Genomic DNA, 47,389 nt, shown 5'->3' on the forward strand with positions numbered 1-47,389 from the left:
TACTGAGGTCAAAGCAAGTCAATCCGCTCTCGGTTCCTATCCATAGCTTGTTACTGGTACATGCCATGGATTCGATGCGGTTGTGTGACTGGTAGATTTTGTGTCCGGCGGGGTAGAAGTCGAAGGTTTGCAGTCCATAGCCGTCAAAACTTTGCAGTCCGGCATAAGTACCTATCCAGATGAGGCCTGTACTGTCTTGTGCAATGCAGTTGGCATCGGTGTGGGCCAGTCCGTCGCCGATGGTCAGCTGTTTGAATTTCTCATTGGTGGACATAAGCCGTAACGGGAAAAGCGCCAGGCATAGCAGGAGGGATATGCGGATTTTCATGCTGTATTTGTTTTTTAAGATTGCTTGGTTTTTATGTAGTGTTTCTGGTTGCCCTTGCCACGGCTTTCGATCACTCCTTTTTCCACGAAATATTTCAAGTCCTGCGCCGCTTTCCATTTCAGCCTTCCTGTCAGAGCCGTATATTTTACAATGTTGATAAAGCCGTTTTCATCAAGATAGGCTATCAGTCTTTTTTCCAGTTCTTCCATACTTAGATTGCTGGATTGCCTGAAGCCTATCGTTGGGCTGCGTGAGAGCTTGCCATCCAAAGCTTTTTTGAAGGTGGCCGAAGGACGGAAGTTTACATTGTTGAATTTGACGGACTGGGCGTGTATGTCTGTATTTTTTTCAACCAGGCGGGAACTTGTCACTTTCCCTGTGAAATAACCGAATTCACCCAATTCTACCCTGAATCCTCGGTTTATCAAGTGTGTCACGGTGTCAAACAGACTGATTAGCACTCCTTCTATGTCTCCCTTGCGGAATCCGGAAAATTTAGCTGTCAAATCCAGTAATTCTTTTGCGTCGATAGTGCCTGCAGTGATGATTTGCGGGTAAAGCACTTCTTTTTCTCCCTCTTTGGTGGTAAGTGCCGGTTTCTTTTTAAGATCATAATAAGCCATGATGTAGATATTAAGTATTAGATATCGTTGGAATAATAGTTATTTATGCTATGATTGGGTTAGCCGCTTGCAAACGGCTAATCAGCTGCCTGCAAGCAGCTGATTGGCTGTATATAGACGGCATATCAGCCGTTTATAGGCGGCTGATAACTTTCTTGTGGTAAAGATACTTATTTATCCGTGCCCGGTTGCTAGTTTTAGCGCTTTTTTAGGGTTGGAAATGTTAAATGTACGCGTGGAATAGTATTTGGGACGGAAAACAAAAGATTGCGTATGGATAACAAAGCGGGATAGGGGAGAATGGCATAGATTTGCGCATACTGTAAACTAAGAAATCAAGATATTATGAAGGCATCTTATTTATTGGGCGTAGGGCTGTTGTCACAGTTTGGAAACGTGGCGGCTGTAAAAAAAGAACTTCCGAACATTGTCTTTGTGCTGGTGGATGACATGGGCATCGGAGATGTTGGTTGTTATTACAGTCAGCCGAAAATCAAAACACCGCATCTGGATGAACTGGCATCTGAAAGCCTGCAATTTATGCAGCATTACAGTGGCTCTACCGTAAGTGCCCCGTCGCGTTGCTCTTTGTTGACGGGAAAGCACACCGGTTGTGGCTATGTGCGCGGCAATAAGGCTGTGAGAAATGAAGAAGGTGTTTTTGACCTGCATTTGCCGGCGGACGAAGTGACCGTAGCAGAATTGCTGAAGCAGAAAGGTTATGCTACCATGTGTGTCGGAAAATGGGGGCTGGGAGGCCCTCAGACGACAGGGAGTCCTGTAAAAAAAGGGTTTGATTACTTCTTCGGCTATCTTTCACAAGGCGAGGCTCACCGTTATTACCCTCAGTATTTGTACGAGAATGAAACCCGGATCCAATTGGGGGGACGGGTATATAGCCATTGGATGATTCTGGAAAAAGGGTTGGACTTTATCCGTATGCAAAAGAAGGGGCAACCTTACTTTGCGTATTTTGCCATAACGCCTCCTCATGCCGATTTGGATTATCCGGATCTAAGCGGATATCAGGGTAAGTTTCCGGAAACACCTTATATAAATAGAAACGGGAAAGGCGGCTTCAAAACACAGATGGCTCCCAAGGCGGCTTATGCTTCGATGGTGACCGAGATAGACCGGAGTGTGGGAGAAATTATTTCATTGCTGAAGGAACGGGGGGAATGGAAAAACACTATCTTTGTCTTTTCCTCGGACAATGGCGTACACGCTGTAGGAGGGCACGATCCTGAGTTCTTTGACAGCAACGGGCCGTTCCGCGGATATAAACGTGATTTATATGAAGGAGGCGTACGCACGCCGTTCATCGTTTCATGGCCTGACCGGATAAAGGCTCATCGTAAAACTTCGCACATTTCGGCTTTTTGGGATTTTTTGCCTACAATATGTGATGTGATAGATGTGGAAGTTCCTGAAGGTGTGAACGGCATTTCCTATTTGCCCGTTTTGTCGGATAGGGAGGGGGAACAGGCACGGCACGAATATATTTATTATGAATTTTATGAGATGGGCGGCAAGCAGTCTATTCTGAAAGATGGCTGGAAATTGGTACGCCTGAATGTCTCCGACCCGGAGAAGCTGGTGGAGGAATTGTATTATTTGCCACGGGACATCGGCGAGGAGCATAATCGGATAGACAGCAACCGGGCGAAAGCGGATGAACTCAGGGAGTTGATGGATAGGGCGCATACACCGAGCGAGTATTTTAATTGGTAAACAACAGAATATAGAAAAATGATGAGAACGAAATTTTTATTGGGCTATGGCCTGGGAGGTTCATTGCTGATGGCGGGATGTACCGGTGCGGGCAAGGCTGCAGATGCGGTAAAGCCGCGGCAACCGAATGTTATTTTTATTGTGGCCGACGATTTGGGGTATGGTGACATGAGTTGCTATGGTGCGAAATCAATAGCTACCCCACATGTGGATAGTCTGGCGGCAAGTGGCTTGCGTTTTACGGATGCCCACTCGGTGGCTGCTACCAGCACTCCGTCGCGCTATTCTCTTTTTACGGGACAGTATAGTTGGCGGCGCAGTGATACGGGGATTGCTACGGGAGATGCCGGTATGGTCATTCGCCCCGAGCAGCAGACTGTTGCCGATGTGTTTAAGTCGGCGGGATATACCACCGGAGCCATTGGAAAGTGGCATCTCGGAATGGGTGACAAAGCCGGTACGCAGGACTGGAATGGGGTCGTCACTCCTGGCCCCCGGGATCTTGGATTCGATTATTCTTACCTGATGGCTGCTACCGGTGATCGTGTTCCTTGTGTGTGGATTGAGAATCAGCGGGTAGCCAATTATGATGCGGACGCTCCTATTTATGTCAGCTATAAGGAGCCTTTCGCCGGCGAGCCTCTCGGAAAAGATCATCCGGAACTGCTCACCAAACTGAAACCGTATCCCAATCACGGGCATAATCAGGCCATTGTGAATGGGATATCCCGCATCGGCTATATGAAAGGAGGAGGCAAGGCATTGTGGCAGGATGAAAATATTGCCGATACTATTGCCGCCAAAGCCGTACGGTTTATAGAAAACCATAAAGATACCACTTTCTTTCTTTATGTAGGCACGAATGATATTCATGTACCTCGTTACCCGCACGCTCGTTTTGCAGGGAAAAGTGGCATGGGATATCGTGGGGACGCGATCTTGCAGTTCGACTGGACTGTGGGGGAAATCATGAAGGCTTTGAAGAAGCAAGGAATTGTAGAGAATACGATGATTGTGCTGACCAGTGATAACGGGCCGGTGGTGAATGACGGTTATCAAGACCAGGCGATAGAACTGTTGGGTGACCATCGGCCTTGGGGGGAGTTGCGTGGCGGCAAATACAGCATTTTCGAGGCCGGAACACGCGTACCTTTCATTGTTAGTTGGCCGGCAAAAGTCATTCCGGGAGTTTCGGACGCTTTGGTTTCGCATATTGACCTGTTCGCTTCCATGGCAGAACTGGCCGGGGGGCAGGCGGTGGATACTGCGGCTGTGGATAGCCGCAACCAATTGCCGGCATTGCTGGGAGAAGATAAAGAAGGAAGGGATTATGTCGTGGAAGTGGCACAGACATTATCTGTATCGGATGGTGAATGGAAATATATTTCTCCTAGCAACCGTGCGTCCTATAGTGCACTTACCCGCACGGAAACAGGATGCTCGGAAGAGGAGCAGCTGTATAACCTGCGTGAAGACATCGGCGAAAAAAGAAATCTGGCGGCGGAGCATCCCGAAATCGTGGAAGCGATGAGGGAACTGTTGGAGCAGGAAAAAGCGAAAGGCTTCCCGGGAAAATAGACTCCCTTGCGTCCGATGCCCCTGTATGCTTGAGTGTGTTGCCCGGCAAATGTTAAATGTACGGAAGAAACATTTGCCGGAACGGATAGCAAACCATTGTGAACTGATAACACAGCTCGGTTTTTTATTCCTTCGTAGTTTTGTGTCCAGGAATAAAGAACCAAATAATGAGTAATATGAATGTAAACCTTTTATCTTTTCTTTCTTGCTCTTTATGGAGTGGAGCGGTGGCGCAGGCTGCACCTGCAGAAAAAGAACAGCACAAACCTGTCAACATCCTGTTTTGTATAGCAGATGATGCAGGGCATATGGGGGCTTATGGCACTTCGTGGGTAAATACTCCGGCTTTTGACCGGGTGGCTCGTGAGGGAGTGCTTTTTGAAAATGCTTATACATGTAATGCGAAGTCTGCCCCGTCACGGGCAGCCTTCATTACCGGACGCAACTCCTGGCAGTTGAAAGAAGCCTGTAACCACTGGCCTACTTTCCCTTCGGAATTCAAGTCCTACCCTGAGGCTTTGGCTGAAAATGGATATTATGTGGGTTGTACCGGTAAGGGCTGGGGGCCTGGGGTTGCCAATGATGCACAAGGGAAGAAGCGGGATATAACCGGAAAGCCGTGGAACGAAAAAAAACTGGTTCCTCCTACCGGCAATATATCGAATGTGGATTATGCGGCGAATTTTCAGGAGTTCATGAAGGCACGGCCCAAAGACCGCCCGTTCTGTTTCTGGTATGGCTCGTTGGAACCGCATCGGGGATATGAGTATGGCTCTTCTATTCGTGCAGGGAAGAAGGTCGGACAGATTGATTCCGTTCCGAGCTATTGGCCGGATAATGAGATAGTCCGTACGGACATGCTGGATTATGCGCTGGAAATCGAGCATTTTGATACGCATCTGGGGCGTATTTTGAAAACATTGGAGGAATCGGGGGAATTGGATAACACGATAGTGGTCGTCACTTCGGACCACGGTATGCCTTTCCCACGGTGCAAGGGGCAAGAGTACAACAATTCCAATCACATACCGATGGCGGTAATGTGGAGAAATGGTATCGTGAAACCCGGGCGGAAGGCAGGTGAATATATCAGTTCGATTGATGTTGCGCCCACTTTGCTTGAGATAGCCGGATTGAGCCGGCAGAAATCCGGAATGCAGGCCATTACGGGAAGAAGTTTTATGGACATCCTGAAAAATAAAAAGACGGATATGGACCGTGACTTCGTGATGCTTGGAAAAGAGCGCCACGATGTAGGGCGTCCGGACGACCGGGGTTATCCCATACGCGGACTGATTCGGGGGGATTTTCTCTACTTGAAAAACTTTGAAACCGAACGTTGGCCGGCCGGGAATCCCGAGACCGGGTATATGAATGTGGATGGAGGGCCTACGAAAACAGAAATCCTGAAGGCGCGACGTAATTCGAAAACGGCTCATTATTGGCAACTCTCATTCGGAAAACGTGCCGCGGAAGAGCTTTATAATATAAAGAAAGACCCGAACTGTATGGTTGACTTGTCCGGGAATCCGGAGTATGAAGCTTTGATGCGGAAGATGGAAAAAGAAATGACTGCAAGACTGGTAGAGCAGGAGGATCCGCGCATGTTCGGCCGGGGAGAGGTATTTGACCGTTATCCGGACATGAGTGTTGCATATCAGTTCTGGAATCGTACGAAAGCGGGAGAAAAAGTCCCTTCCGGCTGGATTGGGGATACTGATTTTGAGCCCGGTGCAAGTGGACTGAATGTAAATTGGGAAGGTACTTATGAGGCGGAGTTTCGTGTACAGGAGTTTGAACAGTACCAACATCCGGATGTCATGGCGAAAGTAAACAAAACGAATGGGTATAGCTTGTTGGATAACGCGACTGGGATAGTTGCCCGTAAAGGTAAGGAACTGATGGTCAGAGTCGGTAAGATTGGAACCGATACGCTTCGCATTAAAATCCAGAATTTGGATTGTCCGGACGGGGACGGTTACAAAACAGGTTCGTCTCATTACACGCTAAGGGAAGGGCTGAACCGGATAATTCCGGAAAATGACGGATTGGTGTATGTGTTGTATCACACATTTGGAAAGGTGACCGGAAAAAAGGTGAAGATACATTTCCTTACCGGTGAAGTCAATGGGTATTTTGATATAAGGAAGCATAAAGCTTCGCAGTGGCAGACCATGTTGAAGAACGCCACTTATAAATTCTTTGATGTTTTGGGCGAGAACATTCACCTTACTTTTCCGGTAGAGAGTTTCAGGCAATATACACCGGATGGCAAAGCGCTGATTGATGTTTTTGACCGCATTGTGGAATTGGAGCATGAGTTCATGGGGCTGGATAAATATAAGGACAGGCAATTCAAGAACCGCCAGTATTGTCATGTGGTGTATAAAGGATACATGTATGCCCCTAATTACCGTACTGCATACGGGATTACGACGATGGAGAAGGTTTGCGACATCAACAAACTGACCGGGGTGGCACTTTGGGGACCGGCACACGAAATCGGCCATATCAATCAGATACGGCCGGGTGCCAAATGGCATGGCATGACAGAAGTCACGAATAATATTTATTGCCTGTATGTGCAAGATGCTTTTGGTATTGTAACGCGTGTACAAAAGGAGGTGGAACGTCCGACGGGTACATTTGATGACTGTTGGTATGAGCGGTCCATGACGGAATATTTTACGTTGGGATTGGCTCATAATGAAAACCGGATAAATCATTGCAGGCTTGTGCCTTTCTGGCAGTTGTATCTTTATTGTTCAAAGGTTTTGGGCAACGGGGATTTCTATAAAGACTTATATGAAGCGATCAGAACCTCGCCCGATCCGGCCACCTTCGGAGATTGCCAATTGGAGTTTGTGAAGAAAGCTTGTGCGGCTGCCAATCTGGATTTGACTCCGTTTTTTGAGAAATATGGTTTTCTGAAGCCTATAAAAATGGAAATAAACGATTATGGGAAGAAGATGTTCGAAGTTACCGGGGAAGGTATAAAGCAGGTTCGCAAAGATATAAAAGCAAGGAAATATCCGAAGCTGAAGGTTCCTTTTTGGTATATTACGGACAATACGGTAGAATTGTTCAGAAACCCTCAACCGATAGAAAAAGGTATGGCAATATGTAAAGGAAATACTTTCACCATGAAAAACTGGAAAAATGTGGTGGCTTATGAGGTCTTCCGGAACGGTAAATTGGTCTTTGTAGCACCGTTGCAGCATTTCACGGTGGAGAATGTTGTGGTAGATGCAAAGACTAAAGTGTATGCGATTGCTTCTGATGGGAGTCGTGAGAAAGTTGAATTCCAATGGACTGAAGACTTGCAGCAACTGGAAAACATGAAGAGGAGGGACTCTAAATTCAAGAATATGTATCATCGTTGATGATTTAGGACTCTAAGTAGAGGGAAAACGAAAGCAGGAGGAAAATCATCCGGATTTTCTCCTGCTTTCATTTTTATATTTCTGTTATTTGACGGCCAGTTTCTCTTTCAAGAATTGTCCCGTATAGCTTGCTGCACACTCGGCTACCTCTTCGGGCGTACCGGTTGCGACAATATTCCCTCCTTTATCCCCGCCCTCGGGACCGAGGTCTATTACATAGTCTGCACATTTCACGACATCAAGGTTGTGTTCGATGATGACGATAGAATGTCCGCGGCGTATCAATGCATCGAATGCTTCGAGCAGCTTCTTGATATCGTGGAAATGCAATCCGGTAGTCGGCTCGTCAAAAATGAACAGGGTAGGGTCTGCTTTCTCCTGGCTGAGGTAATAGGCCAACTTCACGCGCTGGTTCTCACCGCCGGAAAGCGTAGAAGAGGATTGTCCCAGCTTGATGTATCCCAAACCTACATCCTGCAAAGGTTGCAGCTTTTTGACGATTTTCTTTTGTCCGTGTCCGGTGAAGAATTCAATGGCCTGGTTGATGGTCATGTTCAATACGTCATAGATACTGATGTCATGGAACTTCACTTCCAGTGTATCGGCTTTGAAACGTTTGCCATGGCAGGATTCACATTCCAATACAAGGTCCGCCATAAATTGCATCTCTACGGTGATGGTGCCTTCACCCTTGCATTCCTCGCAGCGGCCCCCTTCATTGTTAAAGCTGAAATATCCGGCACTGTAGCCCATCTGCTTGGCAAGTGGCTGGTCTGCCCATAGCTTGCGGATCTCATCGTAAGCCTTTATGTAAGTCACAGGATTGCTGCGTGAGGACTTGCCGATGGGGTTTTGGTCAACGAATTCTACATTCCGCAGATTTTGCAGGTCGCCGCCGATGGAGACGAACTCACCCGGGCGGTCACTGCATTCGTCCAGCTCACGTTTCAGGGCACGGTAGAAAATATCACGTACCAAGGTACTTTTGCCGGATCCGCTGACACCGGTCACCACGGTCATTACATTGAGAGGAAAGCGGACGTCTATTCCTTTCAGATTGTTTTCGCGGGCGCCTTTTACTTCTATGTAGTTGTTCCAGGGGCGGCGATGCTCCGGTACCGGAATGGTCTCTTCGCCCAACAGGTATCGTACGGTATAGCTGTGGCTGTTTTTTTGCAGGTCGTCCATGGCACCTTGGTAAACGACTTCTCCTCCCAGGCGTCCGGCCTTGGGACCTATATCGATGATGTAGTCTGCCGCACGGATAATTTCTTCGTCGTGCTCCACCACAACCACCGTATTACCCAGTTGTTGCAGTTGGCGGAGCACATGGATTAGTTTGTCCGTATCGCGGCTATGCAGTCCGATACTGGGCTCGTCCAGAATATAGAGGCTTCCTACCAGACTGCTGCCCAATGAGGTGGCGAGGTTGATGCGCTGGCTTTCACCACCGGAAAGCGAGTTGCTCAGCCGGTTCAGGGTGAGATAACCCAGACCGACGTCTAACAAGAACTGGATACGGCTGTTTATTTCCGTCAGGATGCGGCGGGCGATGTCGGCGTCATGTGGTTCCAACTGGAGATTGTCGAAGAAGAGTTTCAGTTCCGTGATGGGCAAATCTACCAGTTGGGAGATATTCCGTCCGCCTACCCGTACATAGCCGGCTTCAGGTTTCAGGCGTGTGCCGTGGCATTTGGGACAAAGCGTTTTTCCGCGGTAGCGTGCCAGCATGACCCGGTATTGTATCTTGTACTGGTTCTCCTGCACCATTTTGAAGAAAGCATTGATGCCTTCAAAGTAAGGGGTGCCTTCCCATAACATGCGGCGTTGCTCATCAGTCAGTTCATAGTAAGGGGCGAATATGGGGAAACCGGCTTTCTCTGCCCCGTGTATGACCATGTCCCGCCATTCGCCCATCTTCTCGCCTCTCCAGCATACCACTGCACCGTCATAGACAGACAGAGACCGGTTGGGAATAACCAGATGTTCGTCGATGCCGATTACTCGTCCGAACCCTTCGCATTCGGGGCAGGCTCCGATGGGGGAGTTGAAAGAAAACATCTGGTCGTTAGGCTCTTCAAATGTAATGCCGTCTGCCTCAAATTTTGTGCTGAAGCGGTACAGGCAGGTACTGCCGTCGGCTTGGTAAAAGCGTAGCAGGCAGGCGCCGTCTCCCTCATACATTGCCGTTTCGGCTGAATCGGTCAGGCGGCTGACGGAATCTTTCTCTGAAGAAGCGGTCATGCGGTCTATCAGCAGGAAAACCGTATCTCCGGCTTCCGGCTTGTACTCATCGATACGTATCATTTTACCATTTACCTCCAGGCGGTTGAAACCTTGCTTCAGGTCAATTTCCAACTGCTGTTGCAGGGTGCGGTCTTCGCGTAGCAGGATGGGGGCCAATACGGTATATCTTGTCCCTTCCGGGTGTTCCAGCATGCATTTTACAATGTCTTCTGTGGAATGTTTTTTCACTTCTTGTCCGCTGACGGGGCTGAAAGTCTTTCCTACACGGGCATAGAGCAGCCGGAGATATTCATATATTTCAGTGGAGGTACCGACGGTGGAACGGGGATTGCGGCTGCTGACCTTTTGCTCGATGGCAATGGCAGGTGGAATACCTTTGATGAAGTCACATTCCGGCTTGCTCATTCGCCCAAGGAACTGCCGGGCGTAACTGCTGAGGCTTTCTACGTAACGGCGCTGGCCTTCTGCGTAGAGAGTATCGAATGCAAGTGAGGATTTTCCGGAACCGGACAGTCCGGTGATGACAACTAGTTTATTACGGGGAATTTCTACGTCAATATTCTTCAGGTTGTTGACGCGGGCTCCTTTTATGATAATTGATTTGTTTTCTGCCATATCAGGGTCACTTAAGCGATTTTGAGAATGCAAAGATAATGCAAACTGGGGAGCAGATAAAATGAAGTTCTCCATTTTTTTATGCCGGCGTGCAGCTTGTCTTTGCTTTTGAGGCAAAGATAGTTACAACTGTGAATTATTTCATCGGAAAGGTAAGGTTAAGATTTGTTATACTTTCAGATGACAGCCAAGTTACTTTAGGTAAAAACATTAAATTCGCCTCAACTCTTAATTGATAATCCAGGCATGATGAAGTATGATGTGAAATGGTTTCTTGTGGTGTTGATGTTAGGAACATGTCCCTTGGCATTGCAGGCCATTGACATCCGTGTCGAAATGGAGGCTTTGGCAGATAGCGCACGGAAAATCTTGGGGCGGAAACAGTTGCCTGTAGTAAATGCCCGATGGATGAAGCTGGCGCAGGAGCTGAATGATACGGCACAGATAAACGATGCTTACAACAACTTGACTTTGCATTATTATCAGCTGGGAAATATCGATACTTTAAAATCAGTGACTTACAAATACATGGACTGGTGTGTGGCATATAACCGGCCCAAGGACAGATATACGGCATGGCGCCAGTATATCCAGCGTATGACCGAGAAGGGGATGCAGGAGGAGGCTATGGCCGAAACTGACAAATTATATGAAGATGCCAAAAAGGGGAAAGACAGATACGGGCTGGCTTGTGCCGAGATGTGTATCGGTTACAATCATCGGGTGTTCGGAAACAATGTGGAGCTCTGTATAGAGTGCTATAACAACGCATTGGAACTTTTTGTGGAAGGTGAATATTACAGGGATGCGTACGTGGTGTTGCTCAATATCAGCCAGACCTATCTTTCACGCAGTGACTATGCAGAGGCCGAAGTTTATCTGGCAAAGCTGGCGCAGCTGGAAGAAAACATGAGGGAGGAGAATATAGAAACAGACGCTTCCTTGCATCTAAGGTTCTGTGAGTTCCGGGTAATCAGTTTGTTGGCAAGTAAAGGGAGAAAGGTTGCCGAACCTTATATGATGGAGACAGACCGGTTCTATAAGGAAAATCCGGAGAGTTCTACTCCTGAAGCCTGGTTTGGCTACAAGATTATGTGTTGCCGTGCTCTCGGCGATTTGAAGGGGAATATCGCTTATGTGGATTCCCTCATGAACTATCAGCGTTCGCTGGGCATTTGTTATCCGTATAACTTTTACATGAAAGCCCAATTGCAGGAGCAATTGGGAGACTATCGCTCGGCCAGTGACAGTTATAGGACTTATGCCAGTGTAAGCGATTCTATGCGTACGGCAGAATTGGATGATAAGTTGAGCGAATATACCGCACAGTATGAAGTGGACCGGTTGAAAATGGAGAAGCTGGAGCTGAGTGGCAAATTGACTCGCGGGCGTTTGGTCATGGCTTTGATTGCGGGTGGAGTGGTTCTGCTCCTTTTGCTGATGATTACTTACCTGTATATCCGTACCCTTTCCATGAACCGTAAGCTGGAAGCTGCCCGTATGGCGGTACATAAGATGGGGGAGGTGAAGAGCTCTTTTATACGGCATATTACGCATGAGATTCGTACTCCATTGAATTCAATTGTCGGTTTTTCTACTTTGCTGGCCCGGGAAGAACCGGATGAGGAGGAGAAAAAAGAATATGCGGCCCAGGTGGAAAGTAATAACACTTACTTGTTGGGGCTGATGGAGAATATCCTGACCATTGCGGACATGGATTCACAAATGATTGACATGTCATGGGAACCGGTAAATGTAGATAACTGTTGTAAGGAATGTGTTGATGAACTTCATTCTGCCCTAAAGCCGGGAGTGAGGCTGGAGTGTATCCCTTCGGGGATTTCTACTGTGTATGCAGCCCGTCCCTGGATGAAAATAGTGTTGACGGCTTTGCTTGACAATGCCGTTAAGTTTACGGAGAGAGGATATATACGTGTTTCCTGCAAAGAAGACAAGTCCCGCCGGGTGGTATGTTTTGTGGTAGAAGATACAGGGATTGGGCTGAAACAGGAGGAAGCGGAACATATCTTTGAACGCTTTTACAAAGTGGATACTTTCACTAAAGGTTCGGGACTGGGACTTGCCATTGCCCATGAAATAATGGCAATGATAGGTGGGCGGGTTTATTGGGACTCCACTTATCAGGGTGGGTGCCGGTTTGTAATGGAATGGCCTGTACAGGATAAACCTTGAGTATGAATAATTTTTTAGTATAAAAGCTATAGATAGAAAATGAGAGTAAGATTCCTATTATGTGTATTCCTTTGGTCTCTGATGGCGGGAGGAATGTTTGCGCAAGTGCAGAAAGCGTCTGCATATCCTAAACGTGAGTTTCGTGCCGCATGGATACAATCGGTTAACGGGCAGTTCCGTGGAATGCCGACCGAGAAATTGAAGCAGACCTTGATAGCCCAGTTGAATTCTTTGCAGGAGGCAGGCATCAATGCCATTATTTTTCAGGTACGTCCGGAGGCTGACGCGTTGTATGCCTCTCAGCTGGAGCCGTGGAGCCGATACCTTACCGGTGTGCAGGGTAAGGCACCCGACCCTTATTGGGATCCGATGCAGTTTATGATTGATGAGTGCCATAAACGTGGCATGGAGTTTCATGCATGGATTAATCCGTATCGTGTGAAAACGTCGTTGAAGAATGAACTGGCACCCGGGCATGTTTATAATATTCATCCGGAATGGTTTGTGACGTATGGTGACCAGTTGTTCTTTGACCCGGCTTTGCCGGAGAGCCGCCGCCACATCACTCTGGTGGTAGGTGATATTGTGTCGCGATACGATGTGGACGCTATTCATATGGATGATTATTTTTATCCTTATCCCATGAAAGGAAAAGATTTTCCGGATGATGCCAGTTTTGCCCGCTACGGTGGAGGTTTCACTGATAAGGGAGACTGGCGCCGCAGTAATGTGAATCTTTTGATAAAGAAAATACATGAAACGGTGCGTGAGATAAAGCCGTGGGTGAAGTTTGGTGTTTCTCCGTTCGGCATCTACCGTAACGAAAGCAGTGATCCGTTGGGCAGCAAGACAAGAGGTTTGCAGAACTATGACGATCTGTATGCTGACGTCCTGTTGTGGGCACGTGAGGGATGGATTGATTATAATATTCCCCAGATATATTGGCAGATAGGCCATCCGGTTGCCGATTATGAAACGTTGATAAAGTGGTGGGCCAAGAATACGGAGAATCGTCCTTTGTTTATCGGTCAGTCCGTGATGAACACGATACAGAATGCCGATCCCTCCAATCCTTCTGTCAATCAGCTTCCCCGGAAAATGGCGTTGCAGCGTGCTTACCAGACGATTGGCGGCAGTTGCCAGTGGCCGGCAAGTGCGGTAGTCGAGAATGCGGGCAAGTATCGGGATGCTTTGATGGCGGAATATCATAAATACCCGGCATTGCCTCCTGTATTCGATTTTATGGACAATGAGGCGCCCAATAAGGTTCGTAAGGTAAAACCGGTCTGGACTGCGGACGGGTATATCCTTTTCTGGACTGCTCCGAAATATAGGGAAGAAATGAACCGGGCCGTACAATATGTCGTTTACCGTTTTGATGCCAAAGAAAAAGTGGATATAGACGATCCCTCACACATTGTAGCCATAACTCGCGATAATTTCTATAAATTACCGTATGAGGATGGAAAAACAAAATATCGCTATGTAGTGACGGCGCTTGACCGGTTACATAATGAGTCGAAGTCTGTTGGGAAGAAAGTCAAACTTTAATACAGTATCAGTCCTGCTATCCCGCAGGCTATAATCATGCCTATCGGGTTGAGCTTGTATTTTTTGGTTCCCACAAACGCAACGAGGAAGATGATACAACTGACGATAAAGGAGTATATGTCTTCCGTGGGGGAACCGAAATTCTCTGCATTCATTAAAACCAGTGCAGCCGACGCCAGTAAACCGACTACTGCCGGACGGAGTCCGCTGAATACCGCTTCTACTGCCGGGTGCTTCTGATATTTCAGAAAAAATTTGCTGATAGTCAGCATCAGTATGAAAGAAGGAAGCACAACGGCAAAGGTAGCGACAACGGATCCCCAAACACTTCCTGTTGCCGTAAATCCCACGTATGTTGCCGAGTTGATGCCTATCGGACCGGGAGTCATTTGACTGATTGCCACAATGTCTGTAAACTCTTGCGGACTGAGCCAGTTGTAGCGGGTCACTACCTCTCCCTGTATCATGGAGAGCATGGCATATCCGCCGCCAAAACCGAATAGGCCTATTTGGAAGAAAGTGTAGAATAATTGTAAGTAAATCATGATTATCAGTGATTAGTATTGAATGGCACTCGCTTTTATACCTTTGACTTTAATTCTTTAATTCCTCGTTTTCCGGGCGTTTAAAACGTCCGAAAAGATATCCTCCGATACCGGCCGCGATAATAATCCAGATCGGGGAGAATCCCAGTAGCCAGATGAGCAGTGCCGAAACGACAGGTATCCAAATGTTGTGGCGATTGACTTTGGCTGATTTTGCCATACTGAAAGTCGGTGCGGCAATCAGTGCGACAACAGCCGGGCGAATCCCCTTGAATATGCGTTCTACCATGGTATTGTCCTTGAAATTATGAAAGAACAAGGCTATGGCAAGGATAATGAGAAATGAAGGCAGTATGGTACCTAACGCTGTAATTATACTTCCTCGGATTCCCCGTAAACGGTATCCTATAAAGATGGAGATATTGACAGCAAGGATACCCGGTGCCGACTGGGATATGGCGAGCAAGTCAATGAAATCTTCTTTGGCTATCCAGTTCCTTTTGGTCACAATCTCGTCTTCTATAAGTGGTACCATGGCATAGCCGCCTCCAATGGTAAATGCTCCGATTTTGAAGAAGATGGAGAACGCTTCGATATATATATTCATATTTAATGTAAAATAAGGTCATGTTGTAGGGTCGCTTTTCCCCTCTTTGCCTTGTTTGGCATATTGGCTGGGGCTTACCTTGAAATGTTTCTTGAATACCTCGCGAAAATACTTGGCATCACTGAAACCGGTCATTTCGGCAATTTCCGTGATGGAATGCCTGTGTTCCATCAGCAACTGGGAAGCACGTTTCAGTTTGATCAGTCGGATATAATCGCCCGGTGCCTCGTCTGTCAAGGCGGTTATCTTGTTGTAGAAGCTGGTACGGCTCATGTTCAGTAGGGTGCAGAGCATATCTACATTGAAACCGGGATTGTCCATATTCTCTTCCACATGTTTTTTGACGGTTGCTATGAATTTCCAGTCAAGGTCACTGGAGCAGTTGATGCATCCCGTGTCATGCTTGTCGTCATTCAATTCCAGATTGGCATATTTATGGCGCAGCAGGGCACGGTTATTGAGAAGATTGGCTATGGTTGCCCGCAATATGCCTATATTGAACGGTTTTACAATATACTCGTCAGCTCCGGTTTCCAAACCTTCAATAATGTTCTTGTCTGTGTTCAATGCAGTAAGCAGGATGATGGGGATGTGGGATGTTTCAATGTCATTCTTCAAGGCCTTGCATAATTCGTCACCCCGCATTTCGGGCATCATGATATCTGAAATAATGAGATTGGGAAGGTATTCCTTTGCAATGGTAAGCGCCATCTTGCCATTGGAGCATACTTGGATGTGGTATGTTTCCGACAAGGTGTTGCGTAAGTATTCTCTCAGTTCATCATTGTCTTCCACAATCAGAATCTTGGAACGATTTTCGTCATTTTGTGGCTGCTGTTTGCTTTTTTCATAAATGGCAGCCGGCAAGGAAGAAGTTACCGCATTGACAGGAACTCCAGAAGCCGTATAGACAACCCTTTCCGTATGGGGTTGAGGCCGGTGGATGGCTTTGCGGTAATGTTTCTCGCCTTTTGGGAAAATGACTTTGATATCAGAGCCTTTTCCTTCCGTACTGCTGAAGTTTAATTTTCCCTTGTGTATGGAAACGAGCTTCGATACCAGCAACAATCCGATACCGCTGCCGGTAACTTTGGAGTTGATGGCATTGCTGCCCCGGAAGTGCATTTTGAACAGTTTCTTTTGTTCTGACGAGGGGATGCCGATACCTGTATCTTTTACTTCAATGCTCCATGTATCTTCCGTCTCGGCTGCGTAGATGTGTACATTTCCTCCTTCGGGAGTGTATTTCAACGCGTTGGATATGATATTCTTCAGGATAGAGTCCATTTTGTCTTTATCCATCCATACGTTCATGTAGCGGAAATTACTCTCATAAGTAAGGGTGATATGTTTGATTTCGGCATACGAGCGGAAAGCATTGATTGTTTCTTCCATATAAGTGCTTAATTCGTATTCCGAGACATATAGATTGCCGGAATAGGTGTCTGCACGTTCAAAATTAATCAGGTTGGTGGTGAGACGCAGCAATGCATTGACATTGCGCAAGGCGGTATTCATGTTGTTGTGTCCGTTCTCGCTCAATGTTTCACGTTCAAGAAGTTCTTCCAATGGTGCTTTTATCAAGGGCAAAGGCGTACGGATATCATGCGCGGTGTTTACGAAGAAACGAATCTTTTCATCAGAGATCTTTCTCTGTTTGCGCATGACTATAATACGCAAAGTGACGCTTACCAGAGACAGGATGATGATGGCATACAGAATGAGTGCCCAGACACTCAGCCAGATGGGTTGCTCAATGACAATCTCCATGCTGCGTTCCTCAAGGACCACGCGGCGGTCCTCATTGGATATGGCACGTACGCGTAGAGTATATTGACCGGGGCTTAAGTTGGTGAAACGGATAATATTTTCTTGTCCGGGACGGCTCCAGCCATCGTAAAAGCCTTCCAGTTTCCAGGAATATAATATCAGTGAAGGGTAGTCATAGTTGATGGAAGATACTTGCAACGAGAAGATATTCTGGTTGTACTTCAAGCGTAATGTTTCAGTATCGTCAATATCTATGGTCAATGGGGAGCCTTGGTCCTTGGGATATACAGTCTGATAGAATACTCTTAAATCACTGAATACCATTTTGAAATTGTAGTCACGGGGTAATAGCATGTTTTTGTGGAATTCAATGGCGCCGTCCGTGCTTCCGAATATGAAATTCCCATTCTTTCTCAAGGTTCCGGAGGAGGAATTAAAGTGGTCTGACTTCAGGCCTTGTTCTTTTGTCCAGTTATGGAACGTCTTTTCTATGGGATTGAAACTGGTCAGACCACTTTCGGTGCTTAGGAAGATATCCCTGTTCCCATCGTATAGAATGGTGTATATATTGTTGGATATCAAGGCGCAGTTGTCTTTGTGATGATGTTCAAACGTGTTCTTGTCGGCATTGTAAATCAATAGGCCCGCATTGTTGGTACCGATATATAATAAGCCGTCAGGAGTCTGGTACAATGAATAAATATAGTAAGATTCTACAGGCATTTGTATATAGTGATATTTGCCGGTTGCCTTTTCCAGCAAATAGAGCCCGGTAGCCGTACCTATCCACATGTGTCCGGGATCCTTTTCCACAATGGCCGTAATGCCGTTCAATCCGGGGAAAAGCCGTATGTTTTTATGTACATAGTCTATTTCTTTCAAATTATAATAACCGCCCGACCATACATTGCCGTCTGATGCTTTTACCATGGCACGGATGTATTTGTCCGGCCGAATATTCAATTTGCCGAATAGGGATGGAGTGAAATAGCTGACGGCCAGCTTTTTCTTGTCTATCTGATAAATACCGGAACTATAGCCTCCTGCCCAGATAATGCCGGGGGATACTTCGCACAAGGATATGAAAGTATTGTTCTTGATGGGGGCCGTGTCAAATCCGCTGAGGAAAGAGTGCCATTGCTGTGTTTTGCTTTCATACAGGCTTATGCCGTTATTGGTGGCAAACCACAGGTCGCCGTCTGCATCTTCGATGATTGTGTTCACTTGGTCGTTGATAAGTGATTGTTTGTTGCCTATGGAATGTTTTATCCATTGATAGTCTGAATACTTGTTGTTGCGTACGGTTATCCCGATGGGATAGTTGGCCATCCAGATACGTTGGCTTTCATCTATGTACAGGTCATTTATGTTATTCCCGTTCATTGCATTGTAACGGTTATAGTCAGCAATGATGTATGGAACGCATTCATGGGATTCTGTATTCATTTTATAGACTCCGGCGCCGTCAGTGGCGATAAGAATCTCCTTGTCGTTCAAAGCTTTGATACAGTTGATGCTGACGTCCATCAGTCCGGCATCCAGATGCATGACTTTATGCAGTTGCATGTCATAAACATATATTCCCCGTTGGAATGTTCCGATAAAAACTTTATTGGAAAGCTTGTGATAGTATAATTCGTTGATTTGTATATTCAGAGTGTCTAATTGCTCACAAGGGCTGAGGCTCAACCTGTTATTTTGCAGCTCGGCATAGTGGATGCCTACGTCTGTTCCGATGAAATAGTGTATAGAGTCTATTTGTGCGATATCCGTGATGCTTTCTTTGATTTCATTCTTGATGAATACCACCTTTTGTGAATTGTTGTCGTACAGATACAAGGCTTCCTCGTTACAAAGCCATACCACATTGTTGGTATCGATAAAACCGTAGCTGATGGGGGTAGGACGCCCTTTGATTTCACTTTCCGGCAATTTATACACCAGTTGGAAACGGTCGTGCTTGGTGTCATGACGGAATACGCGCCCTTTTTTGCCTATTACCCATAACTCTCCTGTAGAATCGAGGTAAAGCCAATTCAGATTCATCATGGAGTTGACCTCCTCGTCGCCGTCCATCAACTTATATTGCTTGAATTCTTTTCCGTTATAGCGGTCTATGCCATCATGAGTGAGAAACCACATATAGCCTTTAGGGTCTTTCTGGATTGCATATACCCTTCTGTTGCTGAGTCCGTTTTCCACCCCGATATATTTATATGTCTGGGCTATACTTGTAAGGGGGAGCAGTAATAGTATGCAGTAAAATAGGTATTTTCTCATAATGGTTGATGACGTTTGAGTGTTATATACCAGTCGGGGGAGATTCTAAAAACTAACACAAAAGTAATATTTTTGTTTGAGATAAGCAAAAAAGAATATGAAGAAGAGGGAGATGATGATGTAGTGAGGAGCAGGAGTAGATAGAGTCGGATAAATGAAATGTGCCAAGTTCCCGACAAGACGGGGACTTGGCACATTATCATATAATGGCGTTTACTGCCTTATTTACTTTTTCATTTTTTCTTCTACCCACTTGCGGGCATTGACGAAAGCTTCCATCCAAGGAGTCACTTGGTCGCTGTTCATGCGGTCTGCAGGATAACAACCGTTCTGCCAGGGGAAGATGGAACGTTCCAGATGGGGCATGATGGCCAGATGACGTCCGTCGGCACTTGCCAAGGCCGCTACGGAATAATCCGAACCGTTCGGGTTGGCGGGATATTCATCATACGTATATTTTGCCACTACATTGTACTTGTCCTCATCGTAAGGCAGAGAGAATTTTCCTTCACCGTGGGCTACCCAGATACCTAGTTTGCTGCCGCTTAATGAACCGAACATGACACTGCGGTTGGTAGGAATGGTAAGGCCGAGGAAGCGGGATTCGAATTTGTGGGAATCGTTATGCAACATCTTGCCTTTCTTCTCGAGTTCCGGATTGATAAGGTTGAGTTCCATCATCAGCTGGCAACCGTTGCAGACACCCAGTGAAAGCGTATCTTCACGTGCATAATACTTGTCGAGCGCTTCTTTGGCTTTCGGGTTGAACAGGAAAGCACCTGCCCAGCCTTTGGCAGAGCCGAGAACATCAGAGTTGGAGAAACCGCCGCAATAAACAATCATGTTTACGTCTTCCAGAGTTTCACGTCCGCTGATAAGGTCGGTCATGGTGACGTCTTTTACATCGAAGCCGGCAAGGTAGAGTGAATAAGCCATTTCGCGCTCTCCGTTCGTACCCTTTTCGCGGATGATAGCCGCACGGATACCTGTCGGTGTACGGCGGTCCGGATCAATGCCATATTGAGAGAACTTACCCTTGAACGGCGGCATGAAGGCAAATTCCACAGGTTGCATCTTGTAATTTTCAAAACGCTTCTTGGCGCAGCCGTTCATGGATTGCTTACGGTCGAGCAGGTAAGAAGAAGAGTACCATACGTCACGCATGTAGTCGATGCCGAACTGATAGGTAGCATCGCCTTTTGATACGAGGATGTGACGTTCGTCTGTCGGCTTACCGAGTTTCACGTAACCTACACCTGCATCTTCAAGTATCTGCTTCACTTCTTCTTTATGCTTGTCGCTTATTTGGATAACGATACCCGGATTCTCGGCGAACAGAATTTTGATAAGGTCTTGTTCCTTGATTTTGTCAAGGTTGATTTCCATACCACCTTCTACATTGGAGAAACACATTTCAAGCAAGGTTGTAATAAGACCGCCGGCTGAAATATCGTGTCCGGCAAGGATGAGTCCTTTGTCTATCAATGTCTGTACGGCAAGGAATGCATCGCGGAAGTATTCGGGATCCTGTACGCAGGGCACTTCGTCTCCTACTTTGCCCAATGCCTGTGCAAAAGCGGAACCGCCGAGTTTCAGCTGGTCAAAACTGAAGTCGATATGATAGATGGTCGTTTTTTCATTGTTGACAAGAACCGGAGAAACCACTTTTTTGACGTCAGAGACTTCACCGCCCGCAGAAACGATGACCGTACCCGGGGCAATAACCTTGCTTCCGTCAGGATATTTCTGGGTCATGGAGAGGGAGTCCTTACCTGTCGGTACATTGATTTGCAGTGCGCAGCAGAAATCACTTAATGCTTTGACGGCGGTGTACAGACGTGCGTCTTCGCCTTCCTGTGAGCGGCAGGGCCACATCCAGTTGGCCGAGAGGGAAACGCTGTCCAGACCTTCGGCAAGGGGCGCCCAGATCAAATTGGTCAACGCTTCGCTGACAGAAAGGATGGAGCCGGCAGCCGGGTCGGCAAGTGCGGCTTGTGGAGCATGGCCGAGAGAAGTCGCGATACCCTTTTCGCCACGGTAGTCCAGAGCTACGACACCGCAGTCGCTTAATGGCAACTGAAGCTCGCCCTGGCACTGCTGGCGGGCTATTTTACCTGTTACGGAACGGTCCACTTTGTTGGTCAGCCAGTCTTTGCAGGCAACGGCTTCCAGCTGGAGCACGTTGGTGAGGTATTCGTGCAATTGGGAGAGTTCGTATTTCGGCATTTCATAATGACGTTCCACAGTCTTGTCCACCATGTATGTTTTGGGGGAAGAGCCGAACATCTGCTCTACTGCGAGGTCGAACGGACGTACGCCGTCAGCCTGCTGGAAAGCGAAACGATGGTCTCCGGTAGTTTCACCTACTACATACATCGGAGCACGCTCGCGTTCGGCCACTTTACGTACGTGTTCAATGGCTTCCTCCTCAATCAGCAAGCCCATACGTTCCTGGCTTTCATTGGCAATGATTTCTTTGGCGGACAAAGTCTTGTCACCGATGGGCAATTTGCTCATATCGATTAAACCGCCGCATTCTTCTACCAATTCGGACAAACAGTTGACGTGTCCGGCTGAACCGTGGTCATGGATGGAAACCACGGGATTAGTCTCTTCTTCGCAAAGTGCGCGTACCACATTATAAGCACGTTTCTGCATTTCGGCATTGGCACGCTGTACGGCATTCAACTCAATGCCACTGCTGTAACGTCCGGTATCTACAGAAGATACGGAGCCGCCGCCCAGACCGATGCGGTAGTTGTCGCCGCCGATCACCACTACTTTGTTTCCGGCTTCCGGGGAGCCTTTCAGACAGTCGCGTTGCGTACCGTAACCTACACCGCCGGCAAGCATGATTACTTTGTCGTAACCGTAAACTTCTTCTTTCTCTTTATGTTCGAAAGTAAGCACGGAACCGCAAATCAGCGGTTGGCCGAATTTGTTGCCGAAGTCACTGGCACCGTTGGAGGCCTTGATCAGGATCTGTTCCGGAGTCTGGTATAACCATTCGCGTACCGGCAGGATTTCTTCCCAGGGACGTCCTTCATCGGTACGGGGATAAGAAGTCATATAGACAGCTGTTCCGGCAATCGGCCAGGAACCTTTACCGCCGCCCATACGGTCACGGATTTCACCTCCTGTACCTGTAGATGCACCGTTGAACGGTTCTACGGTGGTGGGGAAATTGTGTGTCTCGGCTTTCAGGGAAATCACACTCTTGATGTCTTTCACCTGGAAATAGTCGGGTTTGGAGTGGTCTGCCGGGGCAAACTGCTCAATCACCGGACCTTCGGCAAAAGCTACATTGTCTTTGTAGGCGGAAATGATTTTATTGGGATTTTCCTGTGTAGTCTTTTTAATCATCTGGAAGAGGGAAGACTCTTGTTCCACTCCGTCAATGATGAATGTTCCACCAAAGATTTTGTGACGGCAATGCTCGGAATTGATTTGAGCAAAACCGAATACTTCGGAGTCTGTCAGAGGACGTCCCAAGTCCTTTTCTACTTTCTTGAGATATTCCATCTCCTCTTTGGACAAGGCCAAGCCCTCTTTTTCGTTATAGGCTTCAAGGTCCTCGATGTGAATGATGGGTTCCGGCTGACGATTGGTTGTAAATACATGCTGGTCCAGTCCCTTGTACATACGTTGCAGCATCGGGTCGTGGTCTGCATTCTCGTCTTTTACGGGGAAATATTCCTCGATACGGACGATGCCGTTCAGACCCATGTTCTGGGTGATTTCCACGGCGTTAGTACTCCAAGGAGTAATCATTTCACGGCGCGGGCCGACGAAATGTCCTTTCAGGTTGTCTTCACTTTCGGGGGCGGCTTCTCCAAAAAGCCAACAGAGTTTGTCGCTGTCTGCCTGGGTAAGTTCGTGGTCACACTCTACGGCAATCACGCTCTTGGATGGGGTTCTGAAAAAAAGAATCATACTTATATTTACGATTTGACGATTTACGATTTGGCGATTGAAGTTACTAATAGTTAGTTTCTTCATCTTTTCTTCTTTCTGGGTGCAAAGATATACAAAATCAGTGGGGAGGAGAAGGAAATGGAAAATAAAAAACGTATGCGGTTTTACTTCTTAAAAATCTTTTCGGTCGAAAAAACGTTAACACTATTCGTTCGTCTCATAAAAAAGTACGATATTTGCAGCCATGATTCAGATAGAGACCATATTTGACATATTGTGGAAAGGGTTCATAATCGGTGTTATTGTGTCCGCACCGTTGGGACCTGTGGGCGTACTGTGTATCCAGCGCACTTTGAATAAAGGACGATGGTATGGTTTTGTTACAGGCATAGGAGCTTCGCTGAGTGATATTGCTTACGCCTTGTTGACGGGTTATGGCATGAGTTTTGTCTTTGATTATGTCAACAAGAACATTTTCTATCTGCAGCTTTTCGGAAGTATTCTGTTATTGGTTTTTGGAGTCTATACTTTCCGCAGCAATCCGGTACAGTCCATCCGGCCGGTTTCCACCAATAAGGGGTCTTATTTCCACAACTTCATAACGGCTTTTGCCGTCACCCTCTCCAATCCGCTGATTATTTTCCTGTTTATCGGCCTTTTTGCCCGTTTTGCTTTTGTCAGTGAAGGGATATTGGTCTTTGAGGCGGTTACCGGATATCTGGCCATTGCATTGGGTGCTTTGGCCTGGTGGTTTGGCATTACTTTTTTTGTAAATAAAGTCCGTAAGCAATTCAACCTGCGTGGCATTTGGATGTTGAACCGTATTATCGGAAGCATTGTCATGGTGGTGTCTGTGCTTGGGCTGGTGTTCACGCTGATGGGCGAGTCGCTGTACTGAGTGGAAAGGTGAAAATTCATAATTCATATATCTTATCGTGAAGATTGCACAACAACTGAAAGAAAAGAACATAGCCGAATACCTTATATATATGTGGCAGGTAGAGGACTTGATTCGTGCCAACAAGTGCGATATCGATGAAATATGCCGCAACATTATTTCCCGTTATCCGGTAGAAGAACATGCCGGGCTGGAAGAATGGTACGGTAATCTGACCGAGATGATGCGTGCCGAAGGAGTGAAGGAGAAGGGGCATCTGCAAATAAACCGTAATGTCATCCAGAATCTCACGGAGCTGCATGCCGGATTACTGGCATCGACTAAATATCCGTTTTATAACGCAGCCTATTTCAAGGCATTGCCGTTCATTGTGGAGCTGCGCCAGAAGGGGGGGGAGCAGGAGGAATCCGAGCTTGATACCTGTTTCGAGGCACTCTACGGGGTGCTGCTGCTGCGGTTGCAAAAGAAGGAGATCAGCCGGGGCACAGCCAAGGCGATAGAGGCTATCAGCGGCTTCATTTCGCTGCTTGCCAATTATTACGACAAGGAGAAGCGGGGAGAGCTGGAATTGGAATAAGAAAAAATTGTTCATCGTAACATAAATATTTATAAGCGTAACTTTTTAAATGAATATTTTAGTAACCGGTGCCAACGGTCAGCTTGGCAATGAGATGCAAGTATTGTCACGGGAAAATCTGCAGCATACCTATTTTTTCACTGACGTACAGGAATTGGATATTTGTGACGAGCAGGCGGTCCGTGCTTTCGTGGCAGACAACCGGGTGGATGTAATTGTGAACTGTGCTGCCTATACAGCGGTCGATAAGGCTGAAGACAATGCGGAACTTTGTGATAAGTTGAACCATCTTGCGCCGGGTTATCTGGCGTCCGCAGCCGAGGCTTGCGGTGCTGCATTGATACAAGTCTCTACAGATTATGTATTTGACGGGACGGGACATATACCTTATACGGAAGAGATGACTCCTTGTCCCAACTCCGTTTACGGTTCCACTAAGCTGGACGGTGAGCGGGCAGTGATGGAGAAGTGCAGCCGTGCGATGATTATCCGTACGGCATGGTTGTATTCTGTTTACGGAAATAACTTTGTAAAGACCATGCTTCGTTTGGGGCGTGAGCGTGAAACACTGGGGGTTGTTTTTGACCAAATAGGTACACCGACTTATGCTAAAGATTTGGCATGTGTTATCTTTGAGGCTATCAATCATGGTATTGTTCCGGGTATTTATCACTTCAGCGATGAAGGCGTTTGTTCATGGTATGACTTTACTTTGGCGATACATCGCATAGCCGGCATATCAACTTGTAAAGTAAGTCCTTTGCATACAGACGAATTTCCTGCTAAAGCACCACGTCCTAATTATTCAGTCTTGGATAAAACAAAAATAAAGAAAACATTCGGCATTGAAATCCCCCATTGGGAGGAGAGTCTAGTGGCATGTATGAAGAAACTTTAAGATAATGGCACAGAAGAAGAAAACTTATTTAACGTTCGGTGCTTGCCTCGCTATAGGGATGACTTTTGGCATTATCATGCATAAACTAGTCATGGGTATTGCTATTGGCTGCGCATTAGGTGTCTATTATGAGAGGAAAAACAAGCAAGATAAAAAAGATGATATATGATTAACGAGATAGAAAGACGAAGAACGTTTGCGATTATCGCACACCCGGATGCCGGTAAGACGTCGTTGACCGAGAAGCTGTTGCTTTTCGGCGGACAAATCCAGGTGGCCGGTGCTGTAAAGAGCAATAAGATAAAGAAGTCGGCAACGTCGGACTGGATGGATATTGAAAAACAGCGTGGTATTTCCGTTACTACTTCCGTGATGGAGTTCGACTACCACGACTACAAGGTGAATATCCTCGATACTCCGGGTCACCAGGACTTTGCCGAAGATACTTATCGCACGCTGACGGCTGTAGATAGCGTTATCATCGTGGTGGACGGTGCGAAAGGTGTGGAAACGCAGACACGCAAGCTGATGGAAGTCTGCCGTATGCGTAATACGCCGGTGATTATCTTCATCAACAAGATGGACCGTGAAGCCAAAGACCCGTTCGACCTGCTGGACGAGCTGGAGGAGGAGCTGCACATCCACGTGCGTCCCTTGACCTGGCCTATCGAGAGCGGCGTCCGTTTCAAAGGTGTCTATAATATCTACGAGCATAACCTCAATCTTTACCAGCCCAGCAAGCAGGTAGTGACGGAGAAGGTGGAAGTGGATATCCATACCGAGGAACTGGACAATCAGATTGGCGCTCAGTTGGCTGACAAGCTACGCGGGGAACTGGAACTGATAGACGGTGTTTATCCCGAATTCGATAAGGAAGAGTATCTGAAGGGTGAGCTGGCTCCCGTATTCTTCGGCTCGGCACTGAATAATTTCGGTGTGCAGGAACTGCTGGATTGCTTTGTGGAGATTGCTCCCAGTCCCCGTCCCGTGAAGGCTGAAGAGCGTGAGGTGGAGCCGGAAGAGCCAAAATTCACCGGATTCATCTTTAAGATAACCGCCAATATCGACCCGAATCACCGTTCATGTATCGCTTTCTGCAAAATCTGCTCCGGCAAGTTTATACGCAATGCCCCGTACTTGCATGTACGTCACGGCAAGACAATGCGTTTCTCGTCGCCCACGCAGTTCATGGCGCAGCGCAAGACGACTGTCGATGAGGCTTGGGCGGGAGATATTATCGGTCTGCCGGATAACGGTACGTTCAAGATCGGCGATACGCTGACCGAAGGCGAGGCGCTCCACTTCAAGGGACTTCCGAGTTTCTCGCCGGAGATGTTCAAATACATTGAGAATGCCGACCCGATGAAGCAGAAACAGCTTGCCAAGGGTATCGACCAGCTGATGGACGAAGGTGTGGCGCAGTTGTTCGTCAACCAGTTCAACGGGCGTAAGATTATCGGTACGGTGGGGCAGTTGCAGTTTGAGGTCATCCAGTATCGTCTGGAGAACGAATACAGCGCGAAGTGCCGTTGGGAACCGCTCAGCCTCTACAAGGCGTGCTGGATTGAGAGCGATGATGCGGCAGAGCTGGAAGCCTTCAAGAAACGCAAATACCAGTACATGGCGAAAGACCGCGAGGGTAGGGATGTGTTCCTGGCCGACAGCGGATATGTGTTGCAGATGGCGCAGATGGACTTCAAGCATATCAAGTTCCACTTTACGAGCGAGTTCTAAGCTATATGCCTCCTGCCGATTTCCGGGTATGGATAATGCAGGCTAAAGAGAAATATGGGTGAAGAGGTACAAAGTGATGAAAAACTTTGTACCTCTTTATTTATTGTGGGAAGAAAGTGTTACCTTTGTTTCTGCAACGATTAACCTGCATTGATTATGAAGACTGTTGAAGTAAACTCGTTCCTTACCGATTTTACACCTTACTTATTATAAACACAAAATTTCAAACAGTAACAAGGGTACGAAACTATTAGGTGGCATTAAGATAAATTAAGCCCGTAATTTTTTTACGGAAATCCTTTTCCGTATCTTTGTCTTCTGAAAGTTAAGCCAATAGAAATATGTTAGTAAGATTTGCTGTTACCAACTATCGTGGATTTGCAGACCGCATTGAGTGGGATTTGTCAAGTCCGGCTAATTATGAGTTCAATAAAAACGCTATCAAAGACGGTATCATAAAAAATGGTATTGTATATGGACCGAACGGATCGGGTAAAACAAACTTCAGTTTGGCCTTATTCGATATTGAGAACCATTTGTCGCCCAAATGGAAGAAGATAGATTATTATGTGAATTTTATTTATGCCGGAAAGAAAGAGGGAGTAGTGGAGTTCGAATATACATTTAGGTTTGAGAACGAGATAGTTGTCTATGCCTATTCTAAAAATGCCGGTGGTATATTAGTGTCTGAATCGCTTCGGGTGGACGATAATTGGGTTTTTGAACGGAAGAATGGTTCTTTTTGCATAGACAAGCAACAGTTTCCTATGGAAGAAACCATAGAGAATAACCTCGGAAGCAATGCAAATAACGTGTCGATAGTCAATTTCTTATTGACTTCCTACCCTTTGGGCAAAGAGCACTACTTGATAAAACTCAGTAAGTTTGTCAACTCGATGCTTTGGTTTCGGAATCTTGATACAAGGGAATTTATCGGACTGGAAACAACTGCAATGAACCTTGATGAGTTTATCATTGCAAACGGATTGCTTGAAGACTTCTCAAATTTCCTGCGGAGAGTCAGTGGTCAAACGTTCCGGCTTGTTGCACATACGCCTGTCGATAAACAAATACTTTGTGATATAGGCGGTTCGGAAATTCCTTTCTACTTGGTTGCATCTACGGGAACCAGATCACTGCAATTACTTTATTTTTGGATGAAGCGAATGAGTGAAGCGTCATTTGTCTTTATTGACGAATTTGATGCGTTCTATCATTTCCGTTTAGCCTTTGAAGTGTGCAAAATGTTGTTCAATATGAATTGCCAGATATTTACGTCTTCACATAACACGTATTTGATGACCAATGACCTGCTGCGTCCGGACTGTAATTTCATCTTGAATGAAAATAAGATAAAACCTTTGTGTGACTGTACGGATAAAGAGTTGAGGTTTGGGCACAATATCGAAAAACTTTTCCGGGGTAATACTTTCAAGGTATGATACTATTTATTTTTGAAGGTAAGAAATGTGAGCCTCGTCTTTTTGAGACTTTGAAACATTTGTTTTTCGCCAAAGAAACAGAGCCGTTTGTATGTACTTATAACAGTAATATTTATTCTTTATATTCAAAGTTAAAGGGGTATGATGTCTTTGAAAATGTTACAGCAAGCGGAAATACGGTAACTATACTTAATGATATATTGCAAAAGAACGGGGATGATACTCTTGCTGATATTCTGGAAGTGGATGTTTCTGAAATATTCTTGTTTTTTGATTATGATTTTCAAGAATCCCGATTGACATTGGAAGAGAACAACCGACATATCGGTGAAATGCTGGAGTATTTTGACGATGAAACCGAAAATGGGAAATTGTATATCAATTATCCGATGGTGGAATCTGTGTTCTATACCAAGCAACTGCCGGATGAGGATTATCTGAGTTATGACGTTACTCGTGAGAAATGTCATAATTTTAAATCCTTGGTTTGTGATTTTTCTTTTTATAATTCTTTTGAGCTTTTGCTTATATCAGGTAATAAAAATGAGAAAGAGGAAAAGAAGTTGCTGAAACAACAGACTGCTAAAGAAAATTGGCTGCATTTGACCGATATGAATGTTCGGAAGGCAAACTTCATTTGTGTAGGTGTTGATGCTATACCTGCTTTAAAAGAAAATCTCGCTCAGAGCAACATATATGAAAATCAACTGGCTAAGTATGTAAATACAGAAAATTGCAGAGTAGCTGTCTTGAACTCATTTCCGATATTTTTATATGATTATTTTAGGGATATACCCAATTTGTGTTGATTTATTGGGACAAAAAGTCTGTGATTTCTCCTGTTCTCAATTCTGTTTTGCTACTAATATAACCTCGGTCTTATAGTGAGCCCTATTCAGTCGTATACTGAATTCTCCCCACCACTTCAGCAGGTGTTCTGGGAGGGGATGGACTGTGACGGTTTGATGGCTTGAAACGGATGTTTTTGGGCTTTGAAATGTTGTTACAAAATGAAATAAGAAACTGATTGGTGACACGGCTTCATTTAAAAAATCAACTAAAATAGAAAATAAGCCTTAAAGAGGTGAGGGTATTACAGAAAAGTTTTCGGTTCATTTTGCCTACACTCCGTCACTTTTGCCCTGCATCTCCCTGTTCATCGGCATTTATGCGGTGTAGGCAACCGTGTAGGCAAGTGACGGCAAATGGTTTGCCAGCACGCTTATTTATTCTTGTTTTGTTACAAATACTTGCATCAACTTTATAATAATCAGATTTTTGTCTATTCGTTTATTTTGCGTTTTTCATTGTATGGAAATAACTTTTATTAACGTCGATTTTAAGCCAATTCGGCACTTTACCATTCAAGAATCTCTTGTCTGATGACTGATTCTTGCATCCGGTGCCATGCGTGCTCCTTGATTGGCGTGTAGTGCATCCGGATTCATCCTTTAGGAAACAGGTGTCTTTTCTTTGCAGGGCTTATACTTAATGCGGAAAGGTATCATGTAGAATGCTTGCAGGCCTTATGTAACACTTCGTCCCACGTACGTGTGCCCGCCGGTTCAGGCATGTAAACCGGCGAGCCCGCGTGCCTGAACCGACGGGCCCACGTACCTGGGACGAAGCGTTGAATAAGCTGTCAGCATAAAAGGTATAAGGCAGACGAGGATTTATGGTTAATCTTTTTATGGAAATGAAGCAAACAAGTCAAGGATTTGTTCAGAACTGAAAAAGCCAACTTATCCATAATCGGGTAGGTTGGCTTTTTGCTTGTAACAGAATAGATAATGTTACATCTTAATATAAGTATATTTATCGTAATATTCTCCGTTTGGTTCTACTACTTCATAAATCAAAGTTTTAGATGTTAAAGTTAGTATTGTACAGTTTTCACCATCATATTTAAAACTCTTCCCATTTAGTGTGATTGTTTCCGATTCGCTATATTGCCAAGCACCATTATCATAGTAATAGGTAGAAATAGAATATTGGTTTTCTCCCACTTTCTTTATTTCCATTTTTGTACTTGCATCGCGGTCATTGGGATTATAAGGGTCTGGGTCTGTACTCCAAGGTTCTTTATTACCGTTGTATAATTCCCATCCTTCACCATAGTCATAATACCAAGTTCCTTCCAATGAAGCGGATATTTCTTTTTCATCATCATCACTACTGCAAGAAGCAAAATTCACACACATTACTACGGCTAATAAAGCCATTCCAATTAATCTGAATGTTTTCATTTTTAATCTAAGTTTATTTGTGCCTCTATGTTCCCAATAGATAGCATTAATAAATAAGTTCAGAATAAGCATGAGGAACACAACAAGAAGCTGCATACTTATTAATTGATAGATAGACTGTCTGTTTTTTACCATAGTATTATAGCCAATGTTCCCTATTGACTGTTACAAAATAAAAGAAGCGTGGGAACTATTGCTATTACTACTGTGAGGCACTTTTGTTTCCAAAAGCTTCTGGACGCCTAAGGTGAGTAATAAACAATAGCCCACGCCAAACGATATATAGGCTATCCTTGTAAGATAGGTATATAACATTGACGTGAGCGTTCTTGCTTATTATCCTCACCTAGTTGAAATTGTCCAGATTCCACAGTAGGATAATATGTAAAACGCTCTTTATTAACTAATATGTCCTTCTAACTTTCTATCTCAATAGGTCATTAGAATTGGCACAAAGTTACTAAATTACGTTTGATTAGCAAGAACTATTGTTTATTAAATCACCTGGTAAGCTGTTCTTCCTTATAACTTCAAGTAGGTAGAAAATTCAGAAGTAGGCATATAAAAGCAAATTTCTGAATAATTCCACCTAGCTAAAGATTAGAAACTCAAACAGTCATAAGTTTGTAGAATTTCTTCCTGTCTTAATCCTAAATATCTTTTGGTAATAGCAACTGAACTATGATTAAACAGTTCCATCAACTTAACTAAAGCAAGTTCCGCATTATCACTATTAATATTCTACACCTGTCTGCCAAAGGTCTTTCTAAACGAATGGCAACTAAAGTTATCAATATGCAGCCTATATTTTTTCTTTAGTTCTTTAAGAATGACATTTATTCTTTGAATAGTAAAAATAGTTCCTTTTTGACTAACTAATATAGGTGCATTAATTCCAATAGGATTTATAGCCTTATAACAGTCTGTAATATGTCTTTTAAGCTGTGAATTGATACGGATAGTTTTAGGACAAATGATTCCTATGCGGCATTTTTGTGGCATAGGAACCATTGTTGTTTTAGCATCTTTTATATCTTTAGGGAAACAATTTTTCGGTAATAATCACTAATTTCGAACGATTTTTTGTAAAACCTGTCAAACAACTAATAAATTATAATATGGAAAACTTGAATACAGCGCTTCTGCTGATGGTAGTAGGCATGTCAACGGTCTTCGCTATCCTGCTGATTGTTATCTACTTAGGAAAGGCCCTTATAGCACTTGTGAATAAATATGCACCAGAAGAAACAGTACCCGCAAAAGCCGGTGCCAATACTCCTGCGCCTGTCCCCGGAAATATATTGGCGGCAATCAGTGCTGCTGTAACAGTGGTGACACAAGGTAAGGGGAAAGTTGCGAAGGTTGAGAAGATTTAAAAATATGGAATACTGGGAATGCGGATAATGAGGCATGAAGTACGAAATATGAACTGTGAAGTAAAACTTAAATATATAAAACACACACCGAATTATTTAGTATGAAAAAAGAAATTAAATTCAGTTTGGTATTCAGGGATATGTGGCAGAGTGCCGGAAAATATGTACCCCGCGTTGACCAGCTGGTGAAAGTAGCTCCTGCCATTATTGAGATGGGTTGTTTTGCGCGTGTAGAAACCAATGGCGGAGGTTTTGAACAAGTTAATCTGTTATTTGGGGAGAATCCGAATAAGGCTGTGCGTGAATGGACGAAACCGTTCCACGAGGCCGGAATTCAGACACACATGTTGGATCGCGCTCTCAATGGCCTTCGTATGAGTCCTGTTCCTGCAGACGTACGTAAGCTGTTTTATAAAGTGAAGAAAGCACAAGGTACGGATATCACACGTACTTTCTGTGGATTGAATGATGTACGCAACATTATTCCTTCCATCACCTATGCCAAAGAGGCGGGGATGATTTCGCAATGCTCGCTTTGCATTACCCATTCTCCTATCCATACGGTAGAGTATTATACTGATATGGCATTGAAGCTTATTAAGGCGGGAGCCGATGAAATCTGCATCAAGGATATGGCAGGTATCGGACGCCCGGTTTCTCTGGGCAAGATTGTAGCGAACATCAAGGCGGCCCATCCCGATATTCCCGTACAGTATCATAGCCATGCCGGCCCGGGATTCAATATGGCAAGCATTCTCGAAGTTTGTGAGGCCGGTTGTGATTATATTGACGTAGGTATGGAACCTCTTTCTTGGGGTACGGGGCACGCCGATTTGCTCAGTGTACAGGCTATGTTGAAAGATGCGGGATTCCAGGTGCCTGAAATCAACATGGAGGCGTATATGAAGGTACGTGCCCTCATCCAGGAGTTCATGGATGATTTCCTTGGCCTGTACATCAGCCCGAAGAACCGTTTGATGAATTCGCTGCTGATTGCTCCGGGACTTCCGGGGGGCATGATGGGCAGTTTGATGGCAGATTTGGAAACAAACCTTGAATCTATCAATAAGTACAAGGCAAAACGCAATCTGCCGTTTATGACACAAGACCAGCTACTCATCAAGTTGTTCAATGAGGTGGCTTACGTCTGGCCGCGTGTAGGATATCCTCCGTTGGTGACTCCGTTCAGCCAGTACGTGAAGAACCTCTCCATGATGAATGTCATTGCCATGGAAAAAGGCAAGGAACGTTGGGGTATGATTGCCGATGATATTTGGGATATGCTGTTGGGCAAGGCGGGTAAACTGCCGGGTCAGCTGGCGCCCGAGATTATTGAGAAGGCAGAACGTGAAGGACGCAAGTTCTTTACGGGGAATCCGCAAGACAACTATCCGGATGCACTGGACAAGTATCGTAAGATGATGAAGGAGAACAAATGGGAGTCGGGTGAGGATGATGAAGAACTCTTTGAGTACGCTATGCATCCGGCACAGTATGAAGCATATAAAAGCGGTAAAGCCAAGGAAGACTTCCTGGCGGATGTGGAGAAACGCCGTGCGGAAAGGGATAAGTCTCCGTTGGATGACGCCAAGCCCAAAACACTCACCGTACAGGTGGATGGACAGGCATACCGTGTAACGGTGGCTTACGGTGATATTGATCTGCCGGCTTCGGCTACGGAGAAGGTCACTGCTCCCGTAGGTGAAGGCCAGGATGTGCCTGCCCCGTTGGAAGGCAAGTTCTTCCTGACCAAGAATGCCCAGGAAACCCCGTTGAAGGTGGGGGACAAAGTGGCAAAGGGAGACCTCCTCTGCTACATCGAAGCCATGAAGACATACAATGCCATCCGTGCGGACTTTGCCGGAACGGTTACTGCCATTTGCGTCAATCCGGGTGATTCTGTTTCTGAAGATGATGTATTAATGAAGATTGGATAATGGAAGATATATTTGCAAAACTCTATGATATGACGGCTTTCAGCAACATTATTGCCGATCCGTCGTTCCTCGTGATGTATGCCATCGCTTTCATCCTGCTTTATTTGGGCATCAAGAAACACTATGAGCCGTTGTTGTTGGTACCCATCGCTTTCGGTGTACTCATTGCTAACTTCCCCGGTGGTGACATGGGGGTGATACAGGCAGATGAAAACGGTATGGTTTTGGTAAACGGAGTATTGAAGAATATCTGGGAGATGCCGCTGCACGAAATTGCGCACGACCTTGGACTGATGAACTTCATCTATTATATGTTGATTAAGACCGGTTTTCTGCCGCCTATCATTTTTATGGGGGTAGGTGCGTTGACGGACTTTGGGCCGATGTTGCGCAATTTACGGCTTTCTATATTTGGTGCGGCTGCCCAGCTTGGTATTTTTACTGTGCTGCTTTGTGCCGTGATGATAGGGTTCACTCCACAGGAGGCCGGTGCATTGGGCATCATCGGTGGGGCAGATGGTCCGACAGCCATCTTTACTACCATTAAACTGGCGCCTCACTTGCTGGGGCCGATTGCCATTGCCGCTTATTCATACATGGCTTTGGTACCTGTTATCATTCCATTGGTAGTGAAACTGTTCTGCAGCAAGAAAGAGCTGATGATCAACATGAAGGAGCAGGAGAAACTTTATCCTTCAAAAACAGAAATCAAGAACTTGCGTGTGTTGAAGATTATCTTCCCGATTGCAGTGACTACGATTGTTGCCTTGTTTGTGCCCACAGCGGTACCTTTGATCGGTATGCTGATGTTCGGTAATCTAATCAAGGAAATCGGTGCTGATACGAGCCGTCTGTTTGATGCGGCAGCCAACAGTATTATGAACGCAGCTACTATTTTCTTGGGATTGAGCGTCGGTGCTACCATGACCAGTGAGGCATTCTTGAACTGGACGACCATTGGTATTGTAATCGGCGGTTTCCTGGCGTTTGCACTGTCTATTACCGGTGGTATCTTCTTTGTGAAGTTGTTCAACTTGTTCAGCAAGAAGAAGATTAATCCGCTGATTGGTGCAACCGGGCTGAGCGCTGTACCTATGGCAAGCCGTGTTTGCAATGATATTGCAACCAAGTATGACCCGAAGAACCATGTACTGAATTACTGTATGTCCAGTAATATCTCCGGTGTAATCGGCTCGGCTGTTGCGGCGGGTGTGCTGATTTCGTTCTTGGGCTGACAAAGCGGGCAGGACTTGATATGATAAAAGAACTCCGGTATGGTTATGGCTATACCGGAGTTCTTTGTATATAGGTTGGGTATTGTTTATTCACTGATTACTTTTCTGTATTCGGCCACCGCCATTTTGGATGCCAGGTACGCGTTTATCAGGTTCGTTTGGGCTTGCGTCCACGAAAGCTGTGCGGACAGCACATCGACCATGCTTGCTTTTCCTTCATTGTAGGAGAAAGTGACAAGGTCGAGGTTCTCTTCCGCAAGGGACATGTTTTCTTTGGCTGTCTTTACCTGTTCTTCTGTTTCGGTTAGTTTGGTGGTCGCGGCGGACAACTCTTCGAGTATGCCGTCCGATATATAACTTTGCTGCAACTTCTGAATACCTATATATGCCTTCTGCTGGCGATTGGTCTTGAAGCGGGCGCCCCAACGGAAAATGGGGATGTTGACACTCAGGCCGGCTACGGGGGTATGGGGAATCTCTTGCCCCATGTAGGTGGTACCCGTATCCCAACCGGAGGCGAGGAACATGCTTACCTGCGGGTTGTATTTGCTTAACGCGGCTTTGCGTTGTGCTTCGCTTTTGGCAATGCTGATGTCCGTGCTGGCATAGTCGGCACGGCGTCCAAGTACCTCACTTAGTCCCATCAACTGTACATCCGGACATGATACGCTGATTTCACATAAGCTATCTACCTGTGCATCCGGTTTTGCACCCATCAGGATGTTAAGCTTTTGCAGGGCCAGGGTGTAGTTTTGCCTGGCTTTGATGAATTGCAATTCGGCCTCTTTCTTACGGGTGGAAATCATCAGCAAGTCTGTCCGGCTGATAGCGCCGTCGTTGAAACGGTCTTGGATGATGGTATATTGTTGGTTGACGATTTCCTCGAATTGCTTGGCGGAGGTCAGCATGGCGAATGCGGCGGAAGCGTTCCAATATACAGCGTCGCTCTGGTAATGTATCTGGTCGAGGGTCAGTTCAATACTCAGCTTGTCGAGCAGTTCGTCAGCCTTGGCCATATCTTTTTGTGCCAGCAGTGCACCGCCCATGTAGAGCGGCTGCCCTAAAGTGGCCAAAGCCTGGTAGGTATAAGGGCGGTATTGCCCCTTTTCGCTGTGCCACATGTCAAGGTGGTTCAGGTTGGCGGTTCCTTCGGCTGTAATGTCAATCTGCGGAAGAAAGCCGGTCATGGCTATCTTGCGGTTCTCGACACTTGCCACATACTTCAGGTGTTGCTGTTTCAGCACCTGGCTGTATGTTTCCACTTTGTGGCGGTAGTCTTCGCGGCTCAAGTGGTTTTGTTGTGCTTTGGCATGCAAGCCAATGCACAACAAGGACAGAATAAATATATTTGTTTTCATCATTCCAAATGGTAAATAGTATAAATCATCAAGTCATTTTATCCTTTTATCTTATGAATGGCACAGTATGCCACCGGCAAGACGAACAATGTCAACGCCGAGGCTACCAGCAATCCACCCATAATGGTGGCTGCCATACCTCCGAACATGGCATCGAACAGCAGTGGCAACATACCCAGAATAGTGGTTCCGGATGCCATGGCTACCGGCACGATGCGACTGACCGTTGCACTGATGACAGCCTCCCGGGGAGATTTTCCGGAAGTGGATTCAATGTCAATCTGATCGACCAGTACGATGGCATTCTTTATATTCATGCCAATCAGTCCCAACAGACCGAGGATGGCAAAGAAGTCGAACGACTTGCCCAACAGCAGCAGTCCCAGTACAATGCCGATAAAAATGAGCGGCAGCATCAGAAGGATGACAATCGGTTTGCGGTAAGTACGGAAGAGGAACAACAAAGTGACAAACATCAGGAAGAAGGTCAGTGGCATATTGGCAGCCAAGGCGGCATTGGATTCTGCCTGGCTTTCCTGCTCGCCGAAGTACTTCATGCTATATCCTTCCGGTATTTCGATTTCCTCTTGCACCCGCTTCCAAATCCGGTTGAAGGCGGCAATGGCGTTTACGCCCCGTCGGGGGTCGGCTTGTGCCATCATAACCATCTGGCGGTTATAGTCCTTCACGTTGGAGAACTTATACTGGAAGTCGAAATTGCTGACGACCTGTTCCAGGGTGGTTGTCTCGTGGGTAGTACCGAAGACGGGCAATGTGCGCAGGTCATTGATTCGGAAAGAGTCTATGGTATTGTCCTTCAATAAAATGGGAAGTACCTGATCTCCCTGGCGGTATTCGCCCAGAGTCATGCCGTTGGTACCGATCTGGATGCTCTGGGACATGCTTTGGCGGGAAACTCCCAGCGGTTGTGCGCGTTCCTGGCTATAAATGGGCTTCCATATAGGTACTTTGTTTCCCCATGAGTTGCGTACGTTGATAAGTTCGTCATCCTTGTGCATGATTTCCAAAGCCTTGTTGGTCAGCATAACCAGTGTGTCCACATTGTTCCCGATGAAACCTATTTCGATGGCCGCGTCCACGGCAGGCGAAAGTTTGAAGAGCATGGTGCGGGTTATGGCATTGGGATAATTCGCTTTCATATAGGTATCGAGGTTCTCCTCGTACTCTTTCGTATATTTACTGTCGGTCAGCTCTACCAGGATGTTGGCGAAGTTAGGTTTCGGACCTACGGATGTGGAAGCCAGATAGTAGCGTAGCGGCGTGCTTCCGAAGGTGACGGATACCCGTTTTACTTCCGGCTGTTGCAGCAGGTGGGCTTCTACCCGCTTCATTTCCTTCTCCACGTCACGGATGCTGTATCCGTCCGGGTAGAATACGTCGGCACGGAAGTAGGGCTTGTCCAAGGACGGGAAGAAGTTTTGCGGCATCAGTCCCATGATCACCAAAGAAAGGATGAACAAGACGACCATGCTTCCCAAGGTCAACGCTTTCTTCCGTATCAGGACACTGAGGATAGACGCAAATTTGTGGTAGAAAGGCTTGTCGTATGGGTCTTTGTCTCCATCACCTGCCTTTGCTTTGAGTATGAAGTTACCGAAGGTCGTGGTTTGTGTCAGTGCCAATATCCAACTGAGTCCCAGCGAGATGGCAAGCACGATGAACAACGGTTTCACGATTTCGGCTACCGAGGAAGGTGCAAGGTATAGGGGCAGGAAGGAGCAGATGGCTATGAACGTTGCTCCCAGCAGTCCCCATTGCGGTCCGGTAGCTCCGTTTATCAGGGCTTTCCGCCGGTCTGTTCCCCGGGCAATGGCTATCTGGGCATTGTCTGTCACTACGATAGCGTTGTCCACCAGCATACCCATGGCAATGATGAATCCCGCCAGTGAAGTACGGTTCAGTCCGACCCCAAGGAAGGACATGATGAGCAGTGTACCTCCGATGGAGAAGACCAGCGACGAACCGATTAGCAGACCGGCACGCATGCCCATTACCAACATGATGATGACAATCACAATCAAAATGGACTCTATCAGGTTGATGATGAATCCGTTGTTGGCTTCTTTGGCTATGACGTTCTCGGGATAAAGACTCGACAGCTCCAAGCCTACCGGGATGAGAGGCATCAGTTCGGCAAGTTTTGCATCCACCAGTTCGCCGGTCTTCACAACATCCTTGGTAGGGTCGGTGGAAACGCCGATGCCGATGGCACGTTTGCCGTTCACGTGCATGATGGTGCCGGGAGGTTCCATATAGCCTTTTTCTATGGTGGCTATGTCGCCCAGTTTTACTTGACCGCCTGATGTGGTGATTACCTGATTGCGGATATCGCTCACGGTGGTATAGGTGCCGTTGGCTACGACGCGCAATTGTTGTTCGCCTGCGCTGATTTCTCCGGTGTTGATAATCTGATTCTGCGATTGCAGCAGGCTTGCCAGTTGCTTGGGGTCGATACCCATGCCTGCCAGCTTGTTGACGGAGATAAATATATTGATGACCTCTGTCTGCGTACCGAAGAGTGCCACTTTCATGACACCGTCCGCAGTAATGACCTGTGTCTTGATACGCTCTGCCCAGTTGCGCATCTCCTCGTAGGAGAATCCGTCATCGGCTACCAGCCCGTAATAGATGCCGAACACATCGCCGAAGTCATCTGATACTGTTGGTACGGAGGCACCGGAAGGCAACTGTGGCTGTATGTTGAGCACCTTGCGCCGCAGTTCGTCCCATTTTTGCGGGATGGATGCCGCTGCGAGTGAGGGTTGTAATTCAAAAGTTATCTTGGAAAGTCCGTACATTGATTCGGACTTGATTTTATAGACTCCGCTCATACTCTGTATTTCGCGGGAGATGGGTTCGGTGATGAGCCGTTCTACTTCCGCAGGCTCCGCTCCCGGATAGCGTGTCATGATGACCGCTGTCTTAATGACGAAAGGGGCGTCTTCCTTCTTTCCCAACCGGCCGAAGGAGAATATGCCGCCGATGAGCAGTACTGCCAGAAAGAAGTAGATGACCTTTGTATTGTCTAATGAATATTTGGCTAGATTCATGTTATTTAGTTATGAATTATGAATTTTGGCGTAGGGGAAAACTTATGAATGCTATTATTCCTGATTCATGATTTTCACCGTTTGTCCGTCCGTCAGTTGGTGCACTCCGGCTATGACAATTGTTTCTTCCGGTTTCAATCCTTCGGATATAAGAAGATTGGCTTCTCCTGTGGGAGAATAGACTGTCACTTCCCGGCGGCTTACCTTATTGCCATTGACTACCCACACATAGGTCTTCTTGCTTTCGCTTTCGCCGAATACGGCACTGAGGGGCACATTCATCAGCTCTTCCTCCAGGAAAGGAGAGACATCCGATGCCAGTTTGATTTTGCAGGTGAATCCGGGATTTACGTCATACGTGCTGCGGTCGAAGGTGGGATCATCAATGATGATGCTGACCGGTATTCCTGTTCCCGCCGTTGAAATGTCAAGGTATTCTTCCAGAACGGCATTGAAGACGTTGTTCGGGTAAGTGTCGAATACTACTTTGAAATTGATATCCTTTGCCCGCAGCAGATACAGATAATCGTCGGGTACTGTAAACTTGATACGCAGTTTCTGCGTATTGACCAGTTGCACGATGCCTTCCCCCGAATTGACACGCTGATAATTCTCCACCAGGCGTTTTTCGATGGAGCCGTCGAACGGGGCGGTCAGCTTTGTATCTCTCATGTTATTGGAAGATAACTCATAGGCAGATTTTGCTTTCTGGTAATTGGCCACACTGATTTCATACTCTTGCAGGGAGATGGCTTGCCGGCCCAACAGACGTTTGTTGCGTTCTACTTGTGCGGCGGCAGTTTCGTAGGCGGCTTTATCGGCGGCGTATTGCAAGGAGATATCCCGGGGATCGATGGCGGCAATCAGTTCTCCCTTTTTCACGCGTTGCCCTTCTACAACCGGAAGGTTGATGACTTGACCGCTTACGCGGAAAGCCAGTTTTACATATTCCACTGCTTCCACAATGCCGGAAAAGTCTTTGCGGATGACTGACTGTGAACTCACGGTTGAAGTTTTTACCGGTCTGATAAGAGTGTTCCCACTCTCTTGCTTTTGTCCGCAGGACGTAACAAACAACGTCGTGGCAAAAGCAAATAAATAAATTTTGTTCATTTGCTATGGGTTAAACGGGTATAATTATGTTTTGCATCGGCACAAAAGTACAAAACCAAAAAACTAATCTTAGTTTTCCAGTGTATTAATTGTGCTTTCTTAACAATGAATCCGAATTACTCTGTCATTTTGACAGTTAAACTCGAGCCTTGTTTAAGTTCATAAACGTTTTGATAGACTCCTATGTTCAATTTGTTTCCTGCTGTAAGCGAAAATATTATCTCTTTTCCTGCTACTCGTATATGGAGCGTGTTTCCCGAATAATTGACTTTGAAGGTGTAGCCGCTCCATTTTTTCGGTAAGACGGGGCTGAAGCTCAATATACCGCCATGAATCTGTAAACCGGCAAACCCGCGTACTATGGCAAGCCAGCTGCCCGGCATGCTGGTGATGTGCAACCCTTGGTCGGTTTCGTTGTTATAATCGTCTAAGTCGAGGCGCGTGGTGTGCATAAAAAGTTCGTATGCTTTCTCTACCTCACCGATGCGTGCCGCAAGGATAGAGTGGATATGTGGGGAGAGGGACGATTCATGTACAGTCATCGGCTCATAAAAATCGAAATTCCTGCGGGTGGTATCCGTATCAAAATCGAAATAATAGAGGTAGAGCCCCAACAGCACGTCACTCTGCTTGATGTAACAGGAACGAAGAATTCTGTCCCATGACCAGTGTTGGTTGATAGGGCGTTCTTCTTCAGGAATGGCACCGGTACTTTGCAGTTCTTTGTCCATATAACCGTCATTTTGGATAAAGATACCCTGTTCCGTATCTTCCGGCAGGTACATGCGTGCTATGATGTCTTTCCAGCGTTCAGTCTCTTCCGCTTGATTGAAACTGGTGATACGGCGTACACGTGCGTATTCATCGGGATTTTCCTTGGCTATGATTTCAAGGTAGCCCAAGGTGATTTTCAGGCATTGTGTGCAGGAATAGTTGGTGTACCAGTTATTGTCCACGTTGTTTTCATATTCGTTCGGTCCCGTAACTCCTAATATGACATATTTTTGTTTGGGACGGGAAAAGGATACACGCTGGCTCCAGAAGCGGCTGACGGCTATCATTACTTCCAGTCCGTATTTGGCGACATACTCCAGCGAGCCGGTCATGGTGGCGTGTTGGCCAATGGCATAGACAATGATGTTGTTCCGGTGGATTTCTTCAAAGGTAATTTCCCATTCGCTATGGCACTCCTCGCCGTTATTGGTCACTTGCGGGAAAAGTGCCGCACCATTGCTGAAACCCAACTTCTTTGCATTTTCTATCGCTTTCGGAAGTTGGTTATATCGGTATATCAGCAGATTTTTCACAATCTCCCTGGGGGTGGAAAGGAGGAAAAAAGGCACACAGCACAGTTCCGTATTCCAATATGTGTTGCCGCCATATTTCTCTCCGGTGAATCCTTTGGGACCGATATTCAGGCGGGGGTCATCTCCCCGGTAAGTCTGGTAAAGCTGGAAGATGTTGTAACGGATACCCTGTTGCGCTTCCGGATCGCCTTCGATGATGACATCGGCTTCGTCCCAGATATCCAGCCAGGCCTGCCGATGATCTTGCAGCAAGGCGTTCCAGCCGATTGTCTTGGCTTCTCGGACTTGTGAGACGGCTTCTTCTATCAAGTCCTGCCGCTCATAATGAAGGGAAGAGACGATAGAAATATATTTGATGATAGTCACGGTATCACCTGGTTTTACATCTGTGCCTACGCTGAATCCCACTTGTTTCTCTTTTTCTATGCGTATCGGGTTGGCGATGGGTTCTTTATTGTTTTTATAGAACTGATAAGTCATGGCATAGCAGATTTGGGCATCTTCACGGCGAGTCTGTGTCCATAAATAGCTACAGTCGCCGGCGGCACCGGAACGCAGAATATTCCAGATTTTCTCGTTGGCGTATTCTGTGCCATCTGCGATGTTCCCGTCAAGGAGAGGGACCAAAGAAACCTTGCCGCTATAACTGAGGGATGTTACACTGTACTTGATGAGGCAGAGGTTAGGATGAGCCATGTTCGTGATATGTTCTACATGAAGACTGAGCCGGTTGCCTCTGGGGGAGGTCACTTCCACATCCCGGTAGGAGATACCTTCCTTCATATTCAGGCATCTTCTGAAACTGTTGACATCCCATATTGCCAAATCCAGTTCCTCGTCAATGAGGCGCAGGCCGATATGGCTCCAGTCTGCTGCATTGGGTATGCGGGTATGGAAATGGGGATAACCGTTTTTCCACCATCCTACACGGGTATTGTCCAGAAAAGGAATGCCGGCCACGAAGGAACCGCGGTAACAGTCGCTGCTATAAGGCTCTTCAAAGTTTCCCCGTTGTCCGAAACGACCGTTTCCGAGGCTGAATATGCTTTCGGACATCCGCAGGTAATCGGCGTGAAAACTATCCTCAATGATGTTCCATTCGTCGGTCTTTAAATATTTCTTCATGTTCTGTGTGTTCTGTAGTTATCGCTGTAAAGATAAACAATCTGCAGAAATAAAGAAGAAATGGGAAGGGAAAAATAACATGATTATCCGCATTCATCCCCTTAATCGGTTATTTGTATGGCTCATCCTTATTCTTTCACCGCATCTGCCAATTTCGTTCTTATAGTGAGATGGCATAAAAGCCTTATAATGCCCTATTAATAGGCTTTTAATAGGGCATTATAAGGCTTTTAATCACAGTCCCTTGTATAGTCTTCTAGGTAGATTTATACACGCATCGTCCCAGAGTCGTGTGCTTACTTGCCTTTCTCTCCTTGGCTTTCTTTGATGAGATATACGCAGGCAGCACCTATGAGCAGCATCACTCCGGCAGTAATCAGCATGTTGATTTCCGGGGGAAGTGCTCCTTCGGGAGTAAAGAAGGCAAGTCTTGTGCCACCTAAGGCGGCCGCCACGATTTGAGGAATGCAGATTGTACCGTTGAAAAGCCCCAGATAAGTACCCATGTGTCCGCCGGACAGGGCATTGGTCAGTATCGTGAACGGTAATGCCAGCATAGCTGCCCATGCGCAACCTATCAGCAGGAAGGATATGAACAGCATATACGGGTCGTGCATGAAATAGGTGGAGATAAATCCTATACCTCCCAATACAAGACTGAGGGAATATATGAAGCGTCGGTCCTTGAACATCGGAATGCAGATGGCCCAAAGTACGGAGCCGATAGCCTGGACTGCGAACAGTACACCTACCCAGTTGGCGGCTTCCTGGTATTGCAGGCTCTTGGTATCCAATACAATTTTGCTGATACCGTTCACTGTATGTTCTACGGTTGGTGCGTCGAATGCATTGGCCGCGATGCTTCCATTCGTATAAGTCCACATGAACATGAACGCAAACCAACAAAAGAACTGTACCAGACCCACTGTCCAGAAAGCTTTGGGAGCCTTGACCAACAGCTTCAGCATATTGGTTTTCTCATGCTCTTCCTCTTCCGTGATGCCATGGTATTCGGCATATTCAGCGGGTGGCATTTCCTTCACCTTGACTGAAGTGTAGATGACGCAGAATATAAGAATGGCGGCTCCTATATAGAAAGAGTAGATTACGGAGTCGGGAATCACGCCTTGCGGCGCCGTATTGCTGATACCTATCCATGCAAAGATAAACGGGAACAGATAGCCCACCAGGCTGCCTGCATTACAAAGAAAACTCTGGATGGAGTAGGCGAGTCCCTTTTGTTTTTCATTGACCATGTCGCCTACCATCATCTTGAAAGGTTGCATCGCCATATTGATGGAAGTGTCGAGGAACATTAGTGATACCAGTCCGAATATCATGGCGGTACTTGCCGCCATACCGAAACTGCCTGCGTTGGGCAACAGGCACATAACCAATACTGCTACCAGAGAACCGATAAACAGGTAGGGAATGCGGCGTCCGAAGCGTGTCCAAGTCTTGTCGCTGGCAGCCCCTACTATGGGCTGTACTATGATACCTGCCAGTGGCGGCAATATCCAGAAGTAACTTAAATTATGCGGGTCGGCTCCGAGAGTGGAGAAAATACGGCTGATATTCGCACTTTGCAGGGCATACGCTATCTGTACGCCGAAAAAACCGAAACTGATGTTCCACAGTTTCCAGAAACTTAAATCGGGTTTTACTTTCATTGTTATAATATGGTATTAGTTTTTATTTCGTTGTTCCTCTCACTACCAAGTTGGTACGTACAATCTTGTTGGAGCTCTTCTCTTCTCCTTCCAGCTTGTCTATCAGTATGCTGAAGGCACTTCTGCCTACTTCTTCTCCATGTTGCTCCACGGTAGTCAGCTTGGGGTCGGTACTTTGCGCTATGGCTCCGTCGGTAAATCCGCAGATGGAAACTTCGTCGGGCACTTTGACGCCTACCAGTTTGCAGGCATAGAGAATACCGGACGCCGTTTCATCGTTGATGGCAAAGAAGCCGTCGGGGCGGTTGGGACCTTCCAGCAAATCGGGGGTCAGCGCGATGGCGCGTTCGCGGGTGTCACATAACAGTATCATACTGTCATCTACCGGAATTTTGTATTTTTTCATGGCGTCTAAATAACCGTTGCGCCGGTTCTTGGTAATTTCTAGGTGTGGTGCGGCACCATAGAAGAGGATACGTTTGCATCCGGTCTGTATCATGTATTCCACGGCAGCAAATGAGCCGGCGTAATCGTCCACTACTACCCGTTCAGTCTTGAGCCCTGTACAGATGCGGTCGTAGAAGACTATCGGGATATTATTGTTCAGCAATTCCTGATAATGGTCATATTGTGATGTATCCTTGGCCAAGGAGGCGATGACACCGCAGACACGGGCTGCAAGAAAAGAATGTACGATCTTGACTTCCTGTTCGTATGATTCGTTGCTTTGTGCCACAATGATATTGTAGCCGGCTTTGGCGGCTGATTTTTCAATTCCGCTTAGTACGCAAGAGAAAAAATGATGTACCAGTTGTGGGATAATCACTCCAATTGTATTGCTGCGGCTGGCACGGAGGTTTACTGCAAGCACATTGGGCTTATAATTATGTTCGCGCGCGTAGGCATGGATAAGGTCACGGGTTTCCTTGCTGATGTCCGGATTGTCTTTCAGCGCCCTCGACACAGTGGAGGGGGAGACGTTCAGCGCCCGGGCAATATCCTTGATGGTTATCTGCGGTTTATTCATGAGTATGATTTGATTTTTCGGTCAAAGATAATGCAAATCGTAACAGACAGTCAAATTTACTTGGACTTTATGTTGAGATGCCGCTTATCTTTCTTATTAAGGATGAAGGTAAACTCCGTTAATCCGATTGCAAAAATAATGGAATTGGTTAAAATGCACTTACTCATTATTATATATCGGAATGTAAGTTTGTGCAAACGATTGCGTATGGTTGTGTTTCCGTAAAACAGGTGCAGCTTGGATGTATTTGTTCTATTTTCTTATATTTGCGGGACATAAAATTAGGGTAGCTATGAAACGCATGAAATTCTTGACTTTTCTTTTTAGTGCTGCTTTTGCCGTATTGGCATGCAGCAGTCATAATGAGTCTGATCCCAATGCAGGTGGCCTTCCGGATAATGGAGAGACTTCTGGCATTGAGTTTGCTAAAGGTGCAGATATCAGTTGGGTGACGGAAATGGAGCACAAAGGCATGAAGTTCTATAATGCCTCCGGAGTGGAAAAGGATTGTTTCCAATTGATGAAGGATCTTGGAATGAATGCCATCCGGCTCCGGGTCTGGGTGAATCCTGAGGAGCACGGCAACTGGTGTGACAAGGGAGATTTTTTGGCTAAAGCAAAGCGGGCGGCAAAGTTGGGAATGGACTTGATGGTTGATTTCCACTACAGTGACTGGTGGGCTGATCCGGGACAGCAATTTAAGCCGGCCGCATGGAAAGGAAAATCTCTTGCTGAATTGAAACAGGCAATTGCAGATCATACAAAGGATGTATTGGTTGCGTTGAAGTCGGCAGGAGTAACGCCCAAATGGGTGCAAGTGGGCAATGAAATACGTCCAGGAATGCTATGGGATGAGGACGTTGCTTTGAGCGGGGCATCCTATGATATCTATGAAAAGGATGTGAAAGGGTTGGATAGTTCGGTTGATAAACTGAAATATCCTAAAAACTTTGCTAATCTTGCCGTTTTTATCAATACCCTTAATTCCGCAACACTATTATAAATATAA

At 46.3% G+C, this 47,389-nt stretch carries 29 protein-coding genes and 2 pseudogenes (1 of these 31 running past the window's edge); 16 read left to right on the forward strand and 15 right to left on the reverse strand.

All coding sequences use genetic code 11. From position 1 onward, the window contains the following. Window positions 1–328, reverse strand: the 5' end (the start) of a protein-coding gene (locus tag HMPREF9446_RS00630) for a hybrid sensor histidine kinase/response regulator transcription factor (RefSeq protein WP_009123503.1). The gene continues 3,932 nt to the left of window position 1, outside the view; only the first 328 of its 4,260 coding nucleotides appear in the window; the start codon lies at window positions 326–328; the stop codon falls past the left edge of the window. A gap of 14 nt (window positions 329–342) precedes the next feature. Then, complete coding sequence (locus tag HMPREF9446_RS00635; protein WP_009123504.1) at window positions 343–951, reverse strand: HU family DNA-binding protein; 609 nt, start codon at window positions 949–951, stop codon at window positions 343–345. A 345-nt stretch (window positions 952–1,296) separates the two neighbouring features. Here HMPREF9446_RS00635 and HMPREF9446_RS00640 point away from each other — a divergent pair, with 345 nt between their 5' ends. The 3 genes from HMPREF9446_RS00640 (at window position 1,297) to HMPREF9446_RS00650 (ending at window position 7,643) form a co-directional block, all read left to right on the forward strand. Then, on the forward strand, window positions 1,297–2,682 hold the full coding sequence (locus HMPREF9446_RS00640; protein ID WP_009123505.1) for an arylsulfatase: 1,386 nt from the start codon (window positions 1,297–1,299) through the stop codon (window positions 2,680–2,682). A 21-nt stretch (window positions 2,683–2,703) separates the two neighbouring features. Next, a complete protein-coding gene (locus HMPREF9446_RS00645) occupies window positions 2,704–4,260 on the forward strand; it encodes a sulfatase family protein (RefSeq protein WP_039968166.1) in 1,557 nt (518 codons plus the stop codon). A gap of 176 nt (window positions 4,261–4,436) precedes the next feature. After that, entirely contained in the window at window positions 4,437–7,643 is a 3,207-nt protein-coding gene (locus HMPREF9446_RS00650; RefSeq protein ID WP_039968179.1) for a M60 family metallopeptidase, read from the forward strand. A gap of 84 nt (window positions 7,644–7,727) precedes the next feature. Here HMPREF9446_RS00650 and uvrA read toward each other — a convergent pair whose 3' ends face one another. Further along, window positions 7,728–10,505 (reverse strand): excinuclease ABC subunit UvrA, encoded by a 2,778-nt coding sequence (uvrA, locus tag HMPREF9446_RS00655; protein ID WP_039968168.1) that lies wholly within the window; start codon window positions 10,503–10,505, stop codon window positions 7,728–7,730. Between the two features lie 246 nt (window positions 10,506–10,751). Between uvrA and HMPREF9446_RS00660 the strand changes: the two genes are divergently transcribed. Beyond that, a complete protein-coding gene (locus HMPREF9446_RS00660) occupies window positions 10,752–12,698 on the forward strand; it encodes a tetratricopeptide repeat-containing sensor histidine kinase (RefSeq protein WP_009123509.1) in 1,947 nt (648 codons plus the stop codon). 39 nt (window positions 12,699–12,737) lie between these two features. Then, window positions 12,738–14,249: a glycoside hydrolase family 10 protein gene (locus tag HMPREF9446_RS00665; RefSeq protein WP_039968170.1), complete on the forward strand. Its 1,512-nt coding sequence runs from the start codon at window positions 12,738–12,740 to the stop codon at window positions 14,247–14,249. Here the strand turns inward: HMPREF9446_RS00665 and HMPREF9446_RS00670 are convergent. From HMPREF9446_RS00670 to purL, 4 genes are all read right to left on the reverse strand, one after another. Next, window positions 14,246–14,794, reverse strand: coding sequence for a chromate transporter (locus HMPREF9446_RS00670; RefSeq protein WP_009123511.1), 549 nt, complete (start codon window positions 14,792–14,794; stop codon window positions 14,246–14,248). The two genes, HMPREF9446_RS00665 and HMPREF9446_RS00670, sit on opposite strands and share 4 nt — an antisense overlap. Window positions 14,795–14,843: 49 nt before the next feature. Then, a complete protein-coding gene (locus HMPREF9446_RS00675) occupies window positions 14,844–15,401 on the reverse strand; it encodes a chromate transporter (protein ID WP_009123512.1) in 558 nt (185 codons plus the stop codon). 18 nt (window positions 15,402–15,419) lie between these two features. Then, window positions 15,420–19,451, reverse strand: coding sequence for a hybrid sensor histidine kinase/response regulator transcription factor (locus HMPREF9446_RS00680; protein WP_009123513.1), 4,032 nt, complete (start codon window positions 19,449–19,451; stop codon window positions 15,420–15,422). A gap of 225 nt (window positions 19,452–19,676) precedes the next feature. Continuing rightward, window positions 19,677–23,384 carry a phosphoribosylformylglycinamidine synthase gene (gene purL / locus HMPREF9446_RS00685; RefSeq protein ID WP_039968171.1) on the reverse strand — a complete coding sequence of 1,236 codons (3,708 nt, stop codon included), beginning with the start codon at window positions 23,382–23,384 and terminating at the stop codon, window positions 19,677–19,679. Window positions 23,385–23,610: 226 nt separating this feature from the next. Here purL and HMPREF9446_RS00690 point away from each other — a divergent pair, with 226 nt between their 5' ends. The 7 genes from HMPREF9446_RS00690 (at window position 23,611) to HMPREF9446_RS00715 (ending at window position 29,724) form a co-directional block, all read left to right on the forward strand. Further along, window positions 23,611–24,264, forward strand: coding sequence for a LysE family translocator (locus HMPREF9446_RS00690; protein WP_009123516.1), 654 nt, complete (start codon window positions 23,611–23,613; stop codon window positions 24,262–24,264). Between the two features lie 37 nt (window positions 24,265–24,301). After that, window positions 24,302–24,841, forward strand: a complete 540-nt coding sequence (locus HMPREF9446_RS00695; RefSeq protein WP_009123517.1) for a DUF4924 family protein — start codon at window positions 24,302–24,304, stop codon at window positions 24,839–24,841. 49 nt (window positions 24,842–24,890) lie between these two features. Further along, window positions 24,891–25,739, forward strand: a complete 849-nt coding sequence (gene rfbD, locus HMPREF9446_RS00700; protein WP_009123518.1) for a dTDP-4-dehydrorhamnose reductase — start codon at window positions 24,891–24,893, stop codon at window positions 25,737–25,739. 4 nt (window positions 25,740–25,743) lie between these two features. Next, on the forward strand, window positions 25,744–25,908 hold the full coding sequence (locus tag HMPREF9446_RS18570) for a hypothetical protein (protein WP_009123519.1): 165 nt from the start codon (window positions 25,744–25,746) through the stop codon (window positions 25,906–25,908). After that, the gene (locus HMPREF9446_RS00705) at window positions 25,905–27,473 is read left to right on the forward strand and encodes a peptide chain release factor 3 (RefSeq protein ID WP_009123520.1); all 1,569 of its coding nucleotides are present in this window, start codon (window positions 25,905–25,907) and stop codon (window positions 27,471–27,473) included. Before HMPREF9446_RS18570 ends, HMPREF9446_RS00705 begins: the two co-directional genes overlap by 4 nt. Window positions 27,474–27,814: 341 nt before the next feature. Further along, window positions 27,815–28,915: an AAA family ATPase gene (locus HMPREF9446_RS00710; RefSeq protein WP_009123521.1), complete on the forward strand. Its 1,101-nt coding sequence runs from the start codon at window positions 27,815–27,817 to the stop codon at window positions 28,913–28,915. Further along, window positions 28,912–29,724, forward strand: coding sequence for a hypothetical protein (locus tag HMPREF9446_RS00715; RefSeq protein ID WP_009123522.1), 813 nt, complete (start codon window positions 28,912–28,914; stop codon window positions 29,722–29,724). The genes HMPREF9446_RS00710 and HMPREF9446_RS00715 overlap by 4 nt, the downstream gene beginning before the upstream one ends. A 984-nt stretch (window positions 29,725–30,708) precedes the next feature. Here the strand turns inward: HMPREF9446_RS00715 and HMPREF9446_RS00720 are convergent. Beyond that, window positions 30,709–31,161 carry a hypothetical protein gene (locus tag HMPREF9446_RS00720; RefSeq protein ID WP_039968180.1) on the reverse strand — a complete coding sequence of 151 codons (453 nt, stop codon included), beginning with the start codon at window positions 31,159–31,161 and terminating at the stop codon, window positions 30,709–30,711. 600 nt (window positions 31,162–31,761) lie between these two features. Continuing rightward, window positions 31,762–32,127: pseudogene (locus tag HMPREF9446_RS00725) on the reverse strand (tyrosine-type recombinase/integrase); the annotation flags it as partial. A gap of 152 nt (window positions 32,128–32,279) precedes the next feature. Between HMPREF9446_RS00725 and HMPREF9446_RS00730 the strand changes: the two are divergent. The 3 genes from HMPREF9446_RS00730 to HMPREF9446_RS00740 all read left to right on the forward strand — a co-directional run bounded on the left by HMPREF9446_RS00730 (window position 32,280) and on the right by HMPREF9446_RS00740 (window position 35,709). After that, window positions 32,280–32,537, forward strand: a complete 258-nt coding sequence (locus HMPREF9446_RS00730) for an OadG family protein (RefSeq protein WP_009123526.1) — start codon at window positions 32,280–32,282, stop codon at window positions 32,535–32,537. Between the two features lie 101 nt (window positions 32,538–32,638). Next, the gene (locus tag HMPREF9446_RS00735; RefSeq protein ID WP_009123527.1) at window positions 32,639–34,474 is read left to right on the forward strand and encodes a biotin/lipoyl-containing protein; all 1,836 of its coding nucleotides are present in this window, start codon (window positions 32,639–32,641) and stop codon (window positions 34,472–34,474) included. Then, complete coding sequence (locus tag HMPREF9446_RS00740) at window positions 34,474–35,709, forward strand: sodium ion-translocating decarboxylase subunit beta (protein WP_009123528.1); 1,236 nt, start codon at window positions 34,474–34,476, stop codon at window positions 35,707–35,709. Before HMPREF9446_RS00735 ends, HMPREF9446_RS00740 begins: the two co-directional genes overlap by 1 nt. Window positions 35,710–35,795: 86 nt before the next feature. Here the strand turns inward: HMPREF9446_RS00740 and HMPREF9446_RS00745 are convergent, their stop codons facing one another. The 6 genes from HMPREF9446_RS00745 to HMPREF9446_RS00770 all read right to left on the reverse strand — a co-directional run bounded on the left by HMPREF9446_RS00745 (window position 35,796) and on the right by HMPREF9446_RS00770 (window position 46,380). Beyond that, entirely contained in the window at window positions 35,796–37,070 is a 1,275-nt protein-coding gene (locus HMPREF9446_RS00745) for a TolC family protein (protein WP_009123529.1), read from the reverse strand. A gap of 35 nt (window positions 37,071–37,105) precedes the next feature. After that, window positions 37,106–40,138 (reverse strand): efflux RND transporter permease subunit, encoded by a 3,033-nt coding sequence (locus HMPREF9446_RS00750; RefSeq protein WP_009123530.1) that lies wholly within the window; start codon window positions 40,136–40,138, stop codon window positions 37,106–37,108. Between the two features lie 54 nt (window positions 40,139–40,192). After that, window positions 40,193–41,251, reverse strand: coding sequence for an efflux RND transporter periplasmic adaptor subunit (locus HMPREF9446_RS00755; protein WP_009123531.1), 1,059 nt, complete (start codon window positions 41,249–41,251; stop codon window positions 40,193–40,195). 116 nt (window positions 41,252–41,367) lie between these two features. Beyond that, on the reverse strand, window positions 41,368–43,683 hold the full coding sequence (locus tag HMPREF9446_RS00760) for a family 65 glycosyl hydrolase domain-containing protein (RefSeq protein ID WP_039968175.1): 2,316 nt from the start codon (window positions 43,681–43,683) through the stop codon (window positions 41,368–41,370). Between the two features lie 296 nt (window positions 43,684–43,979). Continuing rightward, a complete protein-coding gene (locus HMPREF9446_RS00765; RefSeq protein WP_009123535.1) occupies window positions 43,980–45,353 on the reverse strand; it encodes an MFS transporter in 1,374 nt (457 codons plus the stop codon). A gap of 22 nt (window positions 45,354–45,375) precedes the next feature. Then, the gene (locus HMPREF9446_RS00770; protein ID WP_009123536.1) at window positions 45,376–46,380 is read right to left on the reverse strand and encodes a LacI family DNA-binding transcriptional regulator; all 1,005 of its coding nucleotides are present in this window, start codon (window positions 46,378–46,380) and stop codon (window positions 45,376–45,378) included. Between the two features lie 292 nt (window positions 46,381–46,672). Between HMPREF9446_RS00770 and HMPREF9446_RS00775 the strand changes: the two are divergent. Further along, window positions 46,673–47,356, forward strand: a pseudogene (locus HMPREF9446_RS00775) (glycosyl hydrolase 53 family protein); the annotation flags it as partial. Between the last annotated feature and the right edge of the window lie 33 nt (window positions 47,357–47,389).

It is taken from the genome of Bacteroides fluxus YIT 12057 (genome assembly GCF_000195635.1).
Classification (GTDB): domain Bacteria; phylum Bacteroidota; class Bacteroidia; order Bacteroidales; family Bacteroidaceae; genus Bacteroides; species Bacteroides fluxus.

Bases quoted from the DNA above. Each gene is read 5' to 3' on its own strand.
- HMPREF9446_RS00650 (WP_039968179.1), top strand. From the start codon at position 4,437: ATGAATGTAAACCTTTTATCTTTTCTTTCTTGCTCTTTATGGAGTGGA.
- HMPREF9446_RS00705 (WP_009123520.1), top strand. From the start codon at position 25,905: ATGATTAACGAGATAGAAAGACGAAGAACGTTTGCGATTATCGCACAC.
- HMPREF9446_RS00740 (WP_009123528.1), top strand. From the start codon at position 34,474: ATGGAAGATATATTTGCAAAACTCTATGATATGACGGCTTTCAGCAAC.
- HMPREF9446_RS00755 (WP_009123531.1), bottom strand. From the start codon at position 41,251: ATGAACAAAATTTATTTATTTGCTTTTGCCACGACGTTGTTTGTTACG.
- purL (WP_039968171.1), bottom strand. From the start codon at position 23,384: ATGATTCTTTTTTTCAGAACCCCATCCAAGAGCGTGATTGCCGTAGAG.
- HMPREF9446_RS00675 (WP_009123512.1), bottom strand. From the start codon at position 15,401: ATGAATATATATATCGAAGCGTTCTCCATCTTCTTCAAAATCGGAGCA.
- HMPREF9446_RS00745 (WP_009123529.1), bottom strand. From the start codon at position 37,070: ATGATGAAAACAAATATATTTATTCTGTCCTTGTTGTGCATTGGCTTG.
- HMPREF9446_RS00765 (WP_009123535.1), bottom strand. From the start codon at position 45,353: ATGAAAGTAAAACCCGATTTAAGTTTCTGGAAACTGTGGAACATCAGT.
- HMPREF9446_RS00645 (WP_039968166.1), top strand. From the start codon at position 2,704: ATGAGAACGAAATTTTTATTGGGCTATGGCCTGGGAGGTTCATTGCTG.
- HMPREF9446_RS00710 (WP_009123521.1), top strand. From the start codon at position 27,815: ATGTTAGTAAGATTTGCTGTTACCAACTATCGTGGATTTGCAGACCGC.
- HMPREF9446_RS00730 (WP_009123526.1), top strand. From the start codon at position 32,280: ATGGAAAACTTGAATACAGCGCTTCTGCTGATGGTAGTAGGCATGTCA.
- HMPREF9446_RS18570 (WP_009123519.1), top strand. From the start codon at position 25,744: ATGGCACAGAAGAAGAAAACTTATTTAACGTTCGGTGCTTGCCTCGCT.
- HMPREF9446_RS00670 (WP_009123511.1), bottom strand. From the start codon at position 14,794: ATGATTTACTTACAATTATTCTACACTTTCTTCCAAATAGGCCTATTC.
- HMPREF9446_RS00770 (WP_009123536.1), bottom strand. From the start codon at position 46,380: ATGAATAAACCGCAGATAACCATCAAGGATATTGCCCGGGCGCTGAAC.
- HMPREF9446_RS00690 (WP_009123516.1), top strand. From the start codon at position 23,611: ATGATTCAGATAGAGACCATATTTGACATATTGTGGAAAGGGTTCATA.
- HMPREF9446_RS00735 (WP_009123527.1), top strand. From the start codon at position 32,639: ATGAAAAAAGAAATTAAATTCAGTTTGGTATTCAGGGATATGTGGCAG.
- HMPREF9446_RS00720 (WP_039968180.1), bottom strand. From the start codon at position 31,161: ATGAAAACATTCAGATTAATTGGAATGGCTTTATTAGCCGTAGTAATG.
- HMPREF9446_RS00680 (WP_009123513.1), bottom strand. From the start codon at position 19,451: ATGAGAAAATACCTATTTTACTGCATACTATTACTGCTCCCCCTTACA.
- HMPREF9446_RS00715 (WP_009123522.1), top strand. From the start codon at position 28,912: ATGATACTATTTATTTTTGAAGGTAAGAAATGTGAGCCTCGTCTTTTT.
- rfbD (WP_009123518.1), top strand. From the start codon at position 24,891: ATGAATATTTTAGTAACCGGTGCCAACGGTCAGCTTGGCAATGAGATG.
- HMPREF9446_RS00640 (WP_009123505.1), top strand. From the start codon at position 1,297: ATGAAGGCATCTTATTTATTGGGCGTAGGGCTGTTGTCACAGTTTGGA.
- HMPREF9446_RS00760 (WP_039968175.1), bottom strand. From the start codon at position 43,683: ATGAAGAAATATTTAAAGACCGACGAATGGAACATCATTGAGGATAGT.
- HMPREF9446_RS00750 (WP_009123530.1), bottom strand. From the start codon at position 40,138: ATGAATCTAGCCAAATATTCATTAGACAATACAAAGGTCATCTACTTC.
- HMPREF9446_RS00665 (WP_039968170.1), top strand. From the start codon at position 12,738: ATGAGAGTAAGATTCCTATTATGTGTATTCCTTTGGTCTCTGATGGCG.
- uvrA (WP_039968168.1), bottom strand. From the start codon at position 10,505: ATGGCAGAAAACAAATCAATTATCATAAAAGGAGCCCGCGTCAACAAC.
- HMPREF9446_RS00635 (WP_009123504.1), bottom strand. From the start codon at position 951: ATGGCTTATTATGATCTTAAAAAGAAACCGGCACTTACCACCAAAGAG.
- HMPREF9446_RS00660 (WP_009123509.1), top strand. From the start codon at position 10,752: ATGATGAAGTATGATGTGAAATGGTTTCTTGTGGTGTTGATGTTAGGA.